This window comes from Pseudomonas putida W15Oct28 (genome assembly GCF_000708715.2).
Lineage (GTDB): Bacteria > Pseudomonadota > Gammaproteobacteria > Pseudomonadales > Pseudomonadaceae > Aquipseudomonas > Aquipseudomonas putida_R.
Window position 1 is genome coordinate 1 of record NZ_JENB01000045.1, and the last position, 57671, is coordinate 57671.

At 62.2% G+C, this 57671-nt stretch carries 45 protein-coding genes, 4 tRNA genes and 3 pseudogenes (1 of these 52 running past the window's edge); 29 read left to right on the forward strand and 23 right to left on the reverse strand.

Annotated elements, in window-relative coordinates; all coding sequences use genetic code 11:
- Positions 1-381: 381 nt before the first annotated feature.
- The gene (locus AK81_RS22980) at positions 382-642 is read right to left on the reverse strand and encodes a DUF2798 domain-containing protein (RefSeq protein WP_043202825.1); all 261 of its coding nucleotides are present in this window, start codon (positions 640-642) and stop codon (positions 382-384) included.
- A gap of 115 nt (positions 643-757) precedes the next feature.
- Here AK81_RS22980 and AK81_RS22985 point away from each other — a divergent pair, with 115 nt between their 5' ends.
- Positions 758-1687: a LysR family transcriptional regulator gene (locus AK81_RS22985; RefSeq protein ID WP_043202826.1), complete on the forward strand. Its 930-nt coding sequence runs from the start codon at positions 758-760 to the stop codon at positions 1685-1687.
- Positions 1688-1729: 42 nt separating this feature from the next.
- On the opposite strand, the gene AK81_RS22990 is transcribed toward AK81_RS22985, so the two are convergent.
- From AK81_RS22990 to AK81_RS23000, 3 genes are all read right to left on the reverse strand, one after another.
- A complete protein-coding gene (locus tag AK81_RS22990; RefSeq protein WP_043202828.1) occupies positions 1730-2995 on the reverse strand; it encodes an OmpP1/FadL family transporter in 1266 nt (421 codons plus the stop codon).
- 147 nt (positions 2996-3142) lie between these two features.
- Complete coding sequence (locus AK81_RS22995; RefSeq protein ID WP_043202830.1) at positions 3143-3625, reverse strand: hypothetical protein; 483 nt, start codon at positions 3623-3625, stop codon at positions 3143-3145.
- Between the two features lie 249 nt (positions 3626-3874).
- Entirely contained in the window at positions 3875-4099 is a 225-nt protein-coding gene (locus tag AK81_RS23000) for a hypothetical protein (protein ID WP_043202833.1), read from the reverse strand.
- Between the two features lie 946 nt (positions 4100-5045).
- On the opposite strand from AK81_RS23000, the pseudogene AK81_RS23005 reads away from it, so the two are divergent.
- Positions 5046-5384 (forward strand): annotated as a pseudogene (locus AK81_RS23005) (sel1 repeat family protein); the annotation flags it as partial.
- 180 nt (positions 5385-5564) lie between these two features.
- Entirely contained in the window at positions 5565-6935 is a 1371-nt protein-coding gene (rmuC, locus tag AK81_RS23010) for a DNA recombination protein RmuC (RefSeq protein ID WP_162491987.1), read from the forward strand.
- On the opposite strand, the gene AK81_RS23015 is transcribed toward rmuC, so the two are convergent.
- The 3 genes from AK81_RS23015 to bglX form a co-directional block, all read right to left on the reverse strand.
- The gene (locus AK81_RS23015; protein WP_043202837.1) at positions 6907-10386 is read right to left on the reverse strand and encodes a hybrid sensor histidine kinase/response regulator; all 3480 of its coding nucleotides are present in this window, start codon (positions 10384-10386) and stop codon (positions 6907-6909) included. The genes rmuC and AK81_RS23015 overlap by 29 nt on opposite strands.
- A 233-nt stretch (positions 10387-10619) precedes the next feature.
- Positions 10620-11798 carry an MFS transporter gene (locus AK81_RS23020; protein ID WP_043202838.1) on the reverse strand — a complete coding sequence of 393 codons (1179 nt, stop codon included), beginning with the start codon at positions 11796-11798 and terminating at the stop codon, positions 10620-10622.
- A gap of 169 nt (positions 11799-11967) precedes the next feature.
- A complete protein-coding gene (gene bglX / locus AK81_RS23025) occupies positions 11968-14241 on the reverse strand; it encodes a beta-glucosidase BglX (protein WP_043202839.1) in 2274 nt (757 codons plus the stop codon).
- A gap of 188 nt (positions 14242-14429) precedes the next feature.
- Between bglX and AK81_RS23030 the strand changes: the two genes are divergently transcribed.
- Positions 14430-16307 carry a 1-acyl-sn-glycerol-3-phosphate acyltransferase gene (locus AK81_RS23030; protein ID WP_043202840.1) on the forward strand — a complete coding sequence of 626 codons (1878 nt, stop codon included), beginning with the start codon at positions 14430-14432 and terminating at the stop codon, positions 16305-16307.
- A gap of 9 nt (positions 16308-16316) precedes the next feature.
- Here AK81_RS23030 and sugE read toward each other — a convergent pair whose 3' ends face one another.
- The 3 genes from sugE to rdgC form a co-directional block, all read right to left on the reverse strand.
- Positions 16317-16634 (reverse strand): quaternary ammonium compound efflux SMR transporter SugE, encoded by a 318-nt coding sequence (sugE, locus tag AK81_RS23035; RefSeq protein ID WP_016501077.1) that lies wholly within the window; start codon positions 16632-16634, stop codon positions 16317-16319.
- 229 nt (positions 16635-16863) lie between these two features.
- On the reverse strand, positions 16864-17829 hold the full coding sequence (locus tag AK81_RS23040; protein WP_043202841.1) for a bile acid:sodium symporter family protein: 966 nt from the start codon (positions 17827-17829) through the stop codon (positions 16864-16866).
- A 183-nt stretch (positions 17830-18012) separates the two neighbouring features.
- Positions 18013-18933, reverse strand: a complete 921-nt coding sequence (gene rdgC / locus AK81_RS23045; protein WP_043202842.1) for a recombination-associated protein RdgC — start codon at positions 18931-18933, stop codon at positions 18013-18015.
- A gap of 215 nt (positions 18934-19148) precedes the next feature.
- Between rdgC and AK81_RS23050 the strand changes: the two genes are divergently transcribed.
- The 5 genes from AK81_RS23050 (at position 19149) to AK81_RS23070 (ending at position 21300) form a co-directional block, all read left to right on the forward strand.
- A tRNA-Val gene (locus AK81_RS23050) sits at positions 19149-19224 on the forward strand.
- 13 nt (positions 19225-19237) lie between these two features.
- Positions 19238-19314 (forward strand) — tRNA-Asp (locus tag AK81_RS23055).
- Positions 19315-19483: 169 nt separating this feature from the next.
- Positions 19484-19559, forward strand: a tRNA-Val gene (locus AK81_RS23060).
- Positions 19560-19572: 13 nt separating this feature from the next.
- Positions 19573-19649: transfer RNA gene (locus AK81_RS23065), tRNA-Asp, on the forward strand.
- A gap of 562 nt (positions 19650-20211) precedes the next feature.
- Positions 20212-21300, forward strand: a complete 1089-nt coding sequence (locus AK81_RS23070) for an IS110 family transposase (protein ID WP_043202843.1) — start codon at positions 20212-20214, stop codon at positions 21298-21300.
- A gap of 406 nt (positions 21301-21706) precedes the next feature.
- Here AK81_RS23070 and AK81_RS23075 read toward each other — a convergent pair whose 3' ends face one another.
- The 5 genes from AK81_RS23075 to choX all read right to left on the reverse strand — a co-directional run bounded on the left by AK81_RS23075 (position 21707) and on the right by choX (position 25834).
- A complete protein-coding gene (locus tag AK81_RS23075; RefSeq protein ID WP_043202844.1) occupies positions 21707-21964 on the reverse strand; it encodes a hypothetical protein in 258 nt (85 codons plus the stop codon).
- 254 nt (positions 21965-22218) lie between these two features.
- On the reverse strand, positions 22219-22692 hold the full coding sequence (locus tag AK81_RS23080; RefSeq protein ID WP_043202845.1) for a thioesterase family protein: 474 nt from the start codon (positions 22690-22692) through the stop codon (positions 22219-22221).
- 10 nt (positions 22693-22702) lie between these two features.
- A complete protein-coding gene (locus AK81_RS23085) occupies positions 22703-23668 on the reverse strand; it encodes an L-carnitine dehydrogenase (protein WP_043202846.1) in 966 nt (321 codons plus the stop codon).
- Between the two features lie 214 nt (positions 23669-23882).
- Complete coding sequence (locus AK81_RS23090; RefSeq protein WP_043202848.1) at positions 23883-24767, reverse strand: 3-keto-5-aminohexanoate cleavage protein; 885 nt, start codon at positions 24765-24767, stop codon at positions 23883-23885.
- Positions 24768-24889: 122 nt separating this feature from the next.
- Positions 24890-25834 carry a choline ABC transporter substrate-binding protein gene (gene choX / locus AK81_RS23095; protein ID WP_043202849.1) on the reverse strand — a complete coding sequence of 315 codons (945 nt, stop codon included), beginning with the start codon at positions 25832-25834 and terminating at the stop codon, positions 24890-24892.
- Between the two features lie 147 nt (positions 25835-25981).
- Here choX and AK81_RS23100 point away from each other — a divergent pair, with 147 nt between their 5' ends.
- Positions 25982-26926 (forward strand): GlxA family transcriptional regulator, encoded by a 945-nt coding sequence (locus AK81_RS23100; protein WP_043202851.1) that lies wholly within the window; start codon positions 25982-25984, stop codon positions 26924-26926.
- A gap of 115 nt (positions 26927-27041) precedes the next feature.
- On the opposite strand, the gene AK81_RS23105 is transcribed toward AK81_RS23100, so the two are convergent.
- Complete coding sequence (locus AK81_RS23105; protein WP_043202852.1) at positions 27042-27443, reverse strand: lysozyme inhibitor LprI family protein; 402 nt, start codon at positions 27441-27443, stop codon at positions 27042-27044.
- A 284-nt stretch (positions 27444-27727) separates the two neighbouring features.
- Between AK81_RS23105 and AK81_RS23110 the strand changes: the two genes are divergently transcribed.
- From AK81_RS23110 to AK81_RS23135, 6 genes are all read left to right on the forward strand, one after another.
- Positions 27728-28705: a dipeptidase gene (locus tag AK81_RS23110; RefSeq protein WP_043202853.1), complete on the forward strand. Its 978-nt coding sequence runs from the start codon at positions 27728-27730 to the stop codon at positions 28703-28705.
- Between the two features lie 77 nt (positions 28706-28782).
- Positions 28783-29313 (forward strand): DUF5943 domain-containing protein, encoded by a 531-nt coding sequence (locus AK81_RS23115; RefSeq protein WP_016497619.1) that lies wholly within the window; start codon positions 28783-28785, stop codon positions 29311-29313.
- A 15-nt stretch (positions 29314-29328) separates the two neighbouring features.
- Positions 29329-31389, forward strand: a complete 2061-nt coding sequence (gene dgcA / locus AK81_RS23120; RefSeq protein ID WP_043202855.1) for a dimethylglycine demethylation protein DgcA — start codon at positions 29329-29331, stop codon at positions 31387-31389.
- Positions 31390-31597: 208 nt separating this feature from the next.
- Positions 31598-33550: a dimethylglycine demethylation protein DgcB gene (dgcB, locus tag AK81_RS23125; protein ID WP_043202856.1), complete on the forward strand. Its 1953-nt coding sequence runs from the start codon at positions 31598-31600 to the stop codon at positions 33548-33550.
- Complete coding sequence (locus tag AK81_RS23130; protein WP_043202858.1) at positions 33550-34782, forward strand: electron transfer flavoprotein subunit alpha/FixB family protein; 1233 nt, start codon at positions 33550-33552, stop codon at positions 34780-34782. The genes dgcB and AK81_RS23130 overlap by 1 nt, the downstream gene beginning before the upstream one ends.
- Before the next feature lie 10 nt (positions 34783-34792).
- Positions 34793-35563, forward strand: a complete 771-nt coding sequence (locus AK81_RS23135; protein ID WP_043202861.1) for an electron transfer flavoprotein subunit beta — start codon at positions 34793-34795, stop codon at positions 35561-35563.
- 148 nt (positions 35564-35711) lie between these two features.
- Here AK81_RS23135 and AK81_RS23140 read toward each other — a convergent pair whose 3' ends face one another.
- On the reverse strand, positions 35712-35915 hold the full coding sequence (locus AK81_RS23140; RefSeq protein ID WP_043202863.1) for a cold-shock protein: 204 nt from the start codon (positions 35913-35915) through the stop codon (positions 35712-35714).
- Between the two features lie 613 nt (positions 35916-36528).
- Here AK81_RS23140 and AK81_RS28700 point away from each other — a divergent pair.
- Positions 36529-37359: an RHS repeat-associated core domain-containing protein gene (locus AK81_RS28700; protein WP_081042137.1), complete on the forward strand. Its 831-nt coding sequence runs from the start codon at positions 36529-36531 to the stop codon at positions 37357-37359.
- A 78-nt stretch (positions 37360-37437) separates the two neighbouring features.
- Here the strand turns inward: AK81_RS28700 and gbcA are convergent, their stop codons facing one another.
- The gene (gene gbcA, locus AK81_RS23145; protein WP_043202866.1) at positions 37438-38730 is read right to left on the reverse strand and encodes a glycine-betaine demethylase subunit GbcA; all 1293 of its coding nucleotides are present in this window, start codon (positions 38728-38730) and stop codon (positions 37438-37440) included.
- A 295-nt stretch (positions 38731-39025) separates the two neighbouring features.
- On the opposite strand from gbcA, the gene gbcB reads away from it, so the two are divergent.
- Complete coding sequence (gene gbcB / locus AK81_RS23150; RefSeq protein WP_043202869.1) at positions 39026-40126, forward strand: glycine-betaine demethylase subunit GbcB; 1101 nt, start codon at positions 39026-39028, stop codon at positions 40124-40126.
- 123 nt (positions 40127-40249) lie between these two features.
- Here the strand turns inward: gbcB and AK81_RS23155 are convergent, their stop codons facing one another.
- The 3 genes and pseudogenes from AK81_RS23155 to AK81_RS30880 form a co-directional block, all read right to left on the reverse strand.
- Entirely contained in the window at positions 40250-40705 is a 456-nt protein-coding gene (locus tag AK81_RS23155; RefSeq protein WP_043202871.1) for an REP-associated tyrosine transposase, read from the reverse strand.
- A 212-nt stretch (positions 40706-40917) separates the two neighbouring features.
- Positions 40918-41790 (reverse strand): methyl-accepting chemotaxis protein, encoded by an 873-nt coding sequence (locus AK81_RS30875; protein ID WP_409347974.1) that lies wholly within the window; start codon positions 41788-41790, stop codon positions 40918-40920.
- Positions 41773-42543, reverse strand: a pseudogene (locus tag AK81_RS30880) (MCP four helix bundle domain-containing protein); the annotation flags it as partial. The gene AK81_RS30875 and the pseudogene AK81_RS30880, both read right to left, overlap by 18 nt.
- A gap of 276 nt (positions 42544-42819) precedes the next feature.
- Here AK81_RS30880 and AK81_RS23165 point away from each other — a divergent pair.
- From AK81_RS23165 to mcpH, 3 genes are all read left to right on the forward strand, one after another.
- Positions 42820-43050, forward strand: a complete 231-nt coding sequence (locus AK81_RS23165; RefSeq protein ID WP_016497626.1) for a hypothetical protein — start codon at positions 42820-42822, stop codon at positions 43048-43050.
- Complete coding sequence (locus AK81_RS23170; protein ID WP_043202876.1) at positions 43047-43349, forward strand: cell division protein ZapA; 303 nt, start codon at positions 43047-43049, stop codon at positions 43347-43349. Before AK81_RS23165 ends, AK81_RS23170 begins: the two co-directional genes overlap by 4 nt.
- 197 nt (positions 43350-43546) lie before the next feature.
- The gene (mcpH, locus tag AK81_RS23175) at positions 43547-45484 is read left to right on the forward strand and encodes a methyl-accepting chemotaxis protein McpH (RefSeq protein WP_043202880.1); all 1938 of its coding nucleotides are present in this window, start codon (positions 43547-43549) and stop codon (positions 45482-45484) included.
- A 294-nt stretch (positions 45485-45778) separates the two neighbouring features.
- Here mcpH and AK81_RS23180 read toward each other — a convergent pair whose 3' ends face one another.
- The gene (locus tag AK81_RS23180; RefSeq protein ID WP_043202883.1) at positions 45779-46819 is read right to left on the reverse strand and encodes a threonine aldolase family protein; all 1041 of its coding nucleotides are present in this window, start codon (positions 46817-46819) and stop codon (positions 45779-45781) included.
- A gap of 338 nt (positions 46820-47157) precedes the next feature.
- Here AK81_RS23180 and AK81_RS23185 point away from each other — a divergent pair, with 338 nt between their 5' ends.
- From AK81_RS23185 to fdhA, 7 genes are all read left to right on the forward strand, one after another.
- The gene (locus AK81_RS23185; protein ID WP_043202886.1) at positions 47158-48411 is read left to right on the forward strand and encodes a serine hydroxymethyltransferase; all 1254 of its coding nucleotides are present in this window, start codon (positions 47158-47160) and stop codon (positions 48409-48411) included.
- Between the two features lie 15 nt (positions 48412-48426).
- Positions 48427-49677 (forward strand): sarcosine oxidase subunit beta family protein, encoded by a 1251-nt coding sequence (locus AK81_RS23190; RefSeq protein ID WP_016484536.1) that lies wholly within the window; start codon positions 48427-48429, stop codon positions 49675-49677.
- Between the two features lie 14 nt (positions 49678-49691).
- Entirely contained in the window at positions 49692-50027 is a 336-nt protein-coding gene (locus tag AK81_RS23195; RefSeq protein ID WP_016484537.1) for a sarcosine oxidase subunit delta, read from the forward strand.
- A complete protein-coding gene (locus AK81_RS23200; RefSeq protein WP_043202888.1) occupies positions 50024-53038 on the forward strand; it encodes a sarcosine oxidase subunit alpha in 3015 nt (1004 codons plus the stop codon). Before AK81_RS23195 ends, AK81_RS23200 begins: the two co-directional genes overlap by 4 nt.
- A gap of 170 nt (positions 53039-53208) precedes the next feature.
- A complete protein-coding gene (locus AK81_RS23205; RefSeq protein WP_043202890.1) occupies positions 53209-53841 on the forward strand; it encodes a sarcosine oxidase subunit gamma in 633 nt (210 codons plus the stop codon).
- A gap of 12 nt (positions 53842-53853) precedes the next feature.
- The gene (purU, locus tag AK81_RS23210) at positions 53854-54711 is read left to right on the forward strand and encodes a formyltetrahydrofolate deformylase (protein WP_043202892.1); all 858 of its coding nucleotides are present in this window, start codon (positions 53854-53856) and stop codon (positions 54709-54711) included.
- A 274-nt stretch (positions 54712-54985) separates the two neighbouring features.
- The gene (gene fdhA, locus AK81_RS23215; RefSeq protein WP_043202893.1) at positions 54986-56185 is read left to right on the forward strand and encodes a formaldehyde dehydrogenase, glutathione-independent; all 1200 of its coding nucleotides are present in this window, start codon (positions 54986-54988) and stop codon (positions 56183-56185) included.
- Positions 56186-56263: 78 nt separating this feature from the next.
- Here the strand turns inward: fdhA and AK81_RS28705 are convergent, their stop codons facing one another.
- Positions 56264-57133, reverse strand: coding sequence for an RHS repeat-associated core domain-containing protein (locus AK81_RS28705; protein WP_081042138.1), 870 nt, complete (start codon positions 57131-57133; stop codon positions 56264-56266).
- Between the two features lie 188 nt (positions 57134-57321).
- Between AK81_RS28705 and AK81_RS23220 the strand changes: the two are divergent.
- Positions 57322-57671, forward strand: a pseudogene (locus AK81_RS23220) (zinc-binding dehydrogenase) (its annotated part continues 454 nt past the right edge of the window); the annotation flags it as partial.

A 57671-nucleotide genomic window follows, 5' to 3' on the forward strand; every position in this document is an offset into this window, starting at 1 on the left:
GCTGAACAGCCCAGTCTCTGAATTCAGAGTCATAACGCTTTTTCATTACCTTGCACCTTCGCCCCCTTGGAAGATTGAGTCAATCAATAGAGGCGACAGGTAGGCTGACACGGGGGGAACGCGACAAAAAGTAACCAAAAAACGCTGCGCTCCGATCATCCGGCCCCTGCGCTGCGCTGCGGGGTTCCCTCACTCCGGCCTTGCTCCCGGGAGGACCGCGCTGCAGGCCCCATCCTGGGGCCCAGCGCTTGACGGGCATCCATGCCCGTCACCTCCCGCGCAAGGCCTGCGTTCGGCCTCCTGAAGTCGCGAAGATCAAAAGCCAGATCAACATCAAGATCAAGATCAAGAGCCGTGGGCGTGGCTGGGCTGCGGGTGACTTCAGTTCGCATGCACCGTAATCGCCACCAACCGCACCACCACCGGCCTCACCATCAACACACAAACGAAAGCCACTGGCATCGCCAATTGATAGGCCTTCAGCACATTGTTCAGGTACTCCGGGGTCACCCCGGCATTTGCTGCCGTGATCACGAAGCACATCAACAGCGCCATGATCGACGACATGAAAAAGGCGAAAACGTAAGGCGTAGCACCCGGGTGCAGTTTGCGTCGGCTGCGCGATTGGGACAGGTTGCTCATGTGAACTCCTGAAAGGTGAATGGAGGCGCAGGTTAGCAACCCACCCGGCCGCAGCTGTAGACCCGCCTTGCTGAGTTCTTTATAAAGAGATTCTTACGAATCCAAGAGCTCACCCATGGACCTGCTCAACGCCATCCGCAGCTTCATCAAGGTGGTCGAGGCCGGCAGCATCGCCGGCGGCGCTCGTAACCTGGGTCTTAGCCCGGCAGCGGTCAGCCAGAATCTGGCGCGCCTGGAGGGTCATCTGCAGGTGCGCCTGCTCAGCCGTACCACCCGCAGTATGGCGCTGACGCCGGCAGGTACGCAGTATTATGAGCGTGTCAGGCATATTGAACGTGACTTGGCCCTGGCCGAGCAGGCTGTCACTACGCCAGACAGCGAACCCCAAGGGCGGCTGTGCATTGCCTCGACGTCCGCTTTTGGCCGCCACGTGCTGGCGCCACTCATACCTGCCTTCAGTGCCCGCTACCCACTGCTTTCGATAGAGTTGGTAACGACTGATCGCCGGGTCAACCATGCCCGTGAAGACGTCGACGTAAGCCTGCGCATTGCCCCGCAACTGGAAGACCAACTGTTGGCCCGGCACATCGCCCGTATACCGTTCATTTGCTGTGCCTCGCCCGGTTACTTGCAAAGCGCTGGGGTGCCGGGTTCGCCCGAGGCATTGCGCGATCACCGTTGCCTGGTGTTCCGTTACCCGGTGGATGGGCGGTTTTTGCGCTGGGGCTTCATGCGTGATGGGCTGCGTTTCGAAGCGGAGTTCGGCAGCGTATTGATCAGCGACGACATCGACGCACTAACCCAGATGGCGCTGCACGATGGCGGCATCACCCGCCTGGCCGAGTTCATGGTGCGACCGCACCTGGCCAGCGGTGCGCTGGTGCCGTTGTTCGAGTACAGCGACAGTGGCCAGGCCTACGCCCAGACCGAACCAATGGACATCTACCTGTGCCTGGCCGACCGTTTCGCCATGACCGCGAAAGTGCGCGTGTTCATGGACTACCTGCGTGAATGCCTGGGGGACAGTTGGCAGGTGCAGGCATGAAAAAACCGCCACGAGGGCGGTTTTTAATGGGGTACGTACGAATCAGAAGCGGTAGGTGAGGGATGCACCGATACCGTGAGCGCTGTTCTCGTACTTGGCCTGGTAGCTGCCTTTGGTCGCGCTCACCTGATTGACCTTGGTGTCTTCTTCCCACAGGTAGGAATAGGCCACGTCGATGGTCATATCGTCGGTCGGGCTCCAGCCGGCACCCAGGCTGAACACCTTGCGGTCGCCCGTCGGGATACGTGGCGAACGGTCATGGTTGTTGGTCGGCGACTGGTCGACGGTGAAGCCGGTGCGCAGCACCCACTCCTTGTTGACCTTGTACGACGCACCAATGGCGTGGGCCCAGGTGTCATGCCAGTTCTGTTCTTCGGTGATGGTCTGGAATGCCGAACCTGCCAATGGCGCCGGGACATCGTTCTGCACGGTGATGTCTTTCAGGCGGCTCCAGCGGGTCCAGGTGCTGCCTGCATACAGGGTCCACTGGTCGTCCAGTTCATGGGTAACCGAGAAGTCGACCGATTCCGGCGTCTTGATCTTCAGTGTGGCGTCGAACTTGTTGCCGTTGAACGGCCCGATCAGCGGGGTGCTGACGCGGGTCTTGCCCTCGAGCTTGTAGTCGACCATCGAGTGGTAGGTCAGGCCGAGGCGGGTGCTGTCGGTAGCCTGTACCAGGATGCCGATGTTGTAACCAACGGCGGTATCGTCGCCCTTGATTTTCACTTCGCCATCGTTACGGCCAGGGGTAAACGGGTTGATCAGGCTCGAGCCCAGTTCACCCTTGATGCGGTTGATGGTAGGACCAAAACCGATCGAGACCTTGTCGTTGAAGGCGTAGCTGACGGTCGGCTGGAAGGTGACTACCTCGACGTGGCTCTTCTTGCCCCAGTAGCGTGCGGCATCATCGCTGCCGTAGTCGGTTACCAGGCCGAACGGTACATAGACACCGAAGCCGACGCTCCAGTGGTCGTCGATCGGCTTGACGTAGTAACCCATGGGTACGCCAACGAGAGGCACCATGTCACCATCGGTTTCCCCCCCGAGGTTGCTGCCCCGGCCCGAGATGTCGGACTTGGCGATGACGGCGGCGCCGCCCACGGTGAACTGTTCGCGTTTGAGCCGGGACATGCCGGCCGGGTTGCCAAACACGGTGCTGGCATCTTCGGCAGAAGAAGAACGTCCCGCGAAACCTGTCCCCATGCTGCTGATGCTCTGTTCGTTCAGGGCGAAGCCTGCAGCGAACAGTTGGCTGGATGCCACGGCAACAGCGACGGCGAGGGAGGTTTTGAGCATTACTTTTTTCATTATTAGAAAACTCCTTGGGATCTCCGGGGCGAAAAGCTACCAACAAATCACGCGCTGCGCCATAGTCTCAATCGCAGAAGATAGAGCGGTTTTGTAGGACAATCCGACCAAAATTCCCTTTTTTCCGGCAATGCTGTAGGACGCTTCTTAAGATACCTGTGGCAATCTCTGATCTATGCAGGTATGCCAGGCTTCAGTGAAGTCGCGCAGGCGACCTTGGGGGTGGAAAATCTGACGCCAGATCCGTCCCAGTGCCATCAGGTCGTCAGCGGCGGGTAGCACTGTGGCCTGCTCTTCGACGAGCATCCAGGCGATGGCAGTGGAATAGCGCAGGTTGACGGTGAGTTCCAGGTGCGGGCCGCCGAGGAAGGCGTGCTGGCTGGCCAGGCCGCGCACAAGGCTGGCCAGGTCGGGGTCGCGGGCCAGGTAATCGTCCCAGAGCGCCTGGTGACGGTGTTCGCCAATGCGGTAAAGGCCGTGCCCGCGTCGGTCATGCAGGGCGGACCCGAGTGCCGACTGGCTGGCGGCAATGCCCAGTAACAAGGCTTCCGCGCTGGCGCAGTGACGGTTCAGGTAGACCAGGGTGGGTCGGATCACATACTGACACAATTCATTCGCCGCAATACCCATGATGCCCTCGAGCAATTAAGGGCCGGACGGGCGCTGGAGCTTGGCAGCTGGTGAATGATCAGGCCCGCCGGAAGCGGTAAGCACCGCTCGAGTTGAAGTGTAGTGTGATAATCGTGATGTAAAGAGCTGTTTTTAAATCGATTGCTGCCTGACGTACCGGGCTATATGCCCGGAGGCAATTACGCCAAGAACGTTCAGGCAGGCTTGCGATGGGATCATTCAGCGCTTGAATGCTGCGGTATTCGCCACTCACGCAGTGAGCGATTGGCGAGTCCGGGCGATGACCGCCTGCAGCGGTTCGTTGCGGCTGTACTGTTCATGGTACAGCCGCTCGGTGTGGCAGGCGACGCCGTGTTCGTCTACCAGGGTGAAGCTGAAGCTGCCCTTGCGGGGAGCAACGAGAAGGCACTTCAACGGCGAGAAGGCCTGGGAGAGGGTGCCAATGGCAGCCTGAATCTGATGATGAGTTTGCATATTGTTGGAGGTTCCTGCTTTAAACACGGGAGATATGATCCGTGCATGATAGAAACGTTCCAGTGACGCCTTTATTAAGGGACGAACGAACCTGACTGGAACAAAGCAGCCAGAGAGAGCGCAATCAAAAGTGGGCGCTTGGGCTGACTGGTAGGTACTTCGGAAGGCAGGCAGCACGTCGGGGCCAAGGTTCTAGGCCGTCGGGTGGAATCCTGATCAATCTGTCACGTGATTCGTGCTTGAGCAGCCTTAGGCTGGCGAGTGAATCATCGAATGGGCAATCCTGCTTTCAGCAGCGCACTTTTTGGGAAGTGGGTCTGCAAGGATGTTGGGGCCCGAATTGACTTTCAGCTTGGTACTAACGAGGCGCACCTTACCGGAAATGCCGGTGCTTGGCAAGCACTACGTTTGTTCAGGTGAGCCGAGCAGTATGGCGCGTATTTGCATCGCTGTGAAGAGGGGGCAAATGGCCCGTATCCAGGCGGATGTGCCCATTTCGTGCACTCAAATGAGGGATCCTGGTGCACTTGTTCACATTCGGGGCAACGGTTGTAACAGCCCGGAAACACGCTGCAACAGGCTCGCCAATGCCTTGACTGGGCGGTTAAGTCAATGAAAAAAAACACTATTTTTAGCTGGTGAAAAAATCGTCAGTTTGAGACAAAGCCCCAATTCACGGGGCTTTGCGGGGTGTGTAAGGGGGTTGTCCACCGAGTTATCCACAGGAACTGTGGATTGTCCCGGGCGCTTGCTCTAGCACGGGCGTGCCAGCATTGCGGTGAACTGTCCGACAATCGACATGCCCCGACAGACCGGTTGGTCATCCACTCGAAAACGTCAAGAAAAGATCATTGAAATATTTTTTCAGTCCTCCAGAAATCGACAGGTCACGGCGAAAAAAAAAGAGTAGAGTGGCGCGCCTTTCGAGTTGCCAAACCTGTTGCTCATGAAGTTTCGCGGTAAACACCTCGCCAGCCCTGCTGCAACGACGCCTCCTCCCGAGCGCTTTTCCTTGAAAGTGGCCTTGTGGCTGCTCGACAGCCCGCGCCTGGGCGACAAACCCCAGGTCAAGCACTTGGCCGGGCGGCTGCTGAAGCAGCCGGCGCGTCAGGGCGTGGTGGTGGCACAGAGCCGCTTGGGGCAGATGCTGTGCCGCGATTGCGGCAACGCCCGTGACCGGCGTATTGGCCACGAACTGCTGCGCCAGGCAGCCCGCGCCGGTGACCGGCGGGCGCAGCTGGAGTATGCGCGTCTGTGCCAGCAAAACGATCCGGACCAGGCGAAGTAATGCTCCGACAAGCCCCAGGCTGATAAGCTGCACTCAATTTGCATCAGCGTGATCGGGGTAAGCATGACAGTGGATCTGGCCAGCATTCTGCTGGGCTTGGTGGCAGGTGCTTTACCCTGTCTTTTTTGGGTCATGCAGGTGCAGCGCCGCCAGGGCGCACGGCAAGGCGAGCAGGCCTTGCTCGAAGAGCGCCTCAACGCAGCCCAACTGGCCCTGGCCGGCCTGCAGGCGCAGCTGGAAGCCAGCCGCGACGAAGTCAGCGACCTCAGCGAAGCCAACACCGTCAAGCAGGCCCAGCTGGCCGCCCAAGGCCGTGAACTGGAACTGCTGCAGATCGACCGCGACAACGCCCGTGACGCTGCCCACGCCTGGAGCCTGGAACGCACCAACCGTGAAGCTGAGCTGCGTCGTCTGGAGTCGCAGGGCGCGCGCCTGGAGGCTGAACTGCGAGAGCAGCAGGAAAGCCATCAGCAGCGCCTGGAAGACCTGCAGGAAGCCCGCGACACCCTGCGCGCCCAGTTCGCCGACATGGCCACCAAGATCTTCGACGAGCGCGAGCAACGCTTCGCCCAGACCAGCCAGCAGCACTTGGGCCAGTTGCTCGACCCGCTCAAGGAGCGCATCCAGTCCTTCGAAAAACGCGTGGAAGAAAGCTATCAGCAGGAAGCCCGCGAACGCTTTTCCCTGGGCAAAGAGCTTGAGCGCCTGCAACAGCTCAACCTGCGCCTGTCCGACGAAGCCACCAACCTGACCCAGGCCCTGAAAGGCCAGAAAACCCAGGGCAACTGGGGCGAGCTGATCCTCGAACGGGTGCTGGAACATGCGGGCCTGGAAAAAGGCCGTGAATACCAGACCCAGGTCAGCCTCAAGAGCGCTGACGGCGAGCGTTTCCAGCCCGATGTACTGATCATGCTGCCCGGCGACAAACAGGTGGTGGTAGACGCCAAGGTCAGCCTTACGGCGTACCAGCAGTTTGTCGCCAACAACGACGAGGCCGCGCTCAAGCAGCACGTGCAGTCGCTGCGCAGCCACGTCAAAGGCTTGTCGAGCAAGGACTACAACCGCCTCGAAGGCCTGCACAGCCTGGATTTCGTGTTGCTGTTCGTGCCCATCGAAGCGGCCTTCTCGGCAGCCCTGCAGGCCGAGCCGAACCTGTTCCAGGAGGCCTTCGACAAGCATATCGTGATCGTCAGCCCTACCACCCTGCTGGCTACCTTGCGGGTGATCGATAGCCTGTGGAAGCAGGAGCGTCAGGGCCAGAATGCCCGGGAAATTGCCGAGCGCGCCGGCTGGCTGTACGACAAGTTCGTGTTGTTCATCCAGGACCTGGACGAGCTGGGCAGCCGCCTGCAACAGGTGGACAAGGCTTATGCCGCTGCCCGTAACAAGCTGTGCGAAGGGCGCGGCAACCTGGTCAGCCGCAGCGAACAGCTGAAACTGCTGGGCGCCCGCGCCAGCAAGAGCCTGCCAGCAGACTTGCTGGAACGGGCGCTGTCCGATGAGGTGCCGGACGCCGCAGTCACTGAACCTGGCTCAGATGGCGATTGAGCATGGCGCGCAAGGCTGCCGGCTTGACCGGTTTGGCCAGGTAATCCAGGCCTGCCGCATGCACCATGGCGATGGTTTCCTTGCTGCCGTCGGCGCTGATCACCACGCCTGGCACCGGTTCACCCAGGCGCGCACGTAGCCAGCCCATCAGCCCGGTGCCGGTCTCGCCGTCATCCAGGTGGTAGTCCACCAGTGCCAGATGCGGGCGCATGCCCTTGGCCAGCAGGGCTTCGCATTCGGCCTGGTTGCGCGCGGTCCACACCTGGCAACCCCAGCGGCTGAGCAGGCTGTTCATGCCAATCAGGATGCTGTCTTCGTTGTCCACGCACAGCACTTGCAGGCCGGCCAGTGGCTGGCCACCCTGTTGTTCCGCGGGAGCGCTTGGCGCCGGGGCGGCCTGGCGGGCAATCGGCACGCAGACGCGAAACACCGTGCCTTTGCCCGGCCACGAGCGCACTTCCAGCGGGTGCCCCAGCACCCGGCACAGGCCATCGGCAATCGCCAGGCCCAGGCCCAGGCCTTTTTCGGCGCGGGTCTGGTGGCTGTCCAGGCGCTTGAACTCCTGGAAGATCACTTGCAGCTTGTCGTCGGCGATGCCCGGGCCACGGTCCCACACTTCCAGCCACAGGCGCTCGCCCTGGCGGCGCGCGCCCAGCAGGATCGGGCTCTTGCCGTAGCGCAGGGCATTGGTGAGGAAGTTCTGCAGTACCCGGCGCAACAGCTTCATGTCGCTGTCTACCCGCAGGCGGCTGCCACGCAGGCGGAACTCCAGGTTTTTCTCGGCTGCCAGCACCTTGAACTCGGCACCCAGCGTGTCGAACAGTTCGTTGAGGGCGAAGGGCTTGGCGTCTGGGGTGATCTTGCCGTTTTCCAGGCGCGAGATGTCCAGCAGGTCGCTGATCAGCTCTTCGGCCGAGCGCAGCGAGCTGTCCATGTGCTGCACCAACTGCTGGGCCTCTTCGTTCATGCCCTCCGCCTGCTGCGACAGGGCGGCGGAGAACAGGCGGGCGGCGTTCAGGGGTTGCATCAGGTCATGGCTGACCGCGGCCAGGAAGCGGGTTTTGGACTTGCTGACCGCTTCGGCCTGGCTCTTGGCTTCGGACAACGCATGGTTCAGTTGCGACAGTTCGTGGGTGCGCTCGGCCACCCGTTGCTCCAGGCCTTCGTTGGCATCGCGCAGGGCCTGCTCGGCCTCACGGAACGGAGTGATGTCGGTGAAGCTCATGACGAAGCCGCCACCCGGCATCGGGTTGCCGATCAGTTCGATCACCCGGCCATTGGGGAACAGCCGTTCGGAAGAGTGCGCGCGGCCTTGGCGCATCCAGTGCAGGCGCCGCGCCACATGCACCTGCGCTTCGCCCGGGCCGCACAGGCCGCGCTCGGCGTTGTAGCGGATGATGTCGGCAATCGGCCGGCCCACGCTGATCAGCCCGTCGGGGTAGTTGAACAGCTCCAGGTAGCGACGGTTCCACGCTACCAGGTGCAGGTTCTGGTCGACCACGCTGATGCCCTGGTTGATGTTCTCGATGGCGCCTTGCAGCAGCGCGCGGTTGAACTGCAGCACCTCGCTGGCTTCGTCGGCAATGCGTACCACGTCTTCCAGCTGCATGTCGCGGCCTTCGATGGCGGCCTTGACCACGGCGCGGGTCGATGAGGTGCCGAGCACCCCGGCCAGCAGGCGTTCGGTGTGTTCGATCCAGTCGCCGTCGGCATTCTGGTTGGGGTTGAAGCCCTTGCCCTGGCGGTAGGCGAAGCGGATGAAGCTCTGCCGGGCGCGTTCTTCACCGACAAAACGCGAGGCCAGGGTCAGCAGGTCGTCGATCTGCACTGCCAGCAGCGGTTTGCTGCTGGGGCGGGCGCTGGTCTGCTGGCCGATGAAGCGGCCGGCCTGCCAATGCTCGGAAACCCGTGTGCGCGACAGCACCGAAACCCAGGCGAACAGGGTGAAGTTGCCCGCCAGCGACAGCACCACCCCCTGGGTCAACGGGCTGATCGGCAGGCCCAGCGGGTTGCCGTGCAGCCACGCCAGCCCCGGGAACAGCTGCAGCGACCAGCCCAGGCTGTGCGCGGCAATCGGCAGGACCAAGGTGTAGAACCACAGGAAGATACCTGCCGCCAGGCCGGCGAACACGCCGCGGCGGTTGGCCTGCTTCCAGTACAGCGCGCCGAGCATGGCCGGGGTGAGCTGGGTGACGGCGGCGAAGGCGATCTGGCCGATGGTCGCCAGGCTGGCGGTGGAGCCCAGCAGTCGGTAGCTGACGTAGGCCAGCAGCAGGATCACCACAATGGTTACCCGGCGTACCGAGAGCATCCAGTGGCGGAACGCCTCGAACGGCCGCTCGGCGTTGTTGCGCCGCAGCAGCCAGGGCAGCAGCATGTCGTTGGACACCATGGTCGACAGCGCCACCGCCTCGACGATGACCATGCCGGTGGCTGCCGAAGCGCCGCCAATGAATGCCAGCAGGGCCAGGCTCGGGTGCGCCTCGGCCAGTGGCAGGCTGATGACGAACGAGTCGGAGATCACCGTGCCTGGCAGCAGCATCTGCCCGGCCAGGGCAATCGGCACCACGAACAGCGCGGCCAGCGCCAGGTACATCGGAAACACCCAGCGCGCCAGGCGCATGTCCTGGGGTTCGATGTTCTCCACCACGGTGACGTGAAACTGCCGCGGCAGGCAGATGATCGCCATCATCGCCACAGCGGTTTGCACCACCATCGACGGCCAGTTGATGGTCTCTTGCCAATAGTCCTGTAAGTGGATCGACTGGCGTGCCTGGCTGAACAGGTCGTCGAAGCCGTCGTACAGGTTGAACACGACGAATATGCCCACGGCCAGGAAGGCCAGCAACTTGATCAGCGATTCGAAGGCAATCGCCAGGACCATGCCCCGGTGGTGTTCGGTCACGTCCAGGCTGCGGGTGCCGAACACGATGGCGAACAGTGCCAGCACCAGTGACACCACCAGCGCGGTGTCCTGCACGCGGGTGCCGGTGGCGTCGGCGTTGGCCCCGATCAGCAGGTTGACGCCCAGCACGATGCCTTTGAGCTGCAGGGCAATGTACGGCAACACGCCGACCAGGCAGATCAGCGCCACCACCACCGCCAGGGTTTGCGACTTGCCGTAGCGTGCGGCGATGAAGTCGGCGATTGAGGTGATGTTCTGCTGTTTGCTGATCAGCACCATCTTCTGCAGCACCCAGGGCGCGAAGACCATCAGCAGCACCGGGCCCAGGTAGATCGGCAGGAAGGCCCAGAGCTGCTCGGCGGCCTGGCCGACCGCGCCGAAGAAGGTCCAGCTGGTGCAGTACACGGCCAGCGACAGGCTGTACACCCAGGCGCGCAGTTTCGGCGGCAACGGCGTGCTGCGGCGGTCACCATAGAAGGCGATGGCGAACATGACGGCCATATAGGCCAGGGCGACCACGGCGATCAGCCCGCTGGACAACGACATGAAGACTCCGAAGCAAAAAATATAACGCGGTCCCGATCAACCAGTCTGGCACGCAGGCGCCGCTTCGTCAGCGCAGACGATGGTCGCAGTGGCAGGTGGTCGCAGGTTGCATGATAAGCCTGTGCTGGCCTCTTCGCGGGTGAACCCGCTCCCACAGGTACGGCGCTGCCCTCAAGGCATGTGATATCCCTGTGGGAGCGGGTTCACCCGCGAAGAGGCCGGCACAACCAACATCAATTACTGCGGGTACCCAGCCAGTAAAACACCCCCGCCAGTATCACCGACAGCACCAGCAGGTAGAAGATCACCCCCGGCCACAGGTGCACCAGGGCAAACCCCACCATCACCGGCCCCAGCGCCGCCCCGAGGTTGGACAGGTTCTGCGCGCCGTAATACACCCCGCGCAAATGCTCCGGGGCGATCAGGTCGATGAACATGTACTCGGCAGGGATCACGATGATCTCGCCCAAGGTGAACACCAGCATCGCCAGGCACCACGCCAGCACCGAGCCTGCCAACGAAAAGCCCAGCAGCCCGGCGATGAACAGGGCCATGCCGGCCAGCAGCCAGGGCATCAGGCGCTGGCGGCTTATGCGTCGGCCAATCAGGTACTGCAGGGCAATCACCGTCACCGCGTTGGTGGTGACCAGGTAGCCGACCAGCCGCGCGGCTTGCGCCGGGCTGCTGGTTACCACCAGGTACTGCGACAGGTAGGCGGTGAACTGGCCAAACACCACCGCGCTCAGCACCCCGCCCAGGGTGAAATACACCAGCCGGCGGTCACGCGCCAGCCCAAGCGCCACCTGGCCGAAGCCGGCCGCTGGCTTGTCCGGCGCGCTGGTCTGCAGGCTACGGTCGCCAAGACGCCAGTAAGCCAGGCACATGCCCAGGCCAAGCAGGGCCGAGGCGATGAACGGCATGTGGTCCTCCAGCTCCAGCATGGCGACGCCCAGCAACGGGCCGGCTGCGTAGCCGACATTGCTGAGGGTGTACTTGATGGCGAACACCTCGGCCCGCTCTTCCACCGGCAGCAAAGCGCAGAAGCCTGCCTTGGCGGCGATGTCGACTACGGCCAGGGCCAGGTTGATCAGCACCAGGCACAAAAAGAACAACAGCGCCGATTCGCTGGCGACCGCGCCGACGAAGGCCAGGGCGAACAGCAGGGTGCTTGCGCTGACCAACGTGTGGTTGCGCAAGGTGTCGACCAGATGGCCGCCATACAGGCTCAGCAGCGAGGCGATGATCAGCGCACCACCGATCAGCAGGCCGATCTGGCTGATCGGCAGCAGGAAGTTGTCGGCCAGGTACACCACCAGGTAGGGCAGGGTAAGGGCGCGGGCGACAGTGAGGGTGAAGGTGGTCAGCAGCAGCAGGCGTACGGTATGCGGGTAGCGTTTCAGGGCGGCGAGCATTGCCACGTCCTTGTTGTGGAATAGCCGATTGGGAGCATATGCCACCTGGGGTTTGCCTGCACTGGCCTCATCACCGACAAGCCAGCGCTCTCAAAGGAACAGGGTCAGGCATGGCATCAGGCCGAAACCGGGGACGATTGTGCTGGCGTTTTTCCGATCTCCAAGGCACTCAAGGCATCAGTTCAAAGCGGGCTGTCTGCACGTTTTGCGAGTCCAGGCCGACCATCACGTCGAACCAGCCCGGTTCGATGACCCAGCGCAGGTTGCGGTCAACGAAGCTGAACGCGGAGGGAGGCAGATGAAGGGTAACTTCCCGTGTTTGCCCGGGGGCGAGCAACAGCTTGTCGAAACCTTTCAACTCTTTCACGGGCCGGCTCACCGAGGCGCGACGGTCACGGATGTACAGTTGCACGACTGTTTCCCCTGCACGCAAACCTTCGTTGCGGACAGTTACCTGCACTTGCAGGCTTTGCCCGGCCTGCAGCCGTGTGCTGGACAAGCGTGGCGAAGAGACACTGAAGCTTGTGTAGCTCAAGCCATGGCCAAAAGGGTAGAGCGGCGTATCGTCGATGTCGTAGTAGCGCGAGCGGTAGGCAACCGGATGTGCCGGGTCGAACGGCCGCCCGGTGTTGAGGTGGTTGTAGTAGAGGGGGACCTGGCCGACGCTGCGCGGAAAGGTAACCGGTAATTTACCGGACGGGTTGTACTCGCCAAACAGCACATCGGCGATGGCATTGCCGCCTTCGCTGCCGCTGAACCAGGTTTCCAGCACGGCATCGGCCCATTGGCTTTCTTCACTGATGGTCAGCGCGCGGCCATTCATCAGTACCAGCACCAGCGGCTTGCCGGTCGCCTTGAGTGCGCGCAGCAGGGCACGTTGCTGTCCCGGCAGGTTCAGCTCGGTCCTGCTGGCGCCCTCGTGGGACATGCCGCGCGCCTCACCCAGCGCCACCACCACGACATCCGCCCGACGAGCCGCGGCCACTGCCTCGGCGCGCAGGGTTTCAGCTGGGCGTGGGTCGAAGTTGACCTGGTTATCGGCAAGCAGCGCGAATGCCTGCGGGCTGTCACTGATGTTCGCCCCCTTTGCATACAGCAGGCGTGCGTTGGCGGCCTGGCCACTTTGCAGCCCCTGGCGCAGCGTCACTGCCTGTTCGGCTTTGCCATTGGCGTGCCAGCTGCCAAGGATGTCCACGGCATTGTCGGCCAGCGGGCCGATCAGGGCGATGGTTGCGTGCCGGCTCAACGGCAGTACCTCATCATGGTTTTTCAGCAATACCAGCGAGCGGCGAGCCATGTCCCGGGCGTGGGTACGGTGCTGGCGACTGGCTTGGTTGTCAGGGCCGCTGCCTGGCTGCAAACGGCGGTAGGGCGCCTCGAACAGGCCAAGGTCGTATTTGGTGGCCAGCACCTGGCGTACGGCATTGTCGAGTTGTTGCTCTGTCACCTGCCCTTGGTTGACCAGGCTTGTCAGGCCACGGGCAAAGTGGCGGTCGCTCATGCTCATTTGCGTGCCGGCAGCGAGAGCGGCATGCGCTGCCTGGTTACCGTCCTCAGCCACGCCATGGGCGATCAGTTCCTCGACGGCGCCGTGGTCACTGATGACCAGGCCTTTGAACTGCCATTGCTGGCGCAGGATGTCGTGCAGCAGCCAGCCGTTGGCGGTCGCCGGAACACCGTTGAGGCTGGTCAATGCAGTCATGACTGCGCCCGCCCCGGCATCCAGGGCGGCCTTGAAAGGCGGCAGGTACTCCTCGACAAGACGGCGTTCGCTCATGTCCGAGGTGTTGTAGTCACGGCCGCCCTCGACCGCGCCATAACCGGCAAAATGCTTGGCACACGCCATCAGGCTGTCGGACGCGCCCAGGGTCGGCCCCTGCAAGGCACGTATCACTGTGCCGGCGATGCGCGACACAAGGTAGGTGTCTTCGCCATAGCCTTCCGAGATCCTGCCCCAGCGCGGGTCGCGGCTGATGTCCAGCATGGGGGCGAAGGTCATGTCCAGGCCGTCGGCGGTGGCCTCGAGCGCGGCTACCCGGGCACTTTTGCCGATCGCCTGCAAGTCCCAGCTGGAGGCCTGGCCCAGGTTGATGGGGAATATGGTCCGTTGGCCGTGTACCACATCTCCGGCAAAAAACAGCGGGATGCGCAGGCGGCTGCGCTGCACCGCGGCATCCTGCAGTTCGCGCAAGCCTGCCTGGCTGGCAGCGGGGGCGGTGAACATCGCACCGACTTGCCCATTTGCGATGGTGTCGAGCATCGCCTGAGGATTCGGGCCGGCACCCGCATACTCCATGCGCAACTGGCCGACCTTTTCCTGCAGCGTCATCTGCGCCAGCAGGCTGTCGACAAACCGGTCCTTGTTTGTTTGCATGTCCGTGGCTGCAGCGTGGGGCGCCATCAGCCACAACGCCAAGGAAACGGCGATCCGCCCTGTAATCATGCTTGGGCTGGCAAGTGTTTTTTTCATTCCATTGAGTCGCGCTTGATCAAACTCGCACAGTGGCGCCTGGACGATGCAACTCGCTACTGGTAGTTCTGTCAGTTGACATCGACGATGTGGCTTTGCATGGCCCGCGCGCATTCTAATAAGGCAACTGCCATCCGTGGCTGAACCCAGGACCAAGGACGATGAGTCACTCCTCGCAATTCACCTTGCTCGGCAAGCGGCGCTTCCTGCCGTTTTTCATCACCCAGTCGCTGGGTGCCTTCAACGACAACCTGTTCAAGCAATCGCTGATCCTGGCGATCCTGTTCAAGCTCAGCCTGGGCGACGGTGACCGTTCGATCTGGGTCAACCTGTGCGCCTTGCTGTTCATCCTGCCGTTTTTTCTGTTTTCGGCGCTGGGCGGGCAGTTTGGCGAGAAGTTCGCCAAGGACGCGCTGATCCGTGCGATCAAACTGGCCGAGATCGTCATCATGGCAATCGGTGCACTCGGCTTCATCACCAACCACCTGGCGCTGATGCTGGTGGCGCTGTTCGGCATGGGTACCCACTCGGCGCTGTTCGGCCCGGTGAAGTACTCGATCCTGCCGCAGGCCCTGCGCGAGGAAGAACTGGTCGGCGGTAACGGCCTGGTGGAAACCGGCACTTTCCTCGCCATCCTGGCCGGCACCATCGGCGCCGGGGTGATGATGTCGGCCGACAGCTATGCCACGGTGGTGGCCGGTGGGGTGGTCGGCACCGCGGTGCTCGGCTACCTGGCCAGCCGCTGGATCCCGCGGGCCGCTGCCGCTTCGCCGAACATGCCGCTGGACTGGAACATCTTCAGGCAGTCGTGGGCGATCCTGCGCATGGGCCTGGGGCAGCCGCCCGCCGTGTCGCGCTCGATCGTGGGTAACTCGTGGTTCTGGTTTGTCGGTGCCATCTACCTCACGCAGATCCCGGCCTATGCCAAGGACTGGCTGCACGGCGATGGCACGGTGGTGACCCTGGTGCTGACGCTGTTCTCGGTAGGTATCGCCCTGGGTTCGCTGCTGTGTGAACGGCTTAGCGGGCGCAAGGTGGAGATCGGCCTGGTGCCGTTTGGCTCCTTCGGCCTGACCCTGTTCGGCCTGCTGTGGTGGTGGCATTCCGGCGATGTGCCGGCTGCAGCAGTGCCGCACGACTGGCTGGCGCTGCTGGGCATGGGCCAGGCCTGGTGGATCCTGCTGTCGATCGTCGGCCTTGGCGTGTTCGGTGGCTTCTACATCGTGCCGCTGTATGCGCTGATCCAGGCCCGCACGGTCGAAGACCAGCGCGCCCGGGTAATTGCGGCCAACAACATCCTCAATGCCTTGTTCATGGTGGTGTCGGCAGTGCTCACCATCATCCTGATGGGCCTGGCCGAGCTGAGCATCCCGCAGCTGTTCCTGGTGGTGTCGCTGCTTAATATCGCGGTCAACGCTTACATCTTCAGGATCGTGCCCGAGTTCACCATGCGCTTCCTGATCTGGCTGCTCAGCCATTCGATGTACCGCGTGCAGCACCGCGACCTTGAGCGCATTCCCGACGAAGGCGCAGCATTGCTGGTGTGCAACCACGTGTCGTTCGTCGATGCGTTGCTGTTGGGCGGGGCGATCCGCCGGCCTATCCGCTTTGTCATGTACTACAAGATTTACAACCTGCCAGTGCTCAACTTCGTGTTCCGCACCGCAGGCGCCATCCCGATTGCCGGGCGCAACGAAGACCCCGCCACATACGAGCGTGCCTTCGCGCGTATTGCCAAGTACCTGGCCGAGGGTGAGTTGGTGTGCATCTTTCCGGAGGGCAAATTGACCGGCGATGGTGAGATCGATGTGTTCAAGGGCGGCGTCAACCGCATCCTCGAAGAAACCCCGGTGCCGGTGATCCCGGTGGCCTTGCAGGGGTTGTGGGGCAGCTTCTTCAGCCGTGACCCGGCCAAGGGCTTCTTCAAGCGCCTGTGGTCGCGGGTGACCATCGTGGCGGGCGCCGCCATCCCGGTGGAGGCAGCGCAGCCTGAGCTGTTGCGCGAACAGGTCAGCCGCTTGCGCGGTGACCTGCGCTAGGGGAGGGGGCTAGCTGGCGCTGACTTTCAGGCCGACAAGGCCGCAGATGATCAGCGCCACACTGACCAGCCGTACCAGGGCCATGGACTCGCCGAACAGGATGATACCGGCGATGACTGTGCCGACTGCGCCAACACCGGTCCAGATGGCATAGGCGGTGCCCAGCGGCAGTTCTTTCATGGCCAGGCCCAGCAGGCCCAGGCTTATGACCATGGCGCCGACCGTGAGTACGGTGGGAATCGGTTTGCTGAAGCCGTCGGTGTATTTCAGGCCCACGGCCCAGCCGACCTCGAACAGGCCGGCGAAGAACAGGATGATCCAGGACATGAGTGTGTCTCCATCGTTTGAATGATGGGGCCGTCCCCGGAATGGTCACGCGGTGCGTCGTGAGGCCGTCCTCACAGTGGGCACTATGGTGCACACCTGCAGGGTTGGAGGCAAGCCTGTGCTGGCCTCTTCGCGGGCTCGCCCGCTCCCACAGGGATCGCACAATGTTCAGCCCTGTGGTGATCCTGTGGGAGCGGGTTTACCCGCGAAGAGGCCAGTACAGGCACCATCAATGCCTGGCAGGCTCCACTTCTTCAGCTTCCACCGCAGGCTCGTCCATCCGCCGGAACCAGGTCGACAGCAACGCCCCGGAAATATTGTGCCAAACACTGAACAGCGCACTCGGCACCGCCGCCAATGGCGAAAAGTGCGCCGCCGCCAGTGCGGCGCCCAGCCCGGAGTTCTGCATGCCCACTTCCAGCGCCAGCGACTTGCGCTGGGCCAGTGGCAGTTTGCACAGCTTGCCGGTCAGGTAGCCCAGCAAATAGCCGAAGCTGTTGTGCAGCATCACCACCGCCATGATCAACAGCCCCGACTCGGCGATCTTCGCCTGGCTGGCCGCCACCACTGCGCACACGATCATCACGATGCTCACCACCGATACCAGCGGCAGCACCTGCACCGCCGCCTGCACCCGGGCACCCAGCAGGCGCTGCGCCAGCACGCCGAGCACGATCGGCAGCATCACCAGCTGAAGGATCGACCAGAACATGTCCATGAAGGACACCGGCAACCAGGCCGACGCCAGGAACCAGATCAGCGCCGGGGTCAGTAGCGGCGCCAGCAGGGTGGTGACTGCAGCAATCGCCACGGCCAGTGCCAGGTCCCCGCGTGACAGCCATACCATCACGTTCGAGGCCGTGCCGCTTGGGCAGCAGCCGACCAGGATCACACCCACGGCAATTTCCGGCGGCAGGTGGAACAGCTGGCACAGCAGCCAGGCCATGCCCGGCATGATCACAAAGTGCGCGACCACCCCCAGCATCACCCGCCAGGGCTGGCGGGCGAGGGCGGCAAAGTCGTCGAGTTTGAGGGTGAGGCCCATGCCGAACATCACCAGCCCCAGCAGCGGCACGATGGCGACCTTCAGGGCGATGAACCATTGCGGTTGCAGGAAGGCCAGCACGGCAAACACCAGCACCCACAGGGCGAAGGTATTGCCGACGAAGCGGCTTAAGGCGGCGAGGGCACGCATGGGGCAATTCCTTTTCTATTTATAGCTTTATTAAATTCACTGGCCCTTTCGCGGGTGAACCCGCTCCCACAGGTACTGCACAAGACTGGGTATCTGTGCGGTCTCTGTGGGAGCGGGTTCACCCGCGAAGAGGCCGGTACTGGCGAAAAATCACTTTCAGGCCAGCACCGGCATTTCAAAACATCAGACCCCTTGCGGAATCTCCTCCCCACCCAGCGCCTCGAACAGCACCGGCAGGAACTCGGTAAAGGTCATCATCATCAGCAGGAAGCTGGCATCGAACTGCTGCGCCGCCTCATCGCCACCGTCCTGCTCGGCCTGCTCCTGCAGCAGCTCTTCGAACTTCAGGCGCTTGATCACCATCTTGTCGTCCAGAATGAACGACAGCTTGTCCTGCCAGGCCAGGGCCAGTTGGGTCACCACCTTGCCAGTGCTCAGGTGCAGCTGGATTTCTTCGCCGGTCAGGTCCTGGCGCTTGCAGCGTACGATGCCGCCGTCTTCGGCGGTGTCACGCAGTTCGCACTCGTCCAGCACATAGAAACCTTCGGCGGTTTGCTGCGACTTGACCCAGTCGGTCATCGTGGCCACCGGTGCAATCTTCACTGTGGCCGGGCGCACCGGCAGCGAGCCCATTACTTCGCGCAGGGTCGACAGCAGGTCTTCGGCACGCTTGGCGCTGGCCGAGTTCACCAGGATCACACCCAGGCGCGGGGCAATGGCGGCGAAGATCATCGAACGGCGGATGAACGCACGCGGCAGGAAGGCCTGGATGATCTCGTCCTTGATCTGGTCGCGTTCTTTTTTATAGACCTTGCGCATCTGCTCGGTTTCGATCTCTTCGACCTTTTCCTTGACCGCGTCGTTGACCACGCTGCTCGGCAGGATGCGTTCTTCCTTGCGCGCGGCAATCAGCAGGAACTCGCCGCTGACATGCACCAGGGGAGCGTCTTCGCCTTTGCCGAACGGCGCGACGAAACCATAGGTGGTCAGCTCCTGGCTGGCGCAGGGGCGGGCCGGCTTGCTGGCCAGGGCGGCTTCCAGCGCTTCAGGCTCGAACGGGACTTCCTGGGTCAGGCGGTAGGTCAGCAGGTTCTTGAACCACATGAGGGGTAACTCTCCTTAATGCATAAGGCGGGCATTATTCTCCGAGCGGTGCTCTCAGGCCAACCCTGTCAGAGGGCCAGCAGTGGCTTATGCATAAAAGAAACACCCGGTAACGCTAGGTCTTTGAAAGGCATGAGGTTTTTTTTGAGAAAAGTTTAAAAAGTGCTTGCCAGGGTGCGGGGTCGTCCGTAGAATGCGCGCCACACCGAGACGAAGGGTGATTAGCTCAGCCGGGAGAGCATCTGCCTTACAAGCAGAGGGTCGGCGGTTCGATCCCGTCATCACCCACCACTCGATGTATAGCGCAGCGGTAGTTCAGTCGGTTAGAATACCGGCCTGTCACGCCGGGGGTCGCGGGTTCGAGTCCCGTCCGCTGCGCCATATTCCGCTTCCAGGCCCACTGAACACCTGGAAGTAACAAAGAAAGCGACCTTAGGGTCGCTTTTTTTGTGCCTGAATTTTGGTGTTTGAAAGAAGTGTGAAAAAACTTCGATAAGTGCTTGCCAGAGCGCAAGGTCGCCCGTAGAATGCGCGCCACACCGAGAGACATGGGTGATTAGCTCAGCCGGGAGAGCATCTGCCTTACAAGCAGAGGGTCGGCGGTTCGATCCCGTCATCACCCACCACTCGATGTATAGCGCAGCGGTAGTTCAGTCGGTTAGAATACCGGCCTGTCACGCCGGGGGTCGCGGGTTCGAGTCCCGTCCGCTGCGCCATATTCCGCTTCCAGGCCCACTGAACACCTGGAAGTAACAAAGAAAGCGACCTTAGGGTCGCTTTTTTTGTGTCTGCAATATGTCGAAGTCCTTAAAAGCACCGCCAGGCCAGTGTGGGAGCGGGTTCACCCGCGAACACCGGCAAAGCCGGTGCCATACACCGTGTCGCATGCTTCGCGGGTGAACCCGCTTGTGTCTTGGAGAGGGAATAGAATCTGAAGTGAGAGCGGTGAATGGCAAGCTGATAACCCGAGGTGCCCAGAGCACGTGTGGGAGCAAAAGCTGCCATTCACCGTTCCACTTTGGCGAGAGCCCGAACAGTTGGATGAGGGCCGTAATCTNAACCCGCTTGTGTCTTGGAGAGGGAATAGAATCTGAAGTGAGAGCGGTGAATGGCAAGCTGATAACCCGAGGTGCCCAGAGCACGTGTGGGAGCAAAAGCTGCCATTCACCGTTCCACTTTGGCGAGAGCCCGAACAGTTGGATGAGGGCCGTAATCTCGAATCACAAGCGTGGGCCAAGCCAAAGCGCTCTCACTCCTTGAGTTTAAGAGGGTTTGGCTATGTCTTCCTCTGTCGGCATCGATGTTTCCAGTGCCACACTTGCCGTTCACATCCGCCCTGAGGGTGTGAACTTCAGTGTTTCCAATGACTTGAAGGGATTCCAACTGCTCGTCGAAAAGCTTGGCGGGTATGCAGTTTCAATGGTCTTGCTCGAAGCTACCGGTGGCTACGAGTGCAATGTCCTAAAAGCGCTGCAGGATGCCGATTTTCCGGTTTGCCGGATCAATCCCAGTCGTGCCCGGGACTTTGCCAAGTCGATGGGTAAACGAGCCAAGACCGATCCCATTGACGCAGCTGTTTTGGCTCACCTGGCTGAAGTTATGCCTCCACGGCCTTGTCAGGTGATGACACCTGAGCGGGCCTTGCTGCGCGAACTGCTTATGCAGCGGGATCGCTTCGTACAACAGCGCGACGATGACAAGCGGCGCCTGAAGCAGGCGCGGGCTCCCAGTGTTTGTGTGCGGTTGGAACAACACATCGCCTATCTGAAGGGTGAGATTCGAGCGCTGGAACAAGAGATCGCACAGCAGGCAGCAGCTTTGCCTGATGATCGGGTTAAACAGCTCACTCAAGTCAAAGGAATTGGTCTGATAACTGCCGGAAAACTGGTGGCCTTGCTGCCAGAGTTGGGTCAGGTGGATAAGAAAGAAATTGCCGCCTTGGTCGGTGTTGCGCCGTTCAACCAGGACAGCGGCAAGCAGTCGGGCAAGCGTTCAATCTGGGGGGNCAAAGGAATTGGTCTGATAACTGCCGGAAAACTGGTGGCCTTGCTGCCAGAGTTGGGTCAGGTGGATAAGAAAGAAATTGCCGCCTTGGTCGGTGTTGCGCCGTTCAACCAGGACAGCGGCAAGCAGTCGGGCAAGCGTTCAATCTGGGGGGGACGCTCACAAGTCAGGCGGGCGCTCTATATGGCCTGCTGGGTGGTGATACGGCACAACAAGGACTTCTGCGAGCGTTACAAAGCACTGCGAGCCCAGGGGAAATGCGCGAAAGTATCTGTGGTGGCGTGTATGCGAGTATTGATAGTGCGGCTAAATGCGATGCTCAAGACCGGAACGCCCTGGAAGGAGCAAATAGCTCACTCGTAGGAGCAAGCCTTGCTGGCGTTGCCCGGCACAGCCAGGCCTAGGGCGCTACGCCCCCCATCGCCGGCGAGGCCAGCTTCCACAAGAAGACAGTTGCTCCCACAGGNTGCTCAAGACCGGAACGCCCTGGAAGGAGCAAATAGCTCACTCGTAGGAGCAAGCCTTGCTGGCGTTGCCCGGCACAGCCAGGCCTAGGGCGCTACGCCCCCCATCGCCGGCGAGGCCAGCTTCCACAAGAAGACAGTTGCTCCCACAGGGACTTGCACTGCCCTCAAGGCAAGTGTGATTCCTGTGGTAGATGCTGGCTGAGCCAGTGCAAGACAGGCCCTACAGGTACTGCACCGCCTTCAAAACCAGTGCAGTCCCTGTGGGAGCGGGTTTACCCGCGAAGAGGCCGGAACAGAAGAAATCAGGCCCGCTTGTTGAAATTCGCCAAGGCCGGCAACAACTGCTTGTCGATGGCCTGGCGAACCGCCGGCAGAATCGTCGCACTGCCGGTATACATCTGCTCGACCATACCCTTCAGCGCCCGCGCATTAGGCTCGGTCAGCCCACGCACCACTGCTTCGCAGGCCTGCTCGGCACTGGCCCCCGCGGGTATCTCGAACCCGCGCGCGCGCAGGTGGCCTGCCAGGTCGTCCTGATCAATCAAATCCGCATGCATCATGGCTGTTGTCCCTTTTATCGCTAAGAGAGTGCTGCTGTGATTTACGACCGATTCTGTGACGCCCGCGACATACCCGCAACAACAGAATGGCGGCATGACTGCTTTGGCTAAGAACAGGTCGTTTACGGCTAAATCCCCCTGGCGGGAACTGCGCACACTCAAGCCATCTACCGCAACGGAGGGTTTGGTCACCCTCGTTCATGCACAGTGGATGCTGCTCGCTCTTGGCCCCGGATGCTCACGGCTTTCCGGGGTTATTTTTTTGGAAGGCCGATCACGCGGCCTACATAGGCGGGCGCCGGAAGTTGAAGCTGTTCATCCATCAGCCCCTGTAGCAACCCTATGCTGCCCTCGCTGAACGGGGCCGACTTCGGCCCTGCCAGGTCGACATGCAGCAACATCTGCTCACTGGCCGCCAATTCCTGGTCGAACCCCGCCCGATGAAGGCTGTGATACACATGCAGGCGCTTGCGGTCGAACCCTACGATCTGTGTCTGTACCCAGACGTCGGTGCCTAGCTTCACTTCATGCAGGTAGTTGATGTGCGCCTCAAGGGTGAACAGCGAATTGCCACTCTGCCCCCGGCTATCGGCATCCAGGCCGATGCGCTCCATCAGCGCATCGGTGGCGTAGCTGAAAATCAGCAGGTAGAAGGCATCGCGCAAATGCCCGTTGTAGTCGACCCAGTCCGCCTGGACCGGGGTGCGGTAGGTGATCAGTGCGGGCATCGTGCTCTCCTCAGTCGCTGAACGACATGCCGTGGCTGGCCTTGCTGGTTTTTACCGCTTCGAGTACGGCCAGCAGGGTGTCATCACGATAGCGCTCCAGTGCGGCGATGCTGCGCTCGCCCAGTTGCTCCGAGGTGCCGTCCACTACATCGTCGATCAGTTTGTCGGTCAGCTCCGGTGCTGGCAGATAGGTCCAGGGCAGCTTCAGGGCCGGGCCGAACTGCGACATGAAGTGGCGCATGCCGGCATCGCCACCGGCCAGGGTGTAGGTGAGGAACGTACCCATGAACGACCAGCGCAGGCCGGCGCCAAAGCGGATGGCGTCGTCGATTTCGCCCGTGGTGGCCACGCCGTCGTTGACCAGGTGCAAGGCCTCGCGCCACAGCGCTTCCAGCAGGCGGTCGGCGATGAAGCCGGGTACTTCCTTGCGCACGTGCAGCGGGCGCATACCCAGTGCGGTGTAGATGGTTTTTGCTGCTTCGATGGCTTCAGGCGCTGTGCGGTTGCCGCCGACGATTTCGACCAGCGGCAGCAGGTACACCGGGTTGAACGGGTGGCCGACCACGCAGCGCTCGGGGTGGGTAGCCGACTCGTAGAACTCGCTGGGCAGCAGGCCTGAAGTGCTGGAGCCGATGATGGCTTGAGGCTTGGCGGCGGCGCTGATTTTTGCGTGCAGGTCGAGCTTCAGGTCCAGCCGCTCCGGTGCGCTTTCCTGGATGAAATCGGCGTCGCGCACGCATTCCTCGATGGTGGCTACGAACTTCAGCCGTTCCTGCGATGCACCCTGGGCCAGGCCTTGTTTTTCAAGTGCCGGCCAAGCGTTGGCGATGCGCTTGCGCAGGGCCTGCTCGGCACCGGGTGCCGGGTCCCAGGCGACCACGTCCAGGCCGTGGGCGAGGGCGCGGGCAACCCAGCCGCTGCCGATCACGCCGCTACCCAAAGCAGCGAAGGTCTTGATCTCGGTGATGAAGGGCATATGGATTCCTCAGAGCTGAATAAAATGGTCCGGGTGAGCGCCAATCCTTGTGGGAGCGGGCATGCCCGCGAAGCAAGCGACGCGGTGGATGGCACGGGCTTCGCCCGTGTTCGCGGGCATGCCCGCTCCCACAGTGATCGCGCAAGCTTTCAGGTTTTGAGCAAGACAGTTGCTCCCACAGGGGGAGTTGGTGCGGCTGAAATCGTTGAAGGGATCAGCGGCGCTTGAGGTTCATTTTTTCCCGGCCTTCTGCCGGGGACAGGACACGGCCACCCATGCGGGTGATGATCTCGCTTGCGCGTTCGACCAACTGGCCGTTGCTGGCCAGCACGCCACGGTCCAGGTACAGGTTGTCTTCCAGGCCGACCCGCACGTTGCCGCCCAGCAGCACGGCTTGCGCGGCCATCGGCATCTGCATGCGGCCGATGCCGAAGCCGGCCCAGGTGACGTTGGCGGGCAGGTTGTCGACCATCGCTTTCATGGTGGTGGTGTCGGCCGGCGCGCCCCACGGGATGCCCAGGCACAGCTGGAACAGCGGGTCTTCAAGCAGGCCTTCTTTCATCATCTGCTTGGCGAACCACAGGTGGCCGGTGTCGAAGATTTCCAGTTCGGCCTTCACGCCCAGTTCGGTGATGCGTTTGGCGCCGGCGCGCAGTTGCGCCGGGGTGGAGACGTAGATCGAATTGCCGTCACCGAAGTTGAGGGTGCCGCAGTCGAGGGTGCAGATTTCCGGCAGCAGTGCTTCGACGTGGGCCAGGCGCTCCAGCGGGCCGATCAGGTCGGTGCCCGGGCCGAACTCCAGGGGCGTTTCGCCCGGGCCGATTTCCAGGTCGCCACCCATGCCGGCGGTGAGGTTGACGATGATGTCCACATCGGCTTCGCGGATGCGTTCCATCACTTCGCGGTACAGCGCCACATCGCGGCTGAAACGGCCGGTTTGCGGGTCGCGGACGTGGCAGTGGACCACGGTGGCGCCGGCTTTGGCGGCTTCGACGGCGGCTTCGGCGATCTGCTTGGGGGTGACCGGGACCAGGTGGCTTTTCGAGGCGGTGTCGCCGGCGCCGGTGAGGGCGCAGGTGATGATGACGTCGTGGTTCATGGTGCGTTCCTTGTGATGTCTGTGTCTGGCTTTTCGCGGGCATGCCCGCTCCCACAGGATCAATGTGATCCTGAGTGTGGCGCTGTACCTGTGGGAGCGGGCGTGCCCGCGAAAGGGCCCTGTCAGTTGACGGTAAGCTTGAGGTTGTCCGCAGCCGGCTTGCCATCGAAGGTGGTCACACCCTCAAGCCAGCGGGCTTTGTCCTCGGGGTGGTCTTTCAGCCACTGGCGGGCCGATTCCAGCGCGTCCTTATGGTCGAGCAGCGGCTGCATCATGCGGCTCTCGTCCTCGGCGCTGAAGTTCAGGTTGGCCAGCAGGCGGTGGGCATTGGGGCAGCGCTCGGCGTAGTCCGGCGCGGTCACCGTCCACACCGTCGCGCGGCCTTCGTCAGGGCCCAGGGCGTCCTGGCTCTCGCCCAGGTAGGCCATGTCGATGTTCACGTTCATCGGGTGCGGCGCCCAGCCGAAGAACACCACGGCTTCCTTGCGCCGCACGGCGCGGTCGACGGCGGCGAGCATGCCGGCCTCGCTGGACTCGACCAGCTGGAACTTGCCCAGGCCGAACTGGTTCTTGGTGATCATCGCCTTGATCTGGGTATTGGCACCGGAGCCGGGCTCGATCCCGTAGATCTTGCCGCCCAGTTCCTTCTCGAACTTGTGGATGTCGGCGAAGGTCTTCAAACCCTTGTCGTAGAGGTATTTCGGCACGGCCAAGGTGGCGCGGGCGTCCTCCAGGCTTGGTTTGTCCAGCACCTTGACCTGGCTGGCATCGATGAACGGGGTGATGGTCTGGGTCATGATCGGGTTCCAGTAACCCAGGAACATGTCCAGGCGCTTGTCGCGGATGCCGGCGAAGATGATCTGCTGCGAGGCGCTGGTCTGTTTGGTCTGGTAGCCCAGGCCGTCGAGCAGCACCTGCGCCATGGCGCTGGTGGCGATGACGTCGGTCCAGTTGACCACGCCCAGGCGGACGTTCTTGCAGGCCGCGGGCTCTGCGGCAAAAAGCGGGGAAGTGGCGATGCTGCTCAGGGCAAGGGTCAACAGGCTGCGGCGGATCAAGCTGTGCATGGTGGCTCTCCATCGGCAGTGCATATTTGTTATGGGGTTCGATCTCTCTGGACCGTTCGAACACGCTACGCTGCTGGCAGGGTGAAAAATCGCACCCTGGCGACCAACACTTGCACGGAGGCGACCACCTTTGCCGTGGAGCATGCAATGCTGCAAAACATTCACTTTCTGCTGTTGCCCGGGTTCTCGGCCATGGGCTTCATCAGTGCCCTCGAGCCGCTGCGGGTAGCCAACCGCTTCAAGGGGCCGTCCTATCGCTGGCAGGTGCTGAGCCTGGATGGCGGGGCGGTGCAGGCCAGCAACGGTATGTCGGTAAACGCCGATGCGGCGTTGGCGGCAGGTGAGCCTGCCGGCATTTTGCTGATCGTGGCCGGTTTCGACCCCTTGGCCTGTTATGGCCCGGCGCTGCAACAGGCGCTACGCCGCCTGGATCATGAAGGCGTGATACTCGGCGGCATCGATACCGGCGCGGTAGTACTGGCCGAGGCCGGCCTGCTCGACGGCCACCGCGCCACCGTGCACTGGGAGGCGCTGGAAGCGTTCAAGGAAAACTACCCGAGCCTGCAGGCGACCCAGGAGCTGTTCGAGATCGACCGGCGGCGTATCACCTGTGCTGGCGGCACGGCGTCAATTGACCTGATGCTCGACCTGATTGCCCAGGCCCACGGCAGCGAGCTGGCGGTGCAGGTGTCGGAGCAATTCGTGCTTGGGCGTATCCGTCAGCGACAAGACCACCAACGCATGCAGATCGCCAGCCGCTATGGCATCAGCAACAAGAAGCTGGTGAAGGTGATTGGCGAGATGGAGCGCAACACCGAACAACCGCTCAATACCCAGGTGCTGGCCGAAGCGGTGCAGGTGACCCGGCGCCAGCTGGAGCGGCTGTTTCGTGTGCACCTGGACGACACGCCCAGTGGGTTCTATTTGCGACTGCGGCTGAACAAGGCCCGGCAGCTGTTGCGCCAGACCGACATGAGCGTGCTGGAGGTGGGGGTGGCGTGCGGGTTCGAATCGGCTTCGTACTTTACCCGGTGTTATCGGGCACGGTACCAGCGTTGCCCGCGGGAGGACAGGTTGGCCAGGGCTGTGTAGTTTTGCCTGTGCCGGCCTCTTCGCGGGCACGCCCGCTCCCACAGGATTACCACAGGCCAGAGAAATGTGGGGTCCCTGTGGGAGCGGGCGTGCCCGCGAAAAGGCCGGTACAGGTTTACTGCTGACCGATGGACTGCAGATACTCCGACCGGTCATCACTGCGCTGTGCGACGCAGGTATCCCACGCCGCCTCAAACGCCTTGCTGCCCTGCTTCTCGGCATAGGTCTCGACCTTACAATCAGCATCACGCAGCTGTGTCCACAGCTTCTCGGCTGCATCCATGCGCCCGATCAGCGCCGTGGCCTGGTCGCCTTCGTCGGCATATTGATCGCGAATCCGCTGGATCAAGTCATCGTAAGCCGACTTCAGCTCCCGCTCGGCCGTCTGCTTGTTGAATGCAGCGCAGGCGTAGGTCTGCTGGTCGGTGTCGACGTTGTCGCACGGGGTGCTTTCTTCCTCGCCGGCCTGGGCGCCCGATACGACGGCGAGCAGTGCCAGCCATGCCAATGATTTCATCCCTTTTCTCCTCAACAGGCTGACGAATCGCAGGGATTCTCGCTCAGACGAAGGCGTGTGGGTAGCTACCTGTCCAAATGTTCATAAAGCAGCCAGAAACGTCGTTATCGAGACTGTCTCTCATCACCAGGCGGCGTGCCAGAGGGCGTGTTGTCGCGCATTGACGCTTTCGGCAAACCCCCTGTCGTTTTTGCATCGGGGCGCCTTTGGGCACAGGCATATGCTGGCCCCAAAGCGCCGGCACAAGGTTTGGCGCCAACCATTCAATAAAAGGGGACAGCCTGATGAGCCCAGCCGAACTTCACGCCGACAGCATCGTCATCGACGGCCTGATCATTGCCAAATGGAACCGCGAGCTGTTCGAGGACATGCGCAAAGGCGGGCTGACCGCGGCCAACTGCACGGTGTCGGTCTGGGAAGGCTTCAAGGCAACCGTCGACCAGATCGCTTCCAGCCAGAAGCTGATTCGCGACAACAGCGACCTGGTGATGCCGGTGCGCACCACCGCCGACATCCGCAAGGCCAAGGAACTGGGCAAGACCGGCATCCTCTTCGGCTTCCAGAACGCCCATGCGTTCGAAGACCAGATCGCCTACGTAGATGTGTTCAAGCAGCTGGGCGTGGGCATCGTGCAGATGTGCTACAACACCCAGAACCTGGTGGGCACCGGTTGCTACGAGCGTGACGGTGGGCTGTCTGGCTTCGGCCGCGAGATCGTGGCGGAAATGAACCGCGTCGGCATCATGTGCGACCTGTCCCACGTCGGCTCCAAGACGTCCGAAGAAGTCATCCTCGAATCGAAAAAGCCGGTGTGCTACTCGCACTGCCTGCCGTCCGGCCTTAAAGAGCACCCGCGTAACAAGTCGGACGCAGAGCTGAAGTTCATCGCCGACCACGGCGGCTTCGTTGGCGTGACCATGTTCGCGCCGTTCCTGGCCAAGGGCATCGACTCGACCATCGACGACTACGCCGAAGCCATCGAATACACCATGAACATCGTTGGTGAAGACGCCATTGGTATCGGCACCGACTTCACCCAGGGCCACGGCCAGGACTTCTTCGAGTACCTGACCCACGACAAGGGCTACGCCCGTCGCCTGACCAATTTCGGCAAGATCATCAACCCGCTGGGCATCCGCACCGTGGGCGAATTCCCCAACCTCACCGAAACCTTGCTCAAGCGCGGCCATTCCGAGCGTGTGGTGCGCAAGATCATGGGCGAGAACTGGGTCAACGTCCTCAAGGACGTCTGGGGCGAGTAAGCCGCTCTCCAAGCCTGATAGCCCCTGCCAGCAACGCCGGGGCACCCACATAAAAATTTGTATGGAGTTGAGTTTCCATGGCCAAGATCGCCCCGCAATTGCCAATCGAAGTCGACAGCGAGACCGGTGTCTGGACCAGCGACGCCTTGCCGATGCTGTACGTGCCCCGCCATTTCTTCGTCAACAACCACATCGGCATCGAGGAAGTGCTGGGCGCCGACGCCTATGCCGAGATCCTCTACAAGGCCGGCTACAAGTCCGCCTGGCACTGGTGTGAGAAAGAAGCCGAGTGCCATGGCCTGGAAGGCGTGGCGGTGTTCGAGCACTACATGAAGCGCCTGAGCCAGCGTGGCTGGGGCCTGTTCGAGATCCAGGACATCGACCTGGACAAAGGCACCTGCAGCGTCAAGCTCAAGCATTCGGCGTTCGTGTACGTGTACGGCAAGGTTGGCCGCAAGGTCGACTACATGTTCACCGGCTGGTTCGCCGGCGCAATGGACCAAATTCTCGCTGCCCGCGGCAGCTCGATCCGCACCGTGGCCGAACAGGTCTATGGCGGGTCGGAAGAAGGCCACGAAGATGGCCTGTTCGTTACAAAGCCGTTGTAAGCCGGAGATAGCGTCATGGCATTCGAAGCAATGTTCCAGCCGATCCAGATCGGCAAACTGACCATCCGCAACCGCGTGCTCAGCACCGCGCACGCCGAGGTCTACGCCACTGACGGCGGCATGACTACCGACCGCTATGTGAAGTACTACGAAGAGAAGGCCAAGGGCGGCATCGGCCTGGCGATCTGCGGCGGTTCGTCCGTCGTCGCCATCGACAGCCCGCAGGAATGGTGGGCGTCGGTCAACCTGTCGACCGACCGCATCATCCCGCACTTCCAGAACCTGGCCGACGCCATGCACAAGCATGGCGCCAAGATCATGATCCAGATTACCCACATGGGCCGTCGCTCGCGCTGGGACGGCTTCAACTGGCCGACCCTGATGTCGCCGTCGGGTATCCGTGAACCGGTGCACCGCGCCACCTGCAAGACCATCGAGGTGGAAGAGATCTGGCGCGTCATCGGCAACTACGCGCAGGCTGCGCGGCGTGCCAAAGAGGGCGGCCTGGACGGCGTGGAACTGTCGGCGGTGCACCAGCACATGATCGACCAGTTCTGGAGCCCGCGGGTCAACAAGCGTACCGACGAATGGGGCGGCACCTTTGAAGGCCGCATGAAGTTCGGCCTGGAAGTACTCAAGGCCGTGCGTGCCGAAGTCGGCGACGACTTCTGCGTGGGCATGCGTTTGTGTGGTGACGAGTTCCACCCCGATGGCCTCAGCCACGAGGACATGAAGCAGATCGCTGCCTACTACGACGGCACCGGCATGCTCGACTTCATCGGCGTGGTTGGCTCGGGTTGCGACACCCACAACACCCTGGCCAACGTCATCCCCAACATGAGCTACCCGCCGGAGCCGTTCCTGCACCTGGCGGCCGGTATCAAGGAAGTAGTCAAGGTCCCGGTGCTGCACGCGCAGAACATCAAGGACCCGAACCAGGCCACGCGCATTCTTGAAGGCGGCTACGTGGACATGGTCGGCATGACCCGTGCGCACATGGCCGACCCGCACCTGATCGCAAAGATCAAGATGGGCCAGATTGACCAGATCAAGCAGTGCGTCGGTGCCAACTACTGCATCGACCGCCAGTACCAGGGCCTGGATGTACTGTGCATCCAGAACGCCGCGACCTCCCGTGAATACATGGGCGTGCCGCACATCATCGAGAAGACCACCGGCGTGAAACGCAAGGTGGTGGTGGTTGGCGCAGGCCCCGCCGGCATGGAAGCAGCCCGGGTGGCTGCCGAGCGTGGCCACGATGTGACCCTGTTCGAGAAGAAAGACCAGATCGGCGGGCAGATCACCATTGCCGCCAAGGCACCGCAGCGTGACCAGATCGCCGGCATCACCCGCTGGTACCAGCTGGAACTGGCGCGCCTGAAAGTGGACCTGCGCCTGGGCACCGCTGCCAGCGTGGACGCCATCCAGGACCTGCGCCCGGACGTGATCGTGCTGGCGGTGGGCGGGCATCCGTTCGTCGAGCAGAACGAGCACTGGGGCGCTGCCGAAGGGCTGGTGGTCAGCAGCTGGGACGTGCTCGACGGCAAGGTGGCGCCGGGCAAGAACGTGCTGGTGTACGACACCATCTGTGAATTCACCGGCATGTCGGCGGCGGACTACATTGCCGACAAAGGCAGCCAGGTTGAAATCGTCACCGACGACATCAAGCCGGGCGTGGCCATGGGCGGCACGACCTTCCCCACCTACTACCGCAGCATGTATCCGAAAGAAGTGATCATGACCGGCGACATGATGCTGGAAAAGGTCTACCGCGAAGGCGACAAGCTGGTGGCGGTGCTGGAGAACGAATACACCGGCGCCAAGGAAGAACGCGTGGTCGATCAGGTGGTGATCGAGAACGGTGTGCGGCCTGATGAAGAACTGTACTACGCGCTGAAGGACGGCTCGCGCAACAAGGGCCAGATCGATGTGGAGGCGCTGTTCGCCATCAAGCCACAGCCGATTCTCAGCCAGCCGGGCGAAGGTTACCTGCTGTATCGCATCGGCGACTGCGTGGCCCAGCGCAACGTGCATGCGGCGATCTACGACGCCTTGCGCCTGTGCAAGGACTTCTGATCGCACCGCCTTTCTAGAGGCGGGACTGGCCCCCCGTGTAGGAGCGGCCTTGTGTCGCGAAAGGGTCGCGAAGCGGCCCCAAGATCTCCATGGCAGCATAGATTTTGGGGCCGCTACGCAGCCCTTTCGCGACGCAAGGCCGCTCCTACATGGGGTCCGCGCTGGCCTTTGGGGTGGCGCAAGAATCTAGCTGTTGTGGGAGCCTCCCATGTTGAACACCCTTCTACCCATCCTGCTGTTCGCTGCCCTTGGCCTGGCAGTGCTCGGCGCCCTGCGCCGGGTGCGCATGTGGCGGCGTGGCCGGGCCTCCAAGGTCGACCTGATCGGCGGCCTGCTGGCCATGCCGCGCCGTTACCTGGTGGACCTGCACCACGTGGTCGAGCGCGACAAGTACATGTCCAAGACCCACGTGGCCACCGCGGGCGGCTTCGTGCTGTCGGCCGCACTGGCCATCCTGGTGCATGGCTTTGGCCTGCAGAGCAAAATCCTTGGCTACGCGTTGCTGGTGGCCACGGTGATCATGTTCACTGGCGCCATCTTTGTCTTCAAGCGCCGCCTCAACCCGCCTGCGCGCCTGTCCAAAGGCCCGTGGATGCGCTTGCCGAAGAGCCTGCTGGTGTTCGCCGCAAGCTTCTTCATTGCCACCCTGCCGGTCGCCGGCATCCTGCCCGCCAACACCGGTGGCTGGGTGATGGTCGCCGTTCTCGGCCTGGGCGTGTTGTGGGGCGTGTCGGAGCTGTTCTTCGGCATGACCTGGGGCGGCCCGATGAAGCATGCCTTTGCCGGTGCCCTGCACCTGGCCTGGCACCGCCGCGCCGAACGTTTCGGCGGCGGCCGCTCCACCGGCCTCAAGCCGCTGGACCTGGAAGACCCGAACGCACCGCTGGGTGTGGAAAAGCCGGCGGACTTCACCTGGAACCAGCTGCTGGGCTTCGATGCCTGCGTGCAGTGCGGTAAATGTGAAGCCATGTGCCCCGCCTTTGCTGCCGGCCAGCCGCTGAACCCGAAAAAACTCATTCAGGACATGGTCATTGGCCTGGCCGGTGGCACGGACGCCAAGTTCGCCGGCAGCCCTTACCCGGGCAAGCCGATCGGTGAACACGGTGGCCACCCGCACCAGCCGATCGTCAATGGCCTGGTCGACGCCGAAACGCTGTGGTCGTGCACCACCTGCCGTGCCTGCGTCGAGGAATGCCCGATGATGATCGAGCACGTCGATGCCATCGTCGACATGCGCCGCCACCTCACCCTGGAAAAGGGCGCCACCCCGAACAAGGGCGCCGAGGTGCTGGACAACCTGATCGCCACCGACAACCCCGGCGGCTTCGCCCCGGGCGGGCGCATGAACTGGGCAGCCGACCTCAACCTGAAACTGCTGTCGGAGGTGAAAGCCACCGAGGTGCTGTTCTGGGTCGGTGATGGTGCCTTCGACATGCGCAACCAGCGCACCCTGCGTTCGTTTGTCAAAGTGTTGAAGGCCTCGGGCGTGGACTTTGCCGTGCTCGGCCTGGAAGAACGCGACAGCGGCGACGTGGCCCGCCGCCTGGGCGACGAAGCGACCTTCCAGCAACTGGCCAAGCGCAATATCCAGACCCTGGCCAAGTACAAGTTCCAGCGCATCGTCACCTGTGACCCGCACAGCTTCCATGTGCTGAAGAACGAGTACGGCGCATTGGGCGGCGAGTACCAGGTGCAGCACCACAGCACCTACATTGCCGAACTGATCGCGGCCAACAAGCTCAATCTGGGCCAGCACAAGGGTGGCAGCGTCACCTACCACGACCCGTGCTACCTGGGCCGCTACAACGGCGAGTACGAAGCCCCGCGTGAAGTGCTCAAGGCACTGGGTATCGAAGTGCGCGAGATGCAGCGCTCGGGCTTCCGTTCCCGCTGCTGCGGCGGTGGCGGCGGTGCGCCGATCACCGACATCCCGGGCAAGCAGCGTATCCCCGACATGCGCATGGACGACATTCGCGAAACCGAGGCCGAGCTGGTGGCCGTGGGTTGCCCGCAGTGCACCGCCATGCTCGAAGGCGTGGTCGAGCCGCGCCCGCAGATCAAGGACCTGGCCGAGCTGGTGGCCGACGTGCTGATCGAAGAGGACGCGCCGTCTGCCGCAAAGCCGCAAACGGCCAAACGTGAACCTGCGGAGGTGCACTGATGAGCGACATTATCCGCCGCGACCCACGCGCCGAGTGGATCGCCCGTAACCGCCTGCACCCGCTGCATGCGGCCATGCAGACGCAACAGACCAGCTGGATGGGGCCCAACGGCCTCATCCGCAAGAACCCCCATGCGATTGCCGCAGGCTTCATCGGCCCGGCCGGCATCAAGCGCATTGACCGCAGCGGCGCCCAGCAGGGTACCGGTGTGGGCGGGCGGCGCACGGCGGCGGCGGAGGTCAAGTTGCCGCTGCACCAGGTACCGGCGCCGGCGTTCTACATTGCCGTGGTGCCGGACATGGTCGGTGGCCGCCTGAGCAGCCACGACCGCGACCTGCTCGGCCTGGCCCACAGCCTGGCCGGCAGCGACGGCGCGGTGCTGGCGGTGGTCTTCAACGAACACAAGGAAAGCAACTTTTCCACAGCCGGTGTCGACCGCCTGCTGGTCGTCGAAGGCGAGGCCTTTGAGGGTTATGCGCCGGAGCAACTTGTGCAGGGCCTGCGGGCTGTGGATAACCAATTCACCCCGCGCCACTGGCTGCTGCCCGACAGCCGCACCGGTGGCGGCGAACTGGGCCGGCGTTTGGGGGCCGCGCTGGGCGAGCGCCCGGCAACGCGGGTGTGGCAGGTCAAGGACGGCCAGTGCATCGGCCGCGCGGGTGCCGGCCAGCAAGACCTGCAACGCGCCGTGCCACGCCTGATCCTGGCGGCGGCCGAGTGTGCCGAGCCGGTCAGCGAAACCCGTCACGAAGCCTTGCCGGTGGAGTTGTCCACAAGCGTGGCGCGCAGCCTGTCGCGCATCGAGGACCTGGGCTCGGTGGCCGTGGACCCGGCCACCATTGCCATGGCCGAGGCCGAGTTCATCATCTCGGGCGGCAACGGGGTCAAGGACTGGGGGCTGTATCACCAGGCTACCGCAGCCCTTGGCGCCACCGAAGGCGCCTCGCGGGTGGCGGTGGACGACGGCTTCATGCCGCGCAACCGCCAGGTGGGTGCCACCGGCACCTGGGTCACCGCACGCGTGTACGTGGCTGTGGGTATCTCGGGTGCCATCCAGCACCTGCAAGGTATCGGCGCCTGCGACAAGGTGGTGGCGATCAACATGGACCCGGGCTGCGACATGATCAAACGGGCGGACCTGTCGGTGATTGGCGACAGTTCGGCGATTCTCAAGGCACTGATCGAGGCTGTGGACAACTACCGCAGCGGCGGCCAGCGCGACGCGGCATAAGGGCACGAGCATGAGTACGAAAGTGATCAGCCTGGTTTCCATTGGTGCCCACCCAAGCTCCGGCCGCGCCCGCCGCGCTGAGCAGGATGCCCGCGCCGTGGAGCTGGGTTTGCAGCTGGCTGGGGATAACTTGCAGGTGGTGCATGCTGGCGACCCGCAGGAAGAAGCGCTGCGCGCTTACCTGGGCATGGGCCTGGACCATCTGGATGTGCTGGAGCAGCCGGCCGGTGCCGATGTGCTGGGCGTGCTGGGGGATTACCTGCGCGACGCCGGGGCACAGCTGGTGCTGACCGGCAGCCAGGCCGAGACGGGGGAGGGCTCGGGCATGTTGCCGTTCCTGCTGGCCGAAAAACTTGGCTGGCCGTTGATCGTGGGCCTGGCCGAGGTGGAGTCTATCGAGAACGGCACCGCCCAGATATTGCAGGCTTTGCCGCGGGGTCAGCGGCGCCGGCTTAAAGTACGCCTGCCGTTGCTGGCGACTGTGGATAACGCTGCGCCCAAGCCGCGCCAGAGCGCTTTTGGCCCTGCGCGCCGTGGTGTGCTGGCGGCGCGTAATGTGGCCATTGTCGAAGATGAGCTGTTGGGTGACGCAGAGCTGCAGCCGGCCCGTCCTCGGCCCAAGCGGCTGAAGGTGATCAAGGCCAAGAGCGGTGCCGACCGCATGAAGGCGGCGACGGCCAAGGCCAGTGGCGGTGGCGGCAAGGTGCTGAAGGATGTTTCGCCACAGGAAGGCGCCGAAGCCATCCTCAAGCTGCTGGTGGAAGAAGGTGTGCTGCGCTGAAGCAGGATGATTACAGGCCTCTGTGGGAGCGGCCTTGTGTCGCGAAAGGGCCGCGCAGCGGCCCCAGCAATTTCTGCTGTGATGCTGAAAACTGGGGCTGCTGCGCAGCCCTTTCGCGACGCGAGGCCGCTCCCACAGAACAGCAGCGCTATTGCCGGGTCACGTTGAACGCCCAGTTAGCCAATTCTTCAGTGACAGGATCGAATGACACAGACTCTCCTGCAGCCAGTTCTCTGCCCCTGACCGCACAGCGCAAAACCAGGTAATCCCGGCGCTCCCCTTCCACGCTGATCACCCCAATCCCCCGCCCTTCATCGAACCACTTCACAGTGCCCTCCTGGCGGCTGTGCATAAGTCACTCCTGGATAATGACAAAGTAGTAGCCATTACCCCATCACATTGCGGCATTTGACGAAACTGGCAGAAATATCAGGTACCCCTCCGTTTTGCCCACGGAATCTGTTCGCCAAGGTGTGGATAAAGTGTTGGCGCATGGCTGCGGGCCTTACATAGCGGGGCTTACAGAGTTTTGATCATAAAGTGATCAGCGCTGGCTCGGCTCATCAGCTACAGATTGACGTCGCGCTGTCTGGTTTTGCCCACAATCGCTGTTAGCGGGTCTGTGGATAATCTGTTCGGCACTACCTGAAAGCCGCGCAAGTCATGGCTTGCGAGGAATTGATTAAAAAACGATCAAATTGTATCGGAAGTCTTCGGATCCATGATTATCAAGCCCTTGAATCGCTTATCCACAGAACAAACCCTGCATGGCAGCGTTTTGCGCACAAACTCTGTTGGTGTCTCTGTGGGTAAGGTGTACGGAGTCCTCTGCAGCCCAACAGTTACGGCGCCTTGTGGTAATTGATTAAAAAATGATCAGTGATTCGTCCTGGTATTTATGCCAGTAGGCAAACCTGCCAGTCACCGCTACGGTATTCCAAATAGTTAAAACCTGTGGATAACCTATGGCGACTCATTTATTGACGACAGACATGCAGCGCTCTGTGTTGCCAGGTCTGCGCGCTTATTCACCTTACGGCTTGATGAAAACCGGCCCAGCACCGGCGCTGGCTTTTGCTGGCCAGCATCGCGATCCGCTCACGGGCAATTATCCGTTGGGCAATGGCCGTCGCTTCTACAGCCCGACCCTGATGCGCTTCACGACCTGCGACTCGCTCAGCCCATTTTCCAAGGGAGGTATCAATGGGTACGCCTACTGTGGCGGAGACCCGGTAAACCGGCATGACCCAAGCGGTGCATTCTGGGGCGTCATACTCAGGGGCATTGGCTTGCTCTCCAGCGGTGCCACCTTGTCGGGCGCGTGGGTTCGGACAATGAAGAATGTGGTCGGGCACAGGAAGGCTAAGGCGGCTAACAGCGGGACGAATTCCTCTCCTGCGCCTCATCAGGACCTACCGACTCTATCCAGGGTTTCAAACCAGCAGTTCAGCATGACCGGCGTTTTTGGCGTAGCCGGGCAGGTGGTCGCTGCCGCCAACGGGGTGACCCCAAGTGTTCAGAATGCCGTGGATCTATTGGCTTTAGGCAATACGGTCACGAACCTGAGCGGCGGTTTGACAGGGAATTTTGCCGCAGGACGTGAAGTATTCAGCTACTTGCGAGCTAATCCACGTGAAATTCCGGGGGTATTCGGGGAGACTTTCATGGATTTGACGATGCTGGATGAGATGCTCTCTACCGTAGGCCGCGGGTTTACACAGGTAGGCAGAGGATTTGCAGCAGCTGCGAATTGGATCAGGTCGCCACGACCGGTCCCTCATGATGTCCACGTATAGGGAAATTTCCGACCATACGGTTTGCCTGGCGCGCTCAAGCTGTTAAGTCCGGAGCGCTGCCAGGTCACCGATGATGGTCTACTGCGCCTTCACCTCTTTCAGGTACGGAGCAGGCTCTGCGCCCAAGTTGGCCAATACACGGTCGCTGTACCAGTCAATGAAGTTCACCACACCAAACTCGTAAGTCTTCGAGTAAGGCCCAGGCTGGTACGCAGTGGAGTTGATGCCACGCTGGTTCTCTTCCGCCAGGCGGCGGTCCTGGTCGTTGGTGGCGTCCCACACCTTGCGCATGCGCTCAGGGTCGTAGTCCACACCTTCCACGGCGTCCTTGTGCACCAGCCACTTGGTGGTGACCATGGTTTCCTGGGCGCTGATCGGCCACACGGTGAAGACGATCATGTGGTCGCCCATGCAGTGGTTCCACGAGTGCGGCAGGTGCAGGATGCGCATCGAGCCCAGGTCCGGGTTCTTGATGCGGCCCATCAGCTTCTGGCAGGCCTGCTTGCCGTCCATGGTCATCGATACCGTGCCTTTGAGCAGTGGCATGCGCACGATGCGGTTACGCAGGCCGTGGCTCTTGTGCAGGTAAGGGATTTTCTCGGCGTCCCAGGCAGCGGCCGAAGCGGCCACGTGGTCCTTGAATTCCTGGCTGGCGCGCGGGTCGTTGGTGTCGTCCCATTCCAGCAGGGTTTGCAGCAGCTCCGGGTGCGAACCGGTGCAGTGGTAGCACTCGCGGTTGTTTTCCAGTACCAGCTTCCAGTTGGCCTTTTCCATCAAGGTGGTGTGCACCGCCACCTTGGTGTTCTCCATGTCGTACGGTTCCATGTAGTGTTCCAGGGTGGCCAGGAACTCGTCGATGGCGGGCGGGTTTTCCGCCAGGCTGATGAAGATGTAGCCGCCGGCTACCTTCACGTGCACTGGCTTCAGGCCGTATTCCTTCATGTCGAAGTCGGCGCCCATTTCGGTGCCGGCGAACAGCAGGCGGCCGTCCAGTTCATACGTCCACTGGTGGTAATGGCACACCAGCTTTGCCACCTTGCCTTTGTCGCTGACGCACAAACGCGAACCGCGGTGGCGGCAGACGTTATGGAAGGCGTGCACCTTACCTTCGGCACCGCGTACTACCAGGATCGGGTTCTTGCCGATCTGCAGGGTGATGTAGTTGCCTTTCGCCGGAATTTCGCAAGTCATGCCGGCGATCAACCATTCTTTCTGGAAGATCTCCTGCATGTCGATCTGGAACAGACGCTCGTCGGTGTAGAAAGGCTGGGGCAGCGAGTAGGTCCGCTCGCGGGTCTGCAGCATCTCGGCGGTAGCCTTGCGTGCAGGTTCCAGTGGATCGCCCAGGCTCAGGGTTGCGGTGACGTCCATCGTGTATTCCTCGGGGCCGTGTGCGGCCGGCAAAAGGTGGCTAATCGTTGTTGTGGTGCCGCAAGGCTGTATATCTAGAAACAGCCTGTTTATTTGCCGTGGAGTGTGCGTCCGAAGGCGCCGTGATCCGTATCCACGGGCGACATGGCCGAATTGAATTACGACGCCGCAGCCCTTGTAGTGCGGGGCTGGTCGCGATAAGCACGCCGATGTCGCTGGCAGGAATGTACGTCGCTCTCAGCTTGCGCATTATCCAAGCCATAAAAAGCCCAATAGTCGGCTGCTGGAGATGAACATGTCCGATACCTTCCTCAATCCGGTCACCACCCAGACCTGGGCCAACGGCCGCCACATCGTGCGCTGCGTCAAGGTCATCCAGGAGACCTGGGACGTGCGCACCTTCTGCTTCATGGCCGATCAGCCGATCATGTTCTTCTTCAAGCCAGGGCAGTTCGTCACCCTGGAGCTGGAGATCGAAGGCAAGCCGGTGATGCGCTCTTACACCATCTCCAGTTCGCCGTCGGTGCCGTACAGCTTCTCGATCACTGTGAAGCGTGTGCCGGGCGGCCTGGTGTCCAACTTCCTGCACGACACCATGCACGAAGGCGCCGAGCTGCCGGTGCACGGCCCGGTGGGGCTGTTCAACGCCATCGACTTCCCGGCGGCCAAGATGTTGTACCTTTCAGGTGGCGTGGGCATTACCCCGGTCATGTCGATGGCGCGCTGGTTCTACGACACCAACGCCAATGTCGACATGGTGTTCGTGCACAGCGCCCGTTCGCCGAAGGACATCATCTACCACCGCGAGCTGGAACAGATGGCCTCGCGCATCCCCAATTTCAGCCTGCACATCATTTGCGAGAAGCATGGCCTGGGCGAGCCGTGGGCGGGCTACCGCGGCTACCTGAACCAGCGGCTGATGGAACTGATTTCGCCGGACTACATGGAGCGCGTGGTGTTCTGCTGCGGCCCGACGCCGTACATGACCGCGGTCAAACGCATGCTCGAAGCGGTCGGCTTCGACATGAAGAACTACCACGAGGAGTCGTTCGGCGCGACGCCGCCAGAGGCCAAGGCCGATGCAGTGGAGCACGCCGAGCAGGCGGCCGATGCACCGGAGCTGGATGTTTCCGACCTCAACCTGGTGGAGTTCATCGGCAGCGAGAAGAGCATCCGCGTTGCGCCGGGCGAAACCGTGCATGCGGCAGCGGCCAAGGTTGGCCTGATGATCCCGAAAGCCTGCGGCATGGGCATCTGCGGCACCTGCAAGGTGCTCAAGCTGGGCGGCGAAGTGGAGATGGAGCACAACGGCGGCATTACCGAAGAGGACGAAGCCGAGGGGTATATCCTGTCCTGCTGCAGCGTGCCTAAAGGGGATGTGCGGATCGATTATTGATCCGAGATTGCAGGGGGCTGCTTTGCAGCCCATTCGCGGGACAAGCCCGCTCCCACAGGTCCTCTACTCAGCCTGAGGGCAGCGGGGTACTTGTGGGAGCGGGCTTGTCCCGCGAAAGGGCCATCAGATCCACACTGCATCCCAATGTGGATATTCGCCCGCTCGGCCAACCAGTCCTGCTCTTATTGGGTTGGCCACAATGTACCTTGCTACGTGCAGCACACTCTCCTCGCGGCGCAAGGCCCTGTCCTGATAACCGGCCTGCCATATCTTCTCGCGCCGCATGCCCCGCTGATAAAGCGCATGACTGCTGCGTGACTTGAATCTGCGCATCAAGCAGCACAACGTGCCACTTCGTAGTTCTATGAGCCAATGGACATGGTCAGGCATGACCACCCACGCCAGTGATCGGCAAAGCCCATCGAGCTCCGCCTGCCTCATTTGCTGGATCACGCCTCGGGCGAACTGCAGTCGAGTGAAGATCTGCTTGCGTTCATGAGTGACCGTGGTCAGCAGGTATAGCCCACCCGGCTGAGAAAAACGGCCGCGGCGCAGCAGATGGGATTTGGCACGGTCCATGTGAGGTTCCCGAATCAAGACTCAGGGAAACAATAGGTGAGGCGCAGTGGCGTGCGGCGGGGAATGATTGCTGGATGTTGGCTGGCAGTACCGGCCTCTTCGCGGGGCAAGCCCGCTCCCACAGGCTCACCGAAACCTTTAAACCAGCGCAGAACCTGTGGGAGCGGGCTTGCCCCGCGAATGGGCCGCAAAGCGGCCCCAGTTGCTTCAGGTCAGGTGCGGAAACGGGCTACCAGACCATTCAGGTCCACCGCCAGGCGCGACAATTCAGCACTCGCCGCACTGGTCTGATGCGCCCCGGTAGCGCTCTGCACCGACAGGTCATTGATGTTCACCAGGTTGCGGTCCACTTCCCTCGCCACCTGTGCTTGCTCTTCCGCCGCGCTGGCAATCACCAGGTTACGCTCGTTGATCTGCGCCACAGCACCGGCAATGGTATCCAGTGCCATGCCTGCGCCCCGGGCGATGTTCAGCGTCGACTCGGCACGTTCGGTGCTGGTGCGCATCGACTCTACAGCCTCTTCCGTACCGCCCTGAATGCTGCCGATCATCCGCTCGATTTCGCTGGTCGACTGCTGGGTACGGTGGGCCAGCGCACGCACTTCATCCGCCACCACGGCAAAACCACGGCCCGCTTCGCCGGCACGCGCCGCCTCGATGGCAGCATTGAGCGCCAGCAGGTTGGTCTGGTCGGCCAGGCCGCGGATCACGTCGAGTACCTTGCCGATGTCGCGCGACTGCTCGGCCAGGTGAGTGATCAGTTTGGCAGTGGCCTGCACATCACCGCTCATGCGCTCGATGGCGCCCACGGTCTCCATCACCAGGTCGCGACCGTCGCCGGTGGAGCGGCTGGCTTCGCTGGATGCTTCCGAGGTGCTCACGGCGTTGCGCGCTACTTCTTCCACAGCGCTGGTCATTTCGGTGACGGCGGTGGCGGCCTGTTCGATCTCGTTGTTCTGCTGTTGCAGGCCACGGGCACTTTCGTCGGTGACGGCATTCAACTCTTCCGCCGCCGAAGCCAGCTGGGTCGCAGAGCCCGCGATCAGCTGCAGGGTGTCGCGCAGCTTGTCCTGCATGCGGGCCATGGCGCGCAGCAAGCGGGCCGCTTCGTCGGTGCCTTCGGCGCGGATGACGTGGGTCAGGTCACCGTCGGCGACTTGCTCGGCGCACGTCAGCGCTTCTTCGATCGGCTTGACGATGCTGCGGGTCAGCAGGAAGGCGCAGGCGAAGGTCAGCACGGTAGCGGCAACCAACAGGCCGATCACCAGGGCGAAGGCCGCCGCGTACTGGTTGGCGGCTTTCTCGTTGGTGGCGCGGGTCTGGTCGGTGTTGATGCGCACCAGGGTGTCCATGGTTTTGTTGATCTGCTCGGAGTTGGCCAGCAGGTCGCGGTTAAGCAGGTCGCGCAACTCATCCAGGCGGTCGGCCTGGCTCAGGCTGCGCATGCGCGACTCCAGCTGGCGGTACTGGTTGAGCAACTGGCCGTATTGGTCGAATGTAGCCTGTTCGTCGGCAGCACCGATCATGGGCAGGTAGGCCTGGCGCGCGCGGTCGATCTGGCTGTTGCGCTGGTCCAGCAGGTTGAGGGTATCGCGTTGGGTTTCCGGCTCACGGTTGAGCAGCAGGCGATAGGAGAGGGTGCGCATGCGCAGGTTAAGCGCGGTGAGCTCGTCGAGGATCTTGATGCTGGGCACGCTGACCTGTTCGATGGCCACGCCCGCCTGGCGGATGTTGCCCATCTGTACCAGCGAGAAGATGCCAAGGCCAAGCATCAGCAGGCCGATAAGCGCGAAGCCGAGCAGCGCGCGCGGGGCGATATTCATGTTGCGTAGAGACATGGAGGGGAGGGTCCAGGCAAGGGGGGGAAGGTGCGTAAGGTGCGACAAAACAAGACTTGTCTGGCTATCGGTCGTGACTGATCAGTCTTGAGTGCGACCGGCCAAATTTGTGAGGTGGCTAACCTTTTCCTGACCGGCGGTTGACCCAGGTCGGAACAAGGGGGTGGTTACCCTGTCAATCTGCGGGTTAGACACCTTATGAATCCGATATTTAATGGCGATGGGCCGCGCTTTTCTTTATCGTGTGCGCCCCTCGCAACAACCTGAGATAGACCCATGCTGGAAGCTTCCCTGAATCAAATCGAGCAACTGGTCAGCGACCTGATGCAGAAAAACGCTCAACTCACCGAGCAGAACACCACCCTCGGCACGCAACTGGCCCAGGCCAAGGAAGAGAACGAAACCCTGCAGCTGTCGCTGATGGAGCAGGAAGAGAAGAACGGCAGCACCGCCGCCCGCCTGCAGGCCCTGGTTGATCGCGCCAGCGCTGGCGTTGTTGGCGCATGAGATTGCAAGAGCAGCCGGTCAATGTCGTGTCGATACTCGGCATCGACTATTCGATCAAGGCGCCCGAAGGCCAGGAAGAAACCCTGGCCCAGGCGGTGCGGATGCTCAACACCGCCCTGAACGAAACCAAGCGTCAGTACCCGACCCTGATCGGTGACAAATTGCTGGTGCTGGCTGCCCTTAACCTGTGCTCCAAACAGGTTGAACTGCAGAAAGAACACCAGCAGACCCTGGCGCGCACCCAGGCGCAGATCGACGCCACGGTGGACGCCATCGTGCGGACCATTGCCGAGCAATGACGGCCTGATACCGAGATCCCTGTGGGAGCGGGCTTGCCCGCGAACACCGGCGCAGCCGGTGCCAGCCACCGCGTTGTGTTCTTCGCGGGCATGCCCGCTCCCACAGGAACCGTATTGTTGTTCTAGATCACTGGATTAACTGGATACGCAAGTGTATACACTTCTCGCAAAACAATAATGTGCGGGGGAGTAGGGGCATGCGTATCTGGCGTAAAAGCATCCAGTGGCAGTTGATCACCAGCATGGGCGCCGCCCTGTTGGCCAGCATCCTGGTGGTGGTCATCATCTTCACCGTGGCGCTCAACCGCCTCACCGACCGCTACCTGGTCGACACTGCCCTGCCCGCCAGTGTCGAGGCCATCCGCAATGACATCGAGCGCATGCTCGGCCAGCCACTGGTGGCGGCAGCAGACATTGCCGGCAACACCTTGCTGCGCGACTGGCTGGCTGCCGGTGAAGACCCCGCCCAGGCCGCGGCATTCATCGAATACCTGGACGCCGCCAAACAGCGCAACCGCGCCTTCACTACCTTGTTTGCCTCGACCGAAACCGGCCATTACTACAACGAAAATGGCTTGGACCGCACCCTCAGCCGCAGCAACCCCAAGGACAAGTGGTTCTACGGCTACATCGACAGCGGCGCCGAGCGGTTTATCAATATCGACATCGACGGTGCCACGGGCGAGCTGGCGCTGTTCATCGACTATCGCGTGGAAAAGGGCGGCAAGCTGGTGGGCGTGGCCGGCATGGGCCTGCGCATGACCGAGCTGTCGCAGCTGATTCACGACTTCAGCTTTGGCGAGCATGGCAAGGTCTTCCTGGTGCGCAACGATGGCCTGATCCAGGTGCACCCGGACGCTGCCTTCAGCGGCAAGCGCCAGCTCGCCGAGCAGCTCGGCACGGAAGCTGCCAAGGCCGTGATGACCGGCGGCGAAGGCCTGCGCAGCAGCCGCTTCAGCCGTGACGGCGAACGCTACCTGGCGCTGGGCCTGCCCCTGCGCGACCTCAACTGGACGCTGGTGGCCGAGGTGCCGGAGTCGGAAATCTACGCGCAAATGCATCAAGCCGTGTGGCTGACCAGCCTGATCGGTGGCGGCGTGGCCCTGGTGTCGCTGCTGCTGGTGGTGCTGCTGGCGCGGGGGCTGGTGCGGCCCATTCGCCGCGTTACCGCTGCGCTCGTGCAGATTGGCAGCGGCGCAGGCGACCTCAGCCACCGCCTGGATGATTCACGCCAGGACGAACTGGGCGACCTGGCCCGGGGGTTCAATCGCTTTCTCGACAGCCAGCGCAGCCTGATTGGCGAGGTGTTGCAGACTTCCGAGCGGCTGCATCGGGCGGTTGAGCAGGTGACCCAAGTGGTGGACAACACCGCCGAGCGCTCGGGGCGGCAGCAGGAAATGACCGAAATGGTGGCTACCGCCGTTCACGAAATGGGCCTGACCGTGCAGGACATTGCCCGCAATGCCGGTGATGCGGCCCAGGCCTCGCAGTCGGCCCGCGATGAAGCCTTGCAGGCGCGTGAAGTGGTGCGGCGTTCGATTCAGGGCATCGAGGGCATGTCGGGCGATATCGGCAAGGCAGCCGATGCAGTCAGCCAGTTGGCCGACGAAGTCGCCTCTATCGATGAAGTTCTGGCGGTTATCCGCAGTATTTCCGAGCAAACCAATTTGCTGGCGCTGAACGCCGCCATCGAGGCTGCGCGGGCAGGGGAAATGGGGCGCGGGTTTGCCGTGGTGGCCGACGAAGTGCGCACGCTGGCGCGGCGTACGCAGCTGTCCACCGACGAAGTGCAGCAGATGATCCAGCGCCTTAAGCAGGGCGCGGGTTCGGCGGTGAGTTCGATGCAGGCGGGGCAGCAGGCGACCGGCAGTGGCGTGGAATCGAGCCAGCGCACCGGGGCGTCACTGGGCGCGATTACCGACCAGGTGGAACACATCAGCGACATGAACCATCAGGTGGCCACGGCGACTGAAGAGCAGTCGGCGGTGACTGAGGAAATCAACCGGACGGTGCAGGGGATTTCCGATTTGGCCCGGGAGACGGCGGCTGAGGTTCAGGGCTGCCGAGAAGAATGCCAGGCGTTGCGAGGATTGGCTGATGACCTGGCGCGGCAGATGGGTGGGTTCAGGCTTTAGATCAGTGCTGGATTCTTCGCGGGCTTGCCCGCTCCCACAGGTTCATCATTGCCCTTGAGGGCAGCGATGAACCTGTGGCCCTTGCAGGCTTATCACAGGCCTTGAGGGCAGCGATGAACCTGTGGCCCTTGCAGGCTTATCACAGGCCCTGAGGGCAGTGCTGCACCTGTGGCCCTTGCAGGCTTATCACAGGCCTTGAGGGCAGTGCTGCACCTGTGGCCCTTGCAGGTTTATCACAGGCCTTGAGGCCTGCGCGGTCCCTGTGGGAGCGGGCAAGCCCGCGAAGAGGCCCTGTCAGGCGGTGATGATGCTGCGGATATCCGCGGCCAGTTCGCGCACCCGCTCTTCCTCGGTGTCCCACGAACACATGAACCGCGCCCCGCCGCTACCAATGAAGGTATAGAACCTCCACCCCTTGCCCCGCAGCGCTTCAATCGCGTGCTCCGGCATCTGCAGGAACACCCCGTTGGCCTCCACCGGGAACATCAGCTCTACCCCCGGCAAGTCACTCACCAGCGACGCCAGCAGCTGCGCGCAATGGTTGGCGTGATTGCCATGGCGCAACCAGGCGCCATCTTCCAGCAGGCCCACCCACGGCGCCGACAGGAAGCGCATTTTCGACGCCAGTTGCCCGGCCTGCTTGCAGCGGTAGTCGAAGTCTTCGGCCAGCTGGCGGTTGAAGAACAGGATTGCCTCACCCACCGCCATGCCGTTCTTGGTGCCGCCAAAGCACAGTACATCGACGCCGGCCTTCCAGGTCAGCTCGGCCGGGCTGCAGCCCAGGAACGCACAGGCATTGGTGAAGCGCGCGCCGTCCATGTGCAGGTTCAGCCCCAGCTCCTTGCAGGTGGCGCTGATCGCCTTCAGCTCGTCGGGGCGGTACACGGTGCCCACTTCGGTGGCCTGGGTAATGGTCACGACCCGCGGCTTGGGGTAGTGGATGTCCTGGCGCTTGAGCGCCACTTCGCGGATCGACTGCGGCGTCAGCTTGCCGTTGACGCTGGCCGCCGTCAGCAGCTTGGAGCCGTTGGAGAAAAACTCCGGCGCGCCGCATTCGTCGGTTTCTACGTGGGCGGTCTCGGAACAGATCACACTGTGATAGCTCTGGCACAGCGAGGCCAGGGCCAGCGAGTTGGCGGCGGTACCGTTGAAGGCGAAAAACACCTCGCAGTCGGTTTCGAACAGGTTGCGGAAGTATTCCGAGGCGCGCTCGGTCCACTGATCGTCGCCATAGGCGCGGTCGTGGCCGTGGTTGGCCTTCTCCATCGCCGCCCAGGCTTCGGGGCAGATACCGGAATAGTTGTCGCTGGCGAATTGTTGGCTCTTATCTGTCATGACACGGTCCTGTGAACGACGCAGAACAGCACTCTAAACCATCGATTCAGCGGTTGCCTATACAACCCGTGCATCGGCTGATTGCTATGTTGTCTGCGCTGGCCTCTTCGCGGGCACGCCCGCTCCCACAAGGGCCGGGCAAGCCAGCAACCACCTGGCCTGTGCAGATCCCTGTGGGAGCGGGCGTGCCCGCGAAAAAGCCAACACCACAACGAATGTCGTAAACGCGCCATTGCAAGGCGTGCGCAGGCATCTGACCCGACCCCGCCAGTCATACCATCGCCACAAAGGGCCACAGTGCCCCACGACAAAAAACGATCGCTGCCGGGAGATACACGATGTTCAGCAAGCAAGACCAGATCCAGGGTTACGACGACGCACTGCTGGCGGCGATGAATGCCGAAGAACAGCGCCAGGAAGATCACATCGAGCTGATCGCCTCGGAGAACTACACCAGCCAGCGCGTCATGCAGGCCCAAGGCAGCGGCCTCACCAACAAATACGCCGAAGGCTACCCGGGCAAGCGCTACTACGGTGGCTGCGAGCACGTGGACAAGGTAGAAGCCCTGGCCATCGAGCGCGCCAAGCAACTGTTCGGTGCCGATTTTGCCAACGTCCAGCCGCACTCCGGCTCGTCGGCCAACAGCGCCGTCTACCTGGCCCTGCTGCAGGCGGGTGACACCATCCTCGGCATGAGCCTGGCCCACGGCGGCCACCTGACCCACGGCGCCAAAGTGTCGTCCTCGGGCAAGCTCTATAACGCCGTGCAGTACGGCATCAACACCGACACCGGCCTGATCGACTACGATGAAGTCGAGCGCCTGGCCGTCGAGCACAAGCCGAAAATGATCGTTGCCGGCTTCTCGGCCTACTCCAAGACCCTCGACTTCCCACGCTTCCGCGCCATTGCCGACAAGGTCGGCGCGCTGCTGTTCGTCGACATGGCCCACGTAGCCGGCCTGGTTGCCGCTGGCCTGTACCCGAACCCGATCCCGTTCGCCGATGTGGTCACCACCACCACCCACAAGACCCTGCGCGGCCCACGTGGCGGCCTGATCCTGGCCAAGTCGAACGAAGAGATCGAGAAGAAGCTCAACGCCGCTGTATTCCCGGGCGCCCAGGGCGGCCCGCTGATGCACGTGATCGCCGCCAAGGCCGTGTGCTTCAAGGAAGCGCTGGAGCCTGGCTTCAAGGCTTACCAGCAACAAGTGATCGACAACGCCCAGGCCATGGCCCAGGTGTTCATCGACCGCGGCTACGACGTGGTTTCCGGTGGCACTGACAACCACCTGTTCCTGGTCAGCCTGATCCGTCAGGGCCTGACCGGTAAAGATGCCGACGCCGCCCTGGGCCGCGCGCACATCACCGTCAACAAGAACGCCGTGCCGAACGACCCGCAGTCGCCGTTCGTCACCTCGGGCCTGCGCATCGGCACCCCGGCCGTCACCACCCGCGGCTTCAAGGTCGCCCAATGCGTGGCCCTGGCCGGCTGGATCTGCGACATCCTCGACAACCTCGGTGACGCAGACGTCGAAGCCGATGTGGCGAAGAACGTCGCGGCGCTGTGCGCAGACTTCCCTGTTTACCGCTGAGTGGAGTAAACGACCATGCAACGCTACTCGGGCTTCGGCCTCTTCAAACACTCCCTCAGCCACCACGAAAACTGGCAGCGCATGTGGCGCACGCCAACCCCTAAAAAGGTCTACGACGTGGTTATCGTCGGCGGTGGCGGCCATGGCCTGGCCACGGCCTACTACCTGGCCAAAGAGCACGGCATCACCAACGTTGCCGTGATCGAGAAAGGCTACCTGGGCGGCGGCAACACCGCCCGTAACACCACCATCGTGCGTTCCAACTACCTGTGGGACGAGTCGGCGCAGTTGTACGAACACGCCATGAAGCTGTGGGAAGGCCTGTCCCAGGACATCAACTACAACGTGATGTTCTCCCAGCGCGGCGTCTACAACCTGTGCCACACCTTGCAGGACATTCGTGACTCCGAGCGCCGCGTCAGCGCCAACCGCCTCAACGGCGTCGATGGCGAGCTGCTGAACACCGCCCAGGTCGCGGCCGAAATCCCGTACCTGGACTGCTCGAAGAACACCCGCTACCCGATCCTTGGCGCAACCGTTCAGCGCCGTGGTGGCGTGGCCCGCCACGACGCCGTGGCCTGGGGCTATGCCCGCGCTGCCGACGCCCTGGGTGTGGACCTGATCCAGCAGACCGAAGTGATCGGTTTCCGCAAGGAAAACGGCGCGGTCATTGGTGTGGAAACCAACAAAGGCTTCATCGGCGCCAAGCGCGTCGGTGTGGTCACCGCCGGTAACTCCGGGCACATGGCCAAGCTGGCCGGCTTCCGCCTGCCGCTGGAATCGCACCCGCTGCAAGCGCTGGTATCCGAGCCGATCAAGCCGATCATCGACAGCGTGATCATGTCCAACGCCGTGCACGGCTACATCAGCCAGTCCGACAAGGGCGACCTGGTGATCGGTGCCGGTATCGACGGCTGGGTCGGCTACGGCCAGCGCGGTTCGTACCCGGTGATCGAGCACACCCTGCAGGCCATCGTCGAGATGTTCCCCAACCTCTCGCGCGTGCGCATGAACCGCCAGTGGGGCGGCATCGTCGACACCTCGCCAGACGCCTGCCCGATCATCACCAAGACCCCGGTCAAGAACATGTTCTTCAACTGCGGTTGGGGCACTGGCGGCTTCAAGGCGACCCCGGGTTCGGGCAACGTCTTCGCCGCGAGCCTGGCCAAGGGCGAAATGCACCCACTGGCCGCGCCGTTCTCCATGGACCGTTTCTACAACGGCGCACTGATCGACGAACACGGCGCCGCCGCCGTCGCCCACTAACCGGAGACACCGTCATGTTGCATATTTTCTGTCCCCACTGCGGCGAGCTGCGCTCCGAAGAAGAGTTCCACGCCTCTGGCCAGGCGCACATCGCCCGCCCGCTGGACCCTGCTGCCTGCTCCGACGAGGAGTGGGGTACCTACATGTTCTACCGTGATAACCCACGCGGTATTCACCATGAACTGTGGGACCACGTTGCCGGCTGCCGCCAGTACTTCAACGTCACCCGCGACACCGTGACCTACGAAATTCTGGAAACCTACAAGATTGGCGAGAAGCCGCAAGTGACCGCCAACGGTAAAGCTGCGAACGCACCGTCGACCGTCAAAGGCCAAGGGGAAAAAGTATGAGCCAGACCTATCGCCTCGCCAGCGGCGGCCGCATCGACCGCAGCAAGGTCCTGAACTTCACCTTCAACGGCAAGACCTACCAGGGTTATGCCGGTGACAGCCTGGCCGCCGCGTTGCTGGCCAACGGCGTCGACATCGTTGGGCGCAGCTTCAAGTACTCGCGCCCACGCGGCATCATCGCTGCGGGTACCGAAGAGCCGAACGCCATCCTGCAGATCGGCTCCAGCGAAGCTACCCAGATCCCGAACGTGCGCGCTACCCAACAGGCGCTGTACGCAGGCCTTGTCGCCACCAGCACCAACGGCTGGCCGAACGTCAACAACGACGTCATGGGCATCCTCGGCAAGGTGGGCGGCAGCATGATGCCGCCGGGCTTCTACTACAAAACCTTCATGTACCCGAAATCGTTCTGGATGACGTACGAGAAGTACATCCGCAAAGCGGCAGGCCTTGGCCGTGCACCGCTGCAGAACGACCCGGACAGCTACGACTACATGAGCCAGCACTGCGACGTGCTGATCGTCGGCGCCGGCCCTGCTGGCCTGGCCGCTGCACTGGCTGCTGCACGCAGCGGCGCCCGTGTGATCCTGGCTGACGAGCAGGAAGAGTTTGGCGGCAGCCTGCTCGACAGCCGCGAAACCCTCGACGGCAAGCCTGCCGCCGACTGGGTCAACGCCGTCATCAAAGAGCTCGAAGGCCTGCCGGAAGTGACCCTGCTGCCACGCGCCACGGTCAACGGCTACCACGACCATAACTTCCTGACCATTCACGAGCGCCTTACCGACCACCTCGGCGACCGCGCCCCGATTGGCCAGGTGCGCCACCGTGTGCACCGTGTCCGCGCCAAGCGCGTGGTACTGGCGCCCGGCGCCCACGAGCGCCCGCTGGTGTATGGCAACAACGACGTGCCGGGCAACATGCTGGCCGGTGCTGTGTCCACCTACGTTCGCCGCTACGGCGTGGCCCCGGGCCGCAAGCTGGTGCTGTCGACCAACAACGACCACGCCTACCGCGCCGCGCTGGACTGGCACGACGCTGGCCTGCAAGTGGTCGCCATCGCCGACGCCCGCCACAACCCGCGTGGCTCGCTGGTTGAAGAAGCGCGTGCCAAAGGCATCCGCATTCTCACCTCCAGCGCCGTGGTCGAGGCCAAAGGCAGCAAGCACGTGACCGGCGCCCGCGTGGCGGCCATCGATGTGCAGGCGCACAAAGTCACCAGCCCAGGCGAAACCCTTGAGTGCGACCTGATCGCAACTTCCGGCGGCTACAGCCCTATCGTCCACCTGGCTTCGCACCTGGGCGGTCGCCCGGTATGGCGTGACGACATCCTCGGTTTCGTGCCGGGCGATGCGCCGCAGAAACGCGAGTGCGTGGGTGGTATCAACGGCGTCTACGCCCTCGGTGATGTGATCGCTGACGGTTTCGAAGGCGGCGTGCGCGCAGCCACTGAAGCAGGCTTCAAAGCCTCTGTCGGCACCCTGCCAAAAACCGTGGCGCGCAAGGAAGAGGCCACCGTGGCACTGTTCCAGGTGCCGCACGACAAAGGCACCAAGGGGCCGAAGCAGTTCGTCGACCAACAGAACGACGTGACCGCCGCCGGTATCGAACTGGCCACCCGTGAAGGCTTCGAGTCGGTAGAGCACGTAAAACGCTACACCGCGCTGGGCTTTGGTACCGACCAGGGCAAACTGGGCAACATCAACGGCCTGGCCATCGCCGCCCGTTCGATCGGCATCACCATCCCGGAAATGGGCACCACCATGTTCCGCCCCAACTACACGCCGGTCACGTTCGGCGCGGTAGCGGGCCGTCACTGTGGTCACCTGTTCGAGCCCGTACGCTTCACCGCCCTGCATGCCTGGCACGTGAAGAATGGCGCCGAGTTCGAAGACGTCGGCCAGTGGAAGCGCCCGTGGTACTTCCCGAAAGCCGGTGAAGACATCCATGCCGCCGTGGCTCGCGAATGCAAGGCCGTGCGCGACAGCGTGGGCCTGCTGGACGCCTCCACCCTGGGCAAGATCGACATCCAGGGCCCGGACGCCCGTGAGTTCCTCAACCGCATCTACACCAACGCCTGGACCAAGCTCGACGTGGGCAAGGCCCGCTACGGCCTGATGTGCAAGGAAGACGGCATGGTCTTCGACGACGGCGTAACCGCCTGCGTTGGCGACAACCACTTCATCATGACCACCACCACCGGCGGCGCCGCCCGCGTGCTGCAGTGGATGGAGCTGTACCACCAGACCGAATGGCCGGAGCTGAAGGTGTACTTCACCTCGGTCACCGACCACTGGGCCACCATGACCCTGTCCGGCCCCAACAGCCGCAAGCTGCTCAGCGAGCTGACCGACATCGACATGGACAAGGAAGCCTTCCCGTTCATGACCTGGCAGGAAGGCAACGTCGGCGGCGTGCCGGCCCGTGTGTTCCGTATCTCGTTCACCGGTGAGCTCTCGTACGAAGTCAACGTGCAGGCCAACTACGCCATGGGCGTGCTGGAACAGATCATCGAGGCTGGCAAGAAGTACAACCTGACCCCGTACGGCACCGAGACCATGCACGTACTGCGTGCCGAGAAGGGCTTCATCATCGTTGGCCAGGACACCGACGGTTCGATGAACCCGGACGACCTGAACATGAGCTGGTGTGTGGGCCGCAACAAGCCGTACTCGTGGATCGGCCTGCGTGGCATGAACCGTGAAGACTGCGTGCGCGAGAACCGCAAGCAGCTGGTAGGCCTGAAGCCGGTCGACCCGACCAAGTGGCTGCCGGAAGGCGCCCAGCTGGTGTTCGACCCGAAACAGCCGATCCCGATGGACATGGTTGGCCACGTCACTTCCAGCTACGCGTCCAACTCCCTGGGCTACTCGTTTGCCATGGGCGTGGTCAAAGGCGGCCTCAAGCGCATGGGCGAGCGTGTTTACTCGCCACAGGCAGATGGCAGCGTGATCGAGGCGGAGATCGTGTCTTCGGTGTTCTTCGATCCGAAGGGTGAGCGGCAGAACGTCTAAGGCCCCGGTACCAACCGATGCTTAGTTTGGAATGAGGTCTCTGTGGGAGCGGGCGTGCCCGCGAAGAGGGCGGTGAATCCACCATCGCATTCGCGGGCATGCCCGCTCCCACAGGATGACCGTCACCCGCAGGCATCGTGGTCGACTCCAGAATTCAAGGCAGGTAAGAAATGAGCGCTATCAACGTCTACCAGCAAAACCCCGGCGCCGAGGCCAAGGCCCAGTCGCCACTGCACCACGCCGATTTGGCCAGCCTGGTTGGCAAAGGCCGCAAGAACGCAGGTGTGACCCTGCGTGAACGCAAGTTCCTTGGCCACCTCACTATCCGTGGCGACGGCCACAACCCGGAATTCGCCGCCGGCGTGCACAAGGCCCTGGGCCTGGAGCTGCCAGTGGCGCTGACCGTGGTCGCCAACAACGACATGTCGCTGCAATGGGTCGGCCCCGACGAGTGGCTGCTGATCGTGCCCGGCGGCCAGGAACTGGCGGTCGAGCAGAAGCTGCGCGCGGCCCTTGATGGCCAGCACATTCAGGTGGTCAACGTCAGCGGTGGGCAAAGCCTGCTGGAACTGCGCGGCCCTAACGTGCGCGAAGTGCTGATGAAGTCCACCAGCTATGATGTTCACCCGAACAACTTCCCGGTGGGCAAGGCTGTCGGCACCGTGTTCGCCAAGTCGCAACTGGTGATCCGCCGCACCGCCGAAGACACCTGGGAACTGGTGATTCGCCGCAGCTTCGCCGATTACTGGTGGCTGTGGCTGCAGGACGCTTCGGCCGAATACGGCCTGAGCATCGAAGCTTAAGGAGAGCAGAACATGAGTCGGGCACCGGATACCTGGATTCTCACCGCCGACTGCCCGAGCATGCTCGGTACCGTCGACGTGGTGACGCGTTACCTCTTCGAGCAGCGCTGCTACGTGACGGAGCACCACTCCTTCGATGACCGGCAGTCGGGGCGCTTCTTCATTCGCGTCGAATTCCGCCAGCCGGACGATTTCGACGAGGCAGGCTTCCGTGCCGGCCTCGCCGAGCGCAGCGACGCGTTCGGCATGACGTTCGAGCTGACCGCACCCAATCACCGCCCCAAGGTGGTGATCATGGTGTCCAAGGCCGACCACTGCCTGAACGACCTGCTGTATCGCCAGCGCATCGGCCAGTTGGGCATGGACGTGGTTGCGGTGGTGTCCAACCACCCCGACCTCGAGCCGCTGGCGCATTGGCACAAGATCCCTTACTACCACTTCGCCCTCGACCCCAACGACAAGGCAGGGCAAGAGCGCAAGGTGCTGCAGGTGATCGAGGAGACCGGCGCCGAGCTGGTTATCCTCGCCCGTTACATGCAGGTGCTGTCGCCAGAGCTGTGCCGGCGCCTGGATGGCTGGGCGATCAACATTCACCACTCGCTGTTGCCAGGGTTCAAAGGCGCCAAGCCTTATCACCAGGCGTACAACAAGGGCGTGAAGATGGTCGGTGCCACGGCGCATTACATCAACAACGACCTCGATGAAGGGCCGATCATTGCCCAGGGTGTCGAGGTGGTGGACCACAGCCATTACCCGGAAGACCTGATTGCCAAAGGGCGTGATATCGAATGCCTGACCTTGGCGCGGGCTGTGGGGTATCACATCGAGCGGCGGGTGTTCCTCAACGCCAACCGCACTGTCGTTCTCTGAACAATTCTGGGGCTGCTGCGCAGCCCTATCGCGACACAAGGCCGCTCCTACAGGCGATCGCGTTCCCCTGTAGGAGCGGCCTTGTGTCGCGATAGGGCCGCAAGGCGGCCCCAGTTTTTGGTCTGCCGTAAAAAGGCATCCCCCTGTCGTTTTCAGTCAGTGCATCTCGCCCCATCAGGCCCACAATTCCCCTCATTCCAGAAACACATGCCGCCCATGGATGGCGGCGCGTTCAACCACCGCTGCATAAATAAAAATCAAGCGAGGTAAGAGCATGTCTGGCAATCGTGGAGTGGTATATCTCGGCGCCGGCAAGGTCGAAGTGCAACACATCGACTACCCGAAAATGCAGGACCCGCGCGGCAAGAAGATCGAGCACGGCGTTATCCTGAAGGTAGTCTCTACCAACATCTGCGGCTCCGACCAGCACATGGTCCGCGGCCGCACCACTGCCCAGGTCGGCCTGGTGCTGGGCCACGAAATCACCGGTGAAATCGTCGAGTTGGGGCGTGATGTCGAACGCCTGAAAAAAGGCGACCTGGTGTCGGTACCGTTCAACGTTGCCTGCGGCCGCTGCCGCTCCTGCAAAGAGATGCACACCGGTGTCTGCCTCACCGTCAACCCGGCCCGCGCCGGCGGTGCCTACGGCTACGTCGACATGGGTGACTGGACCGGCGGCCAGGCCGAATACGTGCTGGTGCCCTACGCTGACTTCAACCTGCTGAAACTGCCGGACCGCGACAAGGCCATGGAAAAGATCCGTGACCTGACCTGCCTGTCCGACATCCTGCCGACCGGCTACCACGGCGCCGTCACTGCTGGCGTAGGCCCAGGCAGCACCGTTTACGTCGCAGGTGCTGGTCCGGTTGGCCTGGCCGCTGCTGCCTCGGCGCGTCTGCTGGGTGCCGCCTGTGTGATCGTGGGCGACCTCAACCAGGCCCGCCTCGCGCACGCCAAGTCCCAGGGCTTCGAAGTGGTCGACCTGTCCAAGGACTCCCCGCTGCACGAACAGATCATCGACATCCTCGGCGAGCCAGAAGTGGATTGCGCGGTGGATGCCGTTGGTTTCGAGGCCCGCGGCCATGGCCACGAAGGCGCCAAGCATGAAGCCCCGGCCACCGTGCTGAACTCGCTGATGCAGGTTACCCGCGTCGCCGGCAGTATCGGTATCCCGGGCCTGTACGTGACTGAAGACCCGGGCGCCTCCGATGCTGCCGCCAAGATCGGCGCACTGAGCATCCGCTTCGGCCTGGGCTGGGCCAAGTCGCACAGCTTCCACACCGGCCAGACCCCGACCATGAAGTACAACCGCCAGCTGATGCAGGCGATCATGTGGGACCGTATCAACATTGCCGAAGTGGTGGGCGTGCAAGTGATCAACCTGGATCAGGCGCCGGAAGGGTATGGCGAGTTTGATGCGGGTGTGCCGAAGAAGTTTGTGATTGACCCGCACAAGATGTGGGGTGCGGCGTAATAACCGTCGCCTAGGAAAAGCCCCTCGACCGGAGGGGCTTTTCCTTTACTACGCTCTGCCGAACACGGTTTCGCAGAATTATTTACGTACATTGGAAGCTGTAGCTTCAGCTTTCCAAGCATCATAAATCGTGCGGCCCAAGATGCGTTTGGCCTCGCGAAGATCCATTCTATCTCTTAGCAGGGAAGCTTCGTCTTTTTCTAGGAAGCGCGAGATTTCGTTGTTTTGAGCTGTTAGCTCCGCATTACGCACTTCCATTTCACTTTGCTGTTTCTCAATCTTCGCCCTCGTGGTTGCGTGCATCCTTTCTTTGCGAGTTAATGATTTATCTTTCTCTAGGTCTTGATTGTATCTATGCCATTTGGTCCGGTTGCTTTCGATTTCTTTCGAATTACTGGCTAATAGTTCTTTTTCGCTGCGTACTATGCCTTTCATCTCGGCCTTTTGTGTGCGCAATCTTTTGACATTTTCCTTGTTAACTACTAGCGGAGGTATGACAGATTTTCGCATTTGCCCCGTAGGATCGGTATAGTTGACAGGATCATTCTTGCAGTAAGCGTAGGCATTCATGCCTCCCTCGCCAAAGGGAGAGAGCACGTCGACGGAATGAAAGCGCATGAGGCTTGCAGAATAAGCGCGTTCGCTACCAAGCAGATAGAGCCCCGAGCGCTCAGGGCGCTCTCCATTGTAGCCAAGCAACGATGCAGAGGAAGGTATACTGCAGGCGCCCCCGTAAGCAGAATACTGATGAGTTTCGTCTGAAAACTGACCTTTTACGGAGAAGACTGAGCCTTTGATATCTGTTGCTAGGAAGTTACAATGCTCTGCGTTTGCCGTTTGTTTCTCGGCGAGTGAAATCTGGTGGCCTTGAAGTATAGAGCGGCGCTTTTGGTCTTCTGTCACCGTGGTAACTCGACCGTTTTGATAAAAAATCCTGCTCTGGCTCATGGGTGCACTCCACTGTTGGGAAAGGTTGGCTTCTGCTTTATCAAGTATCCTTTCCTGTCGGGGGGGCTGCTACTGACAAAAATAATAGGAGGCGGTGCGAAAGCGCTGGCGTTTCAAGCTGTATGCATCACCGTTTTCGCCGATATCCCGCCAGGAACAATGGCCTAATCCTACAGTTGAACGACTCGAGCGGCGGCCAGGCCGAATACGTGCTTGTGCCATAGGCTGACTTCTCCCTGCTGAAACTGCCGGACCGCGACAAGGCCCTGGGAAAAATCCGTAACCTGACCTGCCTCTCCGACATCCTGCCAACCGGCTACCACGGCGCCGTGACTGCGGGGGTTGGCCCAGGCAGCACCGTTTACGTCGCGGGTGCTGGTCCGGTCGGCCTGGCTGCCGCTGCCTCGGCCCGCCTGCTGGGTGCCGCCTGTGTGATCGTGGGCGACCTCAACCAGGCCCGCCTGGCGCACGCCAAGTCCCAGGGCTTCGAAGTGGTCGACCTGTCCAAGGACACCCCGCTGCACGAACAGATCATCGA

What these genes read in the sequence shown, in the direction of transcription:
- AK81_RS22980 (WP_043202825.1), bottom strand. Translation starts at nt 642, where the DNA reads ATGAGCAACCTGTCCCAATCGCGCAGCCGACGCAAACTGCACCCGGGT.
- AK81_RS22985 (WP_043202826.1), top strand. Translation starts at nt 758, where the DNA reads ATGGACCTGCTCAACGCCATCCGCAGCTTCATCAAGGTGGTCGAGGCC.
- AK81_RS22990 (WP_043202828.1), bottom strand. Translation starts at nt 2,995, where the DNA reads ATGAAAAAAGTAATGCTCAAAACCTCCCTCGCCGTCGCTGTTGCCGTG.
- AK81_RS22995 (WP_043202830.1), bottom strand. Translation starts at nt 3,625, where the DNA reads ATGGGTATTGCGGCGAATGAATTGTGTCAGTATGTGATCCGACCCACC.
- AK81_RS23000 (WP_043202833.1), bottom strand. Translation starts at nt 4,099, where the DNA reads ATGCAAACTCATCATCAGATTCAGGCTGCCATTGGCACCCTCTCCCAG.
- AK81_RS23015 (WP_043202837.1), bottom strand. Translation starts at nt 10,386, where the DNA reads ATGTCGTTGTCCAGCGGGCTGATCGCCGTGGTCGCCCTGGCCTATATG.
- AK81_RS23020 (WP_043202838.1), bottom strand. Translation starts at nt 11,798, where the DNA reads ATGCTCGCCGCCCTGAAACGCTACCCGCATACCGTACGCCTGCTGCTG.
- bglX (WP_043202839.1), bottom strand. Translation starts at nt 14,241, where the DNA reads ATGATTACAGGGCGGATCGCCGTTTCCTTGGCGTTGTGGCTGATGGCG.
- AK81_RS23030 (WP_043202840.1), top strand. Translation starts at nt 14,430, where the DNA reads ATGAGTCACTCCTCGCAATTCACCTTGCTCGGCAAGCGGCGCTTCCTG.
- sugE (WP_016501077.1), bottom strand. Translation starts at nt 16,634, where the DNA reads ATGTCCTGGATCATCCTGTTCTTCGCCGGCCTGTTCGAGGTCGGCTGG.
- AK81_RS23040 (WP_043202841.1), bottom strand. Translation starts at nt 17,829, where the DNA reads ATGCGTGCCCTCGCCGCCTTAAGCCGCTTCGTCGGCAATACCTTCGCC.
- rdgC (WP_043202842.1), bottom strand. Translation starts at nt 18,933, where the DNA reads ATGTGGTTCAAGAACCTGCTGACCTACCGCCTGACCCAGGAAGTCCCG.
- AK81_RS23075 (WP_043202844.1), bottom strand. Translation starts at nt 21,964, where the DNA reads ATGATGCATGCGGATTTGATTGATCAGGACGACCTGGCAGGCCACCTG.
- AK81_RS23080 (WP_043202845.1), bottom strand. Translation starts at nt 22,692, where the DNA reads ATGCCCGCACTGATCACCTACCGCACCCCGGTCCAGGCGGACTGGGTC.
- AK81_RS23085 (WP_043202846.1), bottom strand. Translation starts at nt 23,668, where the DNA reads ATGCCCTTCATCACCGAGATCAAGACCTTCGCTGCTTTGGGTAGCGGC.
- AK81_RS23090 (WP_043202848.1), bottom strand. Translation starts at nt 24,767, where the DNA reads ATGAACCACGACGTCATCATCACCTGCGCCCTCACCGGCGCCGGCGAC.
- choX (WP_043202849.1), bottom strand. Translation starts at nt 25,834, where the DNA reads ATGCACAGCTTGATCCGCCGCAGCCTGTTGACCCTTGCCCTGAGCAGC.
- AK81_RS23100 (WP_043202851.1), top strand. Translation starts at nt 25,982, where the DNA reads ATGCTGCAAAACATTCACTTTCTGCTGTTGCCCGGGTTCTCGGCCATG.
- AK81_RS23105 (WP_043202852.1), bottom strand. Translation starts at nt 27,443, where the DNA reads ATGAAATCATTGGCATGGCTGGCACTGCTCGCCGTCGTATCGGGCGCC.
- AK81_RS23110 (WP_043202853.1), top strand. Translation starts at nt 27,728, where the DNA reads ATGAGCCCAGCCGAACTTCACGCCGACAGCATCGTCATCGACGGCCTG.
- AK81_RS23115 (WP_016497619.1), top strand. Translation starts at nt 28,783, where the DNA reads ATGGCCAAGATCGCCCCGCAATTGCCAATCGAAGTCGACAGCGAGACC.
- dgcA (WP_043202855.1), top strand. Translation starts at nt 29,329, where the DNA reads ATGGCATTCGAAGCAATGTTCCAGCCGATCCAGATCGGCAAACTGACC.
- dgcB (WP_043202856.1), top strand. Translation starts at nt 31,598, where the DNA reads ATGTTGAACACCCTTCTACCCATCCTGCTGTTCGCTGCCCTTGGCCTG.
- AK81_RS23130 (WP_043202858.1), top strand. Translation starts at nt 33,550, where the DNA reads ATGAGCGACATTATCCGCCGCGACCCACGCGCCGAGTGGATCGCCCGT.
- AK81_RS23135 (WP_043202861.1), top strand. Translation starts at nt 34,793, where the DNA reads ATGAGTACGAAAGTGATCAGCCTGGTTTCCATTGGTGCCCACCCAAGC.
- AK81_RS23140 (WP_043202863.1), bottom strand. Translation starts at nt 35,915, where the DNA reads ATGCACAGCCGCCAGGAGGGCACTGTGAAGTGGTTCGATGAAGGGCGG.
- AK81_RS28700 (WP_081042137.1), top strand. Translation starts at nt 36,529, where the DNA reads ATGGCGACTCATTTATTGACGACAGACATGCAGCGCTCTGTGTTGCCA.
- gbcA (WP_043202866.1), bottom strand. Translation starts at nt 38,730, where the DNA reads ATGGACGTCACCGCAACCCTGAGCCTGGGCGATCCACTGGAACCTGCA.
- gbcB (WP_043202869.1), top strand. Translation starts at nt 39,026, where the DNA reads ATGTCCGATACCTTCCTCAATCCGGTCACCACCCAGACCTGGGCCAAC.
- AK81_RS23155 (WP_043202871.1), bottom strand. Translation starts at nt 40,705, where the DNA reads ATGGACCGTGCCAAATCCCATCTGCTGCGCCGCGGCCGTTTTTCTCAG.
- AK81_RS30875 (WP_409347974.1), bottom strand. Translation starts at nt 41,790, where the DNA reads ATGGCCCGCATGCAGGACAAGCTGCGCGACACCCTGCAGCTGATCGCG.
- AK81_RS23165 (WP_016497626.1), top strand. Translation starts at nt 42,820, where the DNA reads ATGCTGGAAGCTTCCCTGAATCAAATCGAGCAACTGGTCAGCGACCTG.
- AK81_RS23170 (WP_043202876.1), top strand. Translation starts at nt 43,047, where the DNA reads ATGAGATTGCAAGAGCAGCCGGTCAATGTCGTGTCGATACTCGGCATC.
- mcpH (WP_043202880.1), top strand. Translation starts at nt 43,547, where the DNA reads ATGCGTATCTGGCGTAAAAGCATCCAGTGGCAGTTGATCACCAGCATG.
- AK81_RS23180 (WP_043202883.1), bottom strand. Translation starts at nt 46,819, where the DNA reads ATGACAGATAAGAGCCAACAATTCGCCAGCGACAACTATTCCGGTATC.
- AK81_RS23185 (WP_043202886.1), top strand. Translation starts at nt 47,158, where the DNA reads ATGTTCAGCAAGCAAGACCAGATCCAGGGTTACGACGACGCACTGCTG.
- AK81_RS23190 (WP_016484536.1), top strand. Translation starts at nt 48,427, where the DNA reads ATGCAACGCTACTCGGGCTTCGGCCTCTTCAAACACTCCCTCAGCCAC.
- AK81_RS23195 (WP_016484537.1), top strand. Translation starts at nt 49,692, where the DNA reads ATGTTGCATATTTTCTGTCCCCACTGCGGCGAGCTGCGCTCCGAAGAA.
- AK81_RS23200 (WP_043202888.1), top strand. Translation starts at nt 50,024, where the DNA reads ATGAGCCAGACCTATCGCCTCGCCAGCGGCGGCCGCATCGACCGCAGC.
- AK81_RS23205 (WP_043202890.1), top strand. Translation starts at nt 53,209, where the DNA reads ATGAGCGCTATCAACGTCTACCAGCAAAACCCCGGCGCCGAGGCCAAG.
- purU (WP_043202892.1), top strand. Translation starts at nt 53,854, where the DNA reads ATGAGTCGGGCACCGGATACCTGGATTCTCACCGCCGACTGCCCGAGC.
- fdhA (WP_043202893.1), top strand. Translation starts at nt 54,986, where the DNA reads ATGTCTGGCAATCGTGGAGTGGTATATCTCGGCGCCGGCAAGGTCGAA.
- AK81_RS28705 (WP_081042138.1), bottom strand. Translation starts at nt 57,133, where the DNA reads ATGAGCCAGAGCAGGATTTTTTATCAAAACGGTCGAGTTACCACGGTG.